Raw genomic sequence first — 57,671 nt, 5'->3', positions numbered from 1 at the left:
TATCATCAAAGTTTAATTTGATTGTTTTTTTGTCTGCCTTGATAAATATGAACTCTTCCTGCTTGTTTATATTTGGAGATGAAGAAATGATAGTTTGTTCTGTTTTTGATTTTAGTTTTTCTTCAATTTTAGAAACAGCTTTTAAAAACCTAGGAAAGGGAATGGGTTTGTGTAGATAGTCAATTACATCTAGATCGAAAGCTTCTACAGCATATTCTCTATAAGCAGTGGTAATTACAACTAAAGGCGGGTGTCTTAAATTTTCCAGGAAACTCAATCCGGTCACCTTAGGCATATTGATATCCAGAAACATTGCATCGATATTTTGTTCGTTTAATACCTGCATGGCTTCCAGTGCATTTTTACATGACTTTACAAGTTCCAGATGAGGAATATCAGAAATAAACTTTTCTAAAACTTTTCTTGCGTGTACCTCATCATCTACAACTATACATTTAATGTTCATATTCCTTGTTTAAAGTGATACAGACTAATGTTTGATATTGAGTCTCATTTTCAGTTATAATAAAGCTGTGATTTTTAGAATATAATAAGTTTAACCTCTTTTTCACGTTCTGAATTCCCAGTCCACCAGGTTTTTCATTTTTAGGCTGATCAGGATCTATAGGGTTTGCAATTTTTAGTTCTATTTTATCTGAATAAAAATGCAAATCGATATTAATTTCCGATTTCCCGGATTCACTATGAATTCCATGCTTGAAAGTATTTTCAATGAGCGGAATAAATAGGAGTGGAGGAACCTTATAGTTCTGATCCTTTCCCGAAATATTGAGGTTGATATTGGCGGTATCCTCCACACGCAGAGATTCTAGTTCGATATAATTGTTTATAAATTGTATCTCTTTTTCGAGTTTTACTTTTTCATCTTTGCACTCATATAGCATGTAGCTGATTAATTGACTCAGCTTTAGAATCATCTCAGGAGTTTTTACAGAATCGTATAAACTCATCGAATAGATATTGTTTAAGGTATTGAAAAGAAAATGGGGATTTACTTGTTCCTTTAGTAAGTTCAATTCTGCCTCAAGTTGCTCCTGTGCTTTAGCTGTAAACTTTAGGTTTTCATCTTTTAACGCGATCCACTCTTTTACAAAATGGAATAGAGTGGTGGATAAAGTAAAAATATTTAATTTAAAGAAGCTAAATAGAATCAATCGCTCAGGATGCTCATAAGCCATTTTTTTGAAATGGACTTCAGGGAACAGATAGAATGTTATACTTAGAAATGAAATCATAACAATCTCACTGATTACAATTAGTAAGATATATTTTAAGTAATTTCCTTTATTCCAGTATCTGGGAATTAGAAATCTAAGGTTGAAGTAAACAAAAATTACAATTGAAAGTAATTGGAAACTTTCAAATATAATTTCATTTGGTACACGTGTTGGTTCCATATCAACAAAGCGCCCTAACTCCAAGAGAACAAATACTGTCCAGAAGGATAGGTGTTGTACTAATCGAATGGAGAAAAAACGGTATAATCTGTCCTTAATATTCATTTTTTATCAAATTTTAATCTAAGGAATAAATAAATATCCTTGCCTGCATAAAATATCGACAAACTTTGTCTGTTCGTCTGCAAACCTACGCAAAATTAAAGTTAACCAATTGAATCTGCACTTTGGTATTGATTAAAGATGATTCTTTTTTGTTGATCGATAAAACTTAAAAGACAAATTGTTAGTGCTTAATATTGTTTTGAACTTTTAAATGAAATCCGTCATGTTAAAAAGAAAAAGTATCCTTTGGGGGATCGCAGTTATTATAGCCTGTGTTGCACTAAGTGTTTTATTTGCAGGGATGAAAAAAGCTCCTAAAGAAAAAGAAACTGTAGAAAAAGAAATTGTTCTTCCTGTTCTGGAAGTTAGAAATAGCGAATTGGACCTTCATCTTTCAGTTGTAGGTAAACTAGAAGCTTATTCAAAAATGGAGGTGTATGCCGAAGTAAGTGGAATATTGGAAAATTCCAATAAAGCATTTTTAGAAGGTATTCGATTTCATCAAGGTGAAGCATTGTTATCTATAAATAAGGATAAATTCGAAGCGGAAGTGTTCTCGAATCGAAGCAGTTTTATGAATAAGATTGCGAATATCCTTCCTGATCTAAAGTATGATTACCCTGATAGTTATTCGGTTTGGGAAAAATATCTAAAAGATTTCAATGTTGAAAAATACATTAGTCCAATTCCTGAACCGCTTAACGAAAAAGAGAAATATTATTTGGCAGGAAAGAGTGTTTATACTGACTATTACAATTTGAAAAGTCAGGAAGAACAGTTGAGAAAGTATACCATTAAAGCACCCTTTAATGGAGAGGTTATTGAATCGAATATCAAACCAGGAACTTTGGTCATGTCAGGCCAAAAGCTTGGAGAATATGTAAATACGAATGTATTTGATTTGGTTGTAGGTGTTGACTTGAATAATCTGCATGGTATTGAAGCAGGAAATGAAGTGAGGCTTTACTCGAATGCTACCGGGCAAAAATGGAATGGTAAGGTAAGACGCATTAGCAGCAAAATTGATGACAAGACCCAAATGGTAAACGTGTATATATCGGCATCAGGAAAAGGATTAAAAGAATCGATGTTTCTAAATGCAGATATTTCCTTGTCTCACAATGTGAATGGGATTGAAATTCCTAGAAAATTACTTGCCGATTCGGAACATGTATTCATTGTGAATGATAAAAAAATCCACCTTCAGCAAATTAATGTCATTCAAAGAAAAGAGAATACAGTAATCATAGATGGATTACCAAACGGAAGTTTATTGTCTTTAAAAACATCTGCCATCCATGAGGGATTAACAGTAGTTCCTGTTAAGAATATGCAATAATAATCACTAACGATTAAGTGAAATTTAGTATGAAATCATTGGTACAATACTTTATCAAATATCCTTTTGCTGGTAATTTGCTAGCAGGAGTATTTATCTTGCTAGGAATTTTTGGATTATTCTCCTTAAATTCTTCGGTAATGCCACAAATCGATCCTGGAATGTTAAGCGTAACGGCATCTTATCCTGGAGCATCGCCAGAAGAAGTTGAAAAAGGAGTTACACTGAAAATTGAGGATAACATCAAAGGAATTAGTGGAATTGAAAAAATTACCTCTTCATCAAAAGAAAATTTCTGTACGGTAACAATTGACCTGGAAACTGGTTATGATGCGAATATTGCTTTGCAGGATGTTAAAAATGCCGTAGATGGTATTAGCTCATTTCCAGTAGGAGTAGAGAATATAAGTACAGAGAAGAGAGAGTTTACGGTTTTAGCCGTTTCTATGGCATTAAATGGAGATTTGGATTTACGTGATCTGAAAAAATATGCCAGGTTGATTGAAAATGATCTTCGTGCCATCAACGGAATTTCAAAAGTTGCTTTGTCAGGTTTTCCTAACGAAGAGATAGAAATCAGTGTAAACGAAGATGCATTAAAGGCATACAATATTAGTATAAACGAGATTTATTCGGCGGTTGGAAATGCAAATATTGAGCTTACAGGCGGAACCATTCGAGGCGAAGACGAGGAGTTGAGAATTCGAGTGAGAGAGAAAGAATATTTTGCTGAAGGATTTAATGATATTGTATTGCGATCGCAATCGGAAGGCGGAACGGTTTACTTGAGTGATGTTGCTAAAATTATAGATCGTTGGGCAGAAGATCCCAACCGAACCTATGTGAATGGTCATTCGGCTATAAAAATATCTTTAACTCAAACTTCCAGGGAAGATATTCTATACATTTCCGAAACCATTGATAAGTACATCAAGGATTTTAACAAATCTCATGAAACGGTGAGTTTGGAGTTATTGTACGATAATTCAGTATCTATAAAAGTAATGCAGGATATTTTGGCTAACAATGGAATCATTGGTTTTTTACTTGTTCTGTTGTTCTTGTCATTGTTTTTAAATCATCGTTTATCGTTTTGGGTGGCCTTGGGAATTCCTATTTCATTTATGGGAATGTTTATGGTTGCCGGAATGTATGGATTAACATTAAATCGCTTATCCTTATTTGGGATGATTATTGTTATCGGTATTCTGGTTGATGATGGAATTGTAATTTGTGAAAACATATATCAGCATTACGAAAAAGGAAAATCTGCATTGCAAGCTGGTATCGATGGAACAATGGAGGTATTACCAGCTGTTTTTTCGGCTGTACTAACTACAATTGTGGCTTTTGTTTCCTTCTTTTTTATCGATAGTGTAATAGGTGAGTTCTTTAGAGATTTAGCTTTTGTAGTAATTTTTGCACTGATATTTTCTTTAGTTGAAGCGTTCTTTATCCTTCCTGCACATGCGGTTCATTCCAAGGCTCTGAAAAGGGATAAGAAGGAATCTAAAATTGAGAAAATATCAACTTCAGCTATTAGAAAGTTGCGCAAATATACTTTCGAACCATTACTAAATTTTAGTCTTGAAAATAAACTGGTAACCATAGGACTTACTATTGGTCTTTTCTTTGTTACCATTGGCGGATTGTTAGGTGGAATAATCAGAACCGGAGATAGTTCGGTAGATAATACTAACTACGCTACAGTGAAGCTGGATATGCCGGCAGGTACTCCTGAATCGGAAACCATGTATTACATATCGAAAATAGAAGATTTGGCCATTCAGTTAGGAGAGAAATGGAAAGAGAAAAGTGAAACGGGTGATCCTATAATAACTTATACGTCTATTGATATTAGTTCTTCCAACAATGCCGAATTAACCATTTACCTGTTAAGTACTGAACATAGGGATTTTCTATCTTCTGAATTTAATGAAGAACTGAAACAAATGGTTGGTGAGATACCCCAGGCGGAAAGATTGAATTTTGTACAGGAGAATCGTTTTGGAAAAGCAGTGAAAGTATCCTTACAGAGTAGTAATCTGGATGATTTGTATGCAGCAAAAAATGAATTTAAGGCAAGGTTAAATAAATTGGAAGGCTTAACCAATGTGATGGATAATGACCAGTTGGGAATGCGCGAAATAAAACTGACCTTAAAGGAAAGTGCTTATAAATTGGGATTAAATTTAAGCGAAATTACAAGTCAGGTTCGTTCTGGATTTTATGGTAAAGAGGTTCAAAGATTACAGAGAGGAATTGATGAAATTCGCGTTTGGGTTCGTTATGCAAAGGAGGAAAGGTCTTCAATTGGAAATCTGGAAAATATGCGAATCAGAACCAGTAATGGAGGAGAATACTATCTTAAAGATATTGCCTATATCGAATTCGAGAGAAACTTGGTGCAAGTAAATCACCTGGGTGGACAGCGAGAAATTACCATAGAGGCTGATGCAGCCAGTACAAAGGTAAACATGACCGAAATCAATGATGAAATTGACGAGGTGATTCTACCTGAATTGATGAAAAAATATCAGGGATTAAGAATTCGATATGGCGGTCATGCCGAAGAATTAGGTAAGGCAAAAGATTCCGGAATCATGATTGCGCCGGTAATCCTGATATTGTTGTTTTCAATCGTGATTTTCACTTTCAGATCATATACACAAACCATGTTGGTGTTTATTTTAATTCCATTTGGATTTATAGGTGTGGGATGGGGACATTGGTTGCATGGAGTAGCTTTAGATATGCCTTCTTATTTGGGAATGGTAGCACTTATGGGAGTTATGGTGAATGATTCTATTGTTCTGATCAGCACATTTAATGAAAAACTTAAATCAGGAGCAGAATTTATGTTGGCTCTAAAAGAAACTGCCTTGTCACGATTCAGACCAATTATACTTACTTCATTAACCACTATAGTTGGTATTGCTCCTTTGATAGCATCCAATCAGCCAGAAGCAAAAATGGTAATTCCGATGGCAATATCAATGGCATATGGATTGATGGCGGCGACTTTTTTAAATCTGATTGTATTGCCAGTTCTATTAATTGTGGTGAATTCAAGTAAGCGTTATTTTAAATTGTTAACTAAAGGAGAGTTACCATCTCGTGAAAGTGTTGAACCAGCCAATAAAGTGCTAGTTGTGTAGTAGAATATCAAAAAAACAAAAAAGATGTATAAACAATTCATATTTATCGCATTAATAGTATTAGGCAGAGTTTCACTACTTAATGCTCAGGAAGCATTGACGCTTGAGTCTGCTATACAAATTGCTTTAAGTAATAATTACGATATAAAGGTGGCTAAAAATGGTTCTGAAATTGCCAAGAATAATGCTACAAAAGGTAATGCCGGCTTACTGCCTTCATTAAATGCAAGTGGGGGAGTAAATTACTCGGAACACAATGAAGATGAGATCTACTCATCGGGAGCTTTGAATTTCTCATATACCTTATTTAATGGTTTGGGAGCAAGACACACTTATCAAATTTTGAATCTGCGAAAGCAACAAGGGGAATTGACAGCACGCTTTAACATTGAGAATACAATTGCAAATGTAATTTCTGGTTTCTATCAATTAAGTAAAGCCTATGATGAATTGGATGTGGCCTCTGAAAATTTACAGATATCTAAAGAACGATTGCTACGAAGCGAATCCAAATATGAATTCGGAAATATTAATAAACTGGAAGTTTTGAACGCAAAGGTGGATTTTAACCGTGATAGTAGTGTGTACTTGAAGTCTCAGCAAAGCTATGAGGAAGCAATTAGAGAGATGAATGTTTTATTGGGGCGAAGTGCAGAAAGCAAAATGCAGTTGATAAAAGAAAATTCTAATTTTCAAGAATTTAACATGATGAAATTGAAGCGTAAAACCTTGGAAGAAAATGCGGAATATCTGCTAAAAACTAGTGAATTGCGTGAAGATGAAATTGCTGTAAAAAAGGCAAAGTCCGGGCAATTGCCATCACTAAGCTTAAAATCCTCATACTCGTATTATGAAAATGAAATAATGGGAACAAATTCGCATACCCAATTAACCGGGGGATTGACTTTGAGTTTCAACATTTTCGATGGAAAGAGAAAAAAGACGGAGATTGCGAATGCTAAAATTCAAAAGCAAATTACTGAATTTGAGTTACAGGATAAAAAATTGAAGTTGGAAAAAGACTTGATAAATGCCTATGCTGATTACCAATATAATCTTAAAGTTTTGGCTTTGGAAGAAGATGCATTGAATGCAGCAAGTTTAAATTTTGAACAGACTAAGGAATATTATCACTTGGGGCAAGTAACATCAACAAGCTTTCGCGAGGCGCAGCTGAATTTAGTAGAAGCTAAAAATAATAAGGCAGCTGCGGGTTATAATGCAAAGCTGTCAGAATTAAATATTAAAATAGTTAGTGGTGTGTTGCTAGAGCAATAGAATAGGATTTAATCCAAGAGAAATATATGGATCGAAAGCAAAAGAAAATCGTTATACTTCTTTTTACTCTTCTTATTTCCTCATCAGTACATGCACAAATGGAAAAAGAATTGGCGGGTGTTGATTTTGTCAGACTTGGAAGTGACAATTCAGCCAATAGTGTAAGGTTTGATAAGTATAGTATCAGGTTTGCCATGCCTTTAAGCTTAAAGAAAGAGGGAAGTTTGTTGATAAGCAAATTTGAATATGCTCAAACAAATATCGATTACCCGTTTGTTGATGTAAATTTAGACGAGTTAGAGCGTTTTCACACAATATCCTATTCGGTAGGATATATGAGGAAATTAAAAAACAATTGGGGTCCTGATGGGGATGGTCTCCCCGAAGATTTCATCGAATTTAACTTCTTCAGTTCAATGGAAAGATGTTCGATTAATGGGGATGTTAATATTTATAAAAAAAGTAAATCCCAATATGAATCTTCAAATTGGAGCCATGTATTCAGAGACAACAGGAATACCAGCACCTTTACCCATGTTTAGTTTCATGTGGAAATACAAGGAAAAATGGTCATTTAATCTAGGTTTCCCAAGATTTCAGATCAAATACAAAGTGGGAAAGAATACAGAGATTGGAACCAATTTGACAATGGTAGGAGACAACTATACTCTAAGCAAAACATTATACAATGAAGAAAAGAAAATGGATAATGTTCGAATCATGAATATGGGTGGTGGTTTGCAGCTAAATCAAAAACTTTATAAGATGATAAATCTTAAACTAAGTTCTGGATTTACCTTTAATAGACGATTTGATTTTCTGGATGATAAAGATAGAATTATGAAGTTTGATTTAGATAATGACTGGTTCATGAAGCTTGGTGTTTCCATTGGGCTGTAATAATGAGTTTATAGAAATTACGAATCGGAAATGATGCTGCTATGATTTGTAAAATTGGAATTGGTGAGTCGAAGTTTTTGTAGTGGGGAACCTCGACAGGCCCGTCTTTCCTGGTTGGAAAGGCGGGTTTTTAATTTCTATCACTCTTGTACAAGAGGCAGTATGATTAAAATCATATCGTATTTTTCTCAACTTATCAATTGTAGGTGTATATTTGTCCGCTGAACTACAGAGGTTTATGTAGAGAGGAAATCATCCACGAATCGTGGAGCTTTTCTACAGGTCTGAAAATCAGTCTATTTTTATAGAGACTGATTAAGAACTCTTAAACTTTTGTAACATTCAGATTTAACGCACGTTAAAAACTGAAAAGGAAATGACACCTGTGTTTATATTTTTTTGGCACAGAATTCTCTATATGATTTGTGAAGTTGAAAATGAGTGAAAAATAGAGATGATAAAATTATTTGTGAAAAAAACATTGGATGAAACAATTTGCAGTAACTATACTGACAAATTGATCTCTGCATCTATGTCACATGAATTAAAAATCACTGATAATTCAGTTTGTAGAGTTCTCCAGGAGAACAACCCTTCCAACAGCAAGTTAAAGAGGACCATAACCAATCTACTTTTCGAGAGTAAATTCCTCAAAACCCAAATTCAAAAGAAAGGCTTTGATCAAAGAATGATCAAGTATTTGCTGGAGCCGGATGATAACTATTTAAATAATGTGGTGCATAAACCATATGAATAGAAATCATTATTCCATTTATTCACAGAAGCTTTAAAATAATTGAATGATTGTTATTCCCACTCTTTAAAACCAAATATGAATGGGGAGATGGAAACGATCATGTGGGGATTGCTTTGGGATAAATCAGGCTAAAGTTATGCCTTAAAATTTAAAAAATATTAATAAAAACGTATATTTAAAGTTAGTAAGATGAAGACTATCAATAGCATGAGTACATTATTGTTATTATTGACATTACTATTAGGATACACCAGCTGTGACGATGAGTTGGTGGACGAAACACACGAAGAGGAAGTTGTTGATCCGGGTGAAGGAGATAATGGAGATGAAGAAGATAATGAAGGCGAAGGAGATAATGGAAACGAAGGAGATAATGAAGGCGAAAATGGTGATGGAGACCGACCTATTATTGAAGGTCAAACTTTTACCGAGCAAATGATTATTGATGGTGAGGAAAATAATGGTTTGATCATTCGCAACTGTACTTTTGAAAATACCGGTGATCATGGAATCATTATTAAGAATGTAAATGATGTGTTAATTCAGAACTGTACATTTAGAAATTTAAAGTATACTGCAATTCGCTTTTTGGCCGACTGTGAATCAAACAATGTGATTATTGAAGACAATGAGATTTACAATATTGAGGCGAATGGTATTCACGGTGCAGAAACTCATTACAATACTATTATCCGAAATAACAGAATTCATGATGTGGCATTGGTACCTGAAAATGGTTCACACGGAATGTATTTTTATGGAATGGACTTCCTGATTGAAGGAAACACCGTATACAATGTTGGTGTTGAAGAAGGAAAAGGATCAGGTATTAATGTGAGAACTTGTGGTACAATTGCTAGAAATAAAGTGCACAACACTCACAAAGATGGTATCAGTTATAGTATTGATCATCCAGGTTACAATGGTACCTTGTTAATTGAGAACAATGTTGTTTACTCCAATCCAAGAAATAACATCCGTATCATGGGTGGAGCCAATGAGTCAAAAATTGGGAAAGCCATTGTTCGTTTTAATACTGTAATTAGTGACAATACCAATACTCCAATATCATTGGCAACAGGTGATTTGCCAGATACAGAGTTCGAAGTTTATGGAAATATTCTAATTAATGCCGGAGGTTCTAACAAGTACATTGGCTATTCAAGCTCACATGAGTTGGAATTCGAGAGCAAAAATTTAACTGCAACAGGCGATATAGGTTTTGTTGACTATGAAGGTCGAGACCTAAGAATTACTTCAGCTTCTGAAGCTAATAATTTTGCCGTGGGTCTTACCGCTTATCCAAAGGATGATTTCATTAATCTTGATGTAAGAGAAGAGAATAACCTGGATGCTGGAGCATTTATGGTGAATTAATAAATAATTGAAATTATTAGATAAAAGGCCACTCCCCGGAGTGACCTTTTTGTTTTGTATTATCCGTAATTATAGGTGTTTTTAAGAATTTTTCTATATGGAATAGCTTAAATATTATTAATAGGTTAAGAGCTTGTAAAATATTAGTTTAAGTTTGATTAAACTACAGATTATGAGAAGTTTAAGTTTTCTTATGGAACTACATTGTTACTTAATCCAGTAAATACATCCTTTTATAAAAGTCTTCTTATTTGGAATCAATTTACCTTGTTCAATTCTTGTTTTTTTTTGAATATGTTATGAACTTATATAGTCATTGTTTATAATTACTTATAGGATTTATTACATATTCATTGATTTTGGTAAATAAAAACAGATTACTTTATGATTGTTAAATCCTTTCTTTGCTTTCTTAAAGCAGAGGTCATTTTATTAAGTGAAATCGAATTGTATTTAATCAATGAAATGTAGGCAAAATAAGGTACGTGTTATGCATTAATTACTGGCTGTAAAGAATCAATTCTTGTGGCTCAGGAGACGAAGTCGTGTCTGAAGGAGCAATTCATGATTACTAAGGTTAAATCAGATTTTCAATGAATAATATTCAGATGGTTGATCTTTACACACAATATGTAAAGATTAAGGAAGAGATCGATCGGGCTGTTTTTTCCGTATTGGAATCATCAGCATTTATTAATGGCCCTGAAGTGAAACTTTTTACCAAAGAATTATCACAATATCTGAATGCCAGTTACGTAATTCCCTGTGCAAATGGAACCGATGCAATTCAAATTGCCTTAATGAGCCTTGATTTACAAGCAGGAGATGAAATTTTGGTTCCTGATTTTACTTATGTTGCAACAGCAGAGGTGATTGCCCTTCTAGGATTAACACCTGTGTTTGTTGATGTTGAGGCTGATACTTTCAATATTAGCCCTGAAAAGATTAAACTGAAAATAACAGATAAAACTAAAGCAATCATTCCAGTACACCTGTATGGGCAATGTGCTGAAATGGAAACAATATTGCAAATTGCCAATGAATATAACCTTTTTGTTGTCGAGGACACGGCACAATCATTAGGTGCGAAGTATAAATTTTCAAATGGTACAACCTGTAATGCCGGAACCATTGGCGATTTTGGAATCACATCTTTTTTCCCCTCAAAGAATCTGGGTTGTTATGGGGATGGTGGAGCTTTAATTACAAATAAGGAGGAGCTGGCTATCAAAGCTGGGATGATTGCAAACCATGGTCAAAATAAGAAGTATTACCATGATATTATAGGTTGCAATTCGAGGTTGGATAGTATTCAGGCTGCTATATTAAGAGTAAAATTAAAATATCTCGATTACTATACCGATGCCAGAAGAAAAGCGGCAGAAGTATACGATCATGCCCTGAAAGATATACCCGTGCTTAATATACCTTCCAGAATCACTTATAGTGATCATGTTTTTAATCAATACACCATTCAGATTCAAACAAAATCACAAGCAACATCTAACAAGCGCGATCTGGTGAAATCTAAACTGGCAGAATACGGTATTCCCAGTATGATTTACTACCCCCTACCATTACATCTACAAAAAGCTTTTAAAAAATTAGATGTGGAGATTGGAGAATTTCCTGTTTCCGAAGCTTTAACCCACTCTGTACTTTCCCTGCCAATTCATCCTGAAATTACTTTATCTCAACAAGAATTTATCATCGAGAAATTGAAGTTAATTATGGAATAATCAATGATTTAAAATCAAATGTCGAATAAGTATTTTGCTCACGAAACAGCCGTTATCGATCCTGGCTGTACCATAGGTGATGAAACCAAAATATGGCACTTTTCTCATATTATGTCTGGATGTAGTATTGGATTCAGATGTAATATCGGACAGAATGTTGTGGTTTCTGATAGTGTCACCCTCGGAAATAATGTAAAAATTCAGAATAATGTTTCAGTATATACTGGAGTAATTTGTGAGGATGATGTTTTCTTAGGTCCGTCTATGGTTTTTACCAATATCCTGAATCCAAGATCAGCTGTGGTAAGAAAATCGGAATACATAGAAACCCTTGTGAAGAAAGGAGCCAGCATAGGAGCAAATGCAACGATTTTGTGTGGTAATGAAATTGGCAGGTATGCATTGATAGGTGCCGGCACAGTGGTAACAAAGCCGGTAAAAGATTATGCCTTAGTGGTTGGAAATCCCTCGCGTCAGATTGGATGGGTAAGTGAATATGGCCATCGTCTGAATTTTAATGGTGAAGGAAATGCGGAATGTCCGGAAAGTAAGCAAATATACAAACTGAAGGATGATATGGTAATGCGCATTTCATAGTGTTAGGACATATTAAGCTGATATCATTTAAAGTATGACTTTCTGTGTTGACATATTTTAAGTTGTAATCAGGTTAAAAGGAAAGTTGGAATAATGAAAGTGAAAAGAAATATTCTGTTTGCTGTTGTTGGAATGGGGCACATTGGAAAACGACACATAGAAATGATTAAAAATAACAAAGATGCGAATCTTGTTGCTTGTTGTGATATATTGAGTCCTGAGGAGTTGGGAATTGATGATTTGCAAGTGCCACATTACTTTGAGTATTCTGAAATGCTGAAATATCATCCTGAGGTGGATGTTGTAAATATCTGTGTTCCCAATGGTTTCCATGCGCCTATGACATTGCAGGCCTTGGAGAAAGGCTTTCATGTTGTTTGTGAAAAACCTCTGGCATTAAGTCGTGCCGATGCGGAGAAAATGGTTTTCAAATCCCTCGAAGTTTCAAGAGATGTTTTTGTGGTAAAACAAAATCGATATTCACCTCCGGCAATTTGGTTAAAGGATATCTTACGGCAAAACTTACTGGGGAAGATATTTATTGTACAGATGAACTGTTATTGGAATCGTGACAATAGGTATTATACTCCGGGTAGCTGGAGAGGTACCTACGATAAGGATGGTGGAACACTATTCACACAATTCTCGCATTTTATAGATTTAATGTATTGGTTCTTTGGGGATATCATTAATATACAGGGGAATTTCAAAGACTTTAATCATTCTAATCTAACCGATTTTGAAGACTCTGGATTGGTTACTTTCGATTTTATTAATGGTGGGGTAGGTTGTTTGAATTATTCAACGGCTGTGTTTAATAAAAACCTGGAGAGTTCTATTACAGTTATAGGAGAAAAGGGGACCGTAAAGGTATCCGGTCAATATATGAATGAGGTTGTTTATTGTGATATCAAGGATTATGAGATGCCGCAACTGCTTCCATCAAATCCACCTTTCGACTATGGACCCTATAAAGGATCAGCTCAAAATCATCATCATGTTATTGCTAATGTAATAGATAAATTAAAGAAGAAAGCTACCATAGCAACAAATGTACTCGAAGGACTTAAAGTAGTTGATATTATTGAAAGAATTTACCAGGTACGAAATGGTAAATTAATCAAGAAACGCCTTTTGGAAAAGGAATTCCATCTCAATAGCAATGGGAACTCAAATTTGAGGAAAATTAATTAAGCATGGCTGTATAATTTCCTAATGTGTAAAAGGTTTATAGAAGAGAAAAGTGAAGAAAATGAGAATAGAAAATCTACAAATTGCTATTATAGGACTAGGTTATGTAGGACTTCCACTTGCCGTGGAATTTGGTAAAAAGTACCAAACAATAGGTTTCGATATAGATCAGAAAAGAGTTACAGAATTAAAGTCGGGATATGATCGTACTTTGGAAGTTGAGGCCGATGAGCTTTCCGATTCAGACTACCTTACTTTTACAGATCAGTCAAATTATGTAAAGGATTGTAATATTTATATTGTAACTGTTCCAACTCCATTAAACAATAATAACCATCCCGATTTAACCCCTTTGAGAAAAGCATCCGAAACTGTTGGAAATTTGCTTTCCAAAGGAAATATTGTGATTTACGAGTCTACTGTTTATCCAGGGGCTACTGAAGAAGATTGTGTGCCAATTCTGGAACAGTTCAGTTCGCTACGATATAATGAGGATTTCTTCTGTGGTTATTCTCCTGAGAGAATTAACCCAGGCGATAAGGTGCACACCTTAACAAGCATTAAAAAGGTCACTTCAGGATCGACTCCCGAAGTTGCCGATTTCATAGATCAGCTATATGCTTCAATAATTGAGGCAGGAACCTATAAAGCTTCATCAATTAAAGTAGCTGAAGCGGCAAAGGTTATAGAGAACTCCCAGCGTGATATTAATATTGCTTTTGTTAACGAATTGGCAGTCATATTTAATCGATTGGGAATTGATACGAATGAAGTACTCGAAGCGGCTTCTACCAAATGGAATTTTCTGCCATTTAAGCCGGGACTGGTTGGTGGGCATTGTATTGGTGTTGACCCGTATTACCTTACTCATAAAGCGCAGGAGGTAGGTTATAATCCTCAAATTATTCTGGCAGGAAGAAGATTAAACGACAATATGGGCTCCTATATAGCCTTTAATGTTATTAAAGAAATGATAAAAAAAGGCTTCAGAATTCCAGGTTCGCATGTATTGGTTATGGGAATCACTTTTAAAGAGAATTGCCCGGATATCAGAAACTCAAAGGTGATTGATGTGATACATGATTTAAAAGAATTTGGTTGCCATGTGGATGTGTACGATCCATGGGCGGACCCAATGGAGGTGATGGAGAAATATAATCTTCCCGTAATCTCCCATTTAAATGGTGATAAATATGATGCAATAGTAGCTGCTGTAGCACATCAGCAGCTGAAAGAGATTGATATTAAGAAGTTAAAGAATGGCCACAATACTGTGATTTTTGATGTGAAAAACATTTTGCCTAACGATGTTGTAGATAAGAGGTTGTAATGGAATTTAAAGAAAAGGTCTGTTAAGATTAAAAAATGAATGGAAAGCATAAAATAACAAACTCCGCAGTTCTGGTGACAGGTGGTGCTGGATTTATTGGGTCCAATTTATGTGAATTGCTTCTCAAACAGGACAATAAAGTAATCTGTCTTGATAACTTTAGTACTGGTTTCAGGGAAAATATCAATGACTTCCTGTCGCATTCCAATTTTAGTCTCATCGAAGGGGATATTAGGGATTATCAAACTTGCCAAAGGGCAATTGACCAGGTTGATTTTGTATTGCACCAGGCTGCATTGGGATCTGTGCCCAGGTCAATCAATGATCCGATGACAACCACAGAGGTCAATATTAGCGGATTTGTAAATATGTTGCATGCAGCCTGTGAAGCGGAAGTGAAACGATTTGTTTATGCTTCCAGTTCATCGGTATATGGAGACAGCAATGATTTGCCAAAATTGGAAAATAAAATAGGGAACCCTTTATCACCATATGCTGTGAGCAAGTTGACCAATGAAATTTTCGCTAAAAATTTTTCGGAATTGTATGGAATAGAGACCATTGGTCTCCGATATTTTAATGTGTACGGTCAACGTCAAAATCCCAATGGCCCATATGCAGCATTAATTCCCAATTTTATTCTAAAACTGTATAACCATCAGCAACCTGTAATTAATGGTGACGGGACTTACAGTAGAGATTTTACCTTTATAGAGAATGTGTTACAAGCGAATCAATTAGCTGCCCTAACTCCCCGAAATCAGATAGCAGGAGAAAAACAATTTCTTGCAGAGGTCTTTAATATTGCTTGTGGAGGGTCAACAACAGTGAACGAAATTCTAAAAAGCTTGTACAAAGAGTGTATTAAATATGACTCAAATATAGAATCGATTAAACCCATTTATGGCAAAGTAAGAAAAGGTGATGTGCCACATTCACAGGCTGATGTAATGAAGGCGGAGAAGTTGTTGGGATTTAACCCTGAGTATGATATAGATACAGGTGTAGAGAAGACTTGCCAGTGGTATTGGGGTAGGCTAACGAATAAATAAGGGATGAAAAACAGCCTTATAAAAGATTTTTTATCATATGGAGTGGTTGGTGTAATGGCCAAGTTTGTTGGTTTTATAACCATTCCAATTTATGCACGATTTCTTTCTCAGGCCGATTTTGGAATTTTGGAAATTATTTCCATTCTCATGGCCTTTCTCCCATTCTTTACTACACTTCAGCTGGAAAGTAGTTTTTTGAGATTGTATTTCGAAAAAGATACAATAAAAGAGCAAGGGAAACTTTTTTCATCGGGCTTTTGGTTGATGGTACCATGTAGTATACTGTTAACAGCAGTAATGCTTGGATTTAATAAAGCATTCTCAGGCATCTTTTTCAAATCCTCTGCATATTATCTGATTTTTATAATTGCCTCAAGTGAACTGCTTTTTAAAAACATTCTAGGTTACTGTACCATCATTTACAGGGTGGAGTTTAACAGGAAGGCTTATGCTGCATTTTATATTTCCTATGTTGTATTAAATGCTTTGGCGGGAATTTTTTTTATTGTTGTCTTAGATCAAGGATTACAAGGACTATTAATTAGCAGACTGATCATTACTTGCCTTTTTTCAGGTATTGCAGTGTATAATGCAAGGGCCTATACCCAATGGTATTTTTCAGGGACAATAGTGAAAGAAATGCTCACTTATGGAATTCCTTTAATACCATCAGTAATTGCAAAATGGGCGCAGAAGTATCTGCCAAGCATTGTTATTTTTTTCCTTTTCTCCATTCAGCAAATGGGAGTTTTTGCTATGGCTACAAAGGTGGTACTGCCACTGTTTTTATTAACTCAGAGTTTAAAACTTGCCTGGCATCCTTATTCCTTCGAGAATTACCAGAAATCCGATAGCAAGACCATTTTTAACGATTTCTATAATGTGTATTCTTTGATGGGATCCTTGATTGTAATCGTATTGCTGTTTTTTGGTAAAGAGTTGCTGATTCTCTTTGCTTCGGAGAAATTCATAGAAAGTCAGCACTTGGTTGGAGTAATTGCCATGACCTATATCTTAGGAGGAATGTCCGATTTGCTTTCAGCAGGAATATTAATAAAAAAGAAAAATATAATTCTTAGTTATTCTGCCATATTTTCAACATCCATTAGCTGTTTGTTCATGTATTTTTTGTCGATGAAATTCGGATTAATTGGAATTGTGATAGGAGGCTTAATAGGAGAAATTGTAAAGTATTTTATCATTGCCTTTTACGTGAATGAACACTTTAAGGATTACTTTAAATATTGGCGTACATCTATAAGCTTAAGTATATTACTGGCGATTGTAATTGCAAGCAATTTTGTTGGTAACCTGGCTGTTTTCGGTTTTAGGTTGATCTTATGCTGCTTGTTTTTGGCATTCATCTCTTTTGTCTATTTCTATAAAAACAATATGATTTCAAGACTAAAACTGTTTTGGTAGCATTCATCTCAATATTCGACACTACTTAAAATCATTAATGCATGAAAAAAGCGACAATTGCTACTGTGTATAGTGCTTCAAATGCCGATACAGTGGGGAATGCCAATAGAATAAAACGATATCAGATATTGGCCAGTCATTACAACCTGATCATTTTTACAAATCACCCGGAGTTCATAAAAAGTAAGGTGAATGCAAAGGTCGTAGCTGTAAAAAAATGGAAAATCCCATTTTTATCGGTTTACTTGTTTTGGTTGAAAATTGGTATTGCATTGCTATTTACAAAGTATGATTTACTTTTTCTTGTAATTTCAGATGCTCCCATATCATTTTTTAATTTTAAGAGTCCCTTCCTGTGTCATATTCAGTCGGCTCATTCTATACTGGGATTAAATGAAAAAAGAAGTAAAAGTTTTCTAAGCAAAAAGATCTCCTTACTCTACCTAAATGGGGTGAAAAAAGCTGATCACAGTCTTGCTATTTCAAAGCAGCTGGTTGATTATTTTGTATCACGAAAAGTTGATGAGGATAAAATTTCATACCTGCCGCATGGTGTCGATTTTAACAAGTTCAAATTGGCAGATCAGTGTGAAAATATAAATCGGGATGATAAGTTTAGGTTGATTTACACCGGTTGGGTATGCGAAATTCGTGGATTAAACTTGATGTTAGAGGGCTTAAAGGAACTTGTATCCGAAAAGAAGGATATCCAGCTACTGATTATTGGGGCAGAAGAGATCTACCAGAAGAAAATAAAGAATTGGAGCCTGGAAAATAAGATCCAGGATAATATAAAAGTGATTGGTCGAATAGATCACGATGAAATTCCTGGATATATCAACGAATCTAATGTATGCTTGAGTTTCCTTGAGGATATCCCATCCTATCATTTATCGCCACCCCAGAAGTTATTTGAATATTTTGCAATGGGTAAACCTGTGGTTGCGAACGACTTGCCAACCCATTCTCAGTACATTAAGGATGGTTTTAATGGTTACATTATAAAGGATCTAGATGTGAATTTGTTTAAGGATGCCATCTATAAATTATACAATCAAAAAGAAAGATTAGGTAAAATGAGTAAAAAAATTCGCGAGGATGCATCACAGTACGATGTACAGAAAGTGGAACTCGAACTTTTATCGAAAGTGGAGGAACTTATTTGCCGTCAGAATTAGTCTTAAAAATGTGGGACAACTATAAACATAAAAAACGTATTCTGATTGTAAACCCTGGACAGTTTGGCTATCAATCGGGCTACTTTTATTACTGTAAATACCTTAAAGAGGAGTACCATATTACTTTTATTTGTTACGATCAAGGATTTCCAAAAGTGGAACTCAATGGTATTGATATTCATTACCAGGAGATCATGCCCAATAAATTGAAACGTTTTATGGCCTGGCGAAAAAAAATTTTACAGGAATGGCAAACAGGAAAATATGAAAAGGTATTTATGGTTTATTTCAAATTATGTTTTTTGCTCGGGATCTCGATCAGCAAAGGATATAAAATACTCGATATCAGGTCGGGTTCTTTGAAAAGATCAGGATTGTCGAGGTTTCTCCAAAACCAGCAGATTCTGTTCGAATCATTATTTTTCGATCGCATTACGATTCTATCCGAAAAGTTGTGTGATAAATTAGGGTTTCCTAAAGCAAAATGTAGCCTGCTTCCGCTCGGTGCTGATATCGTACCATCTAATGGAACTGATTTTAATTCACTTAAATTATTGTATGTAGGAACATTAACCAAAAGGAACATACATGAAACCATAGAAGGATTTGCCTGCTTTTATAAAGAGTTTCACTCACAGGTGAAAATGACCTACGATATATTCGGATATGGAACGCAGGAAGATGAGGAACGATTACAAAAGAGCATTCAGCAAAACAATCTTCAAACTGTTGTTAATTTTCATGGTCGGGTAAATCATGATCAGCTTACATCATACTTTGCAAACTGTAATATTGGTGTTTCTTATATTCCTTTGGAGAAGTACTACGATTATCAGCCTCCAACCAAAACATTTGAGTATGTACTTTCAGGGATGATATGCATTGCGACTTCTACCTACGAAAACCGGAGACTGATCAGTTCAGAAAATGGTTACTTGTGTGAAGACAATGCAAACTCTTTTTATAATGCATTAAAAATGGCATTCAATTCAAGACACAGATTTAAAGCATCGGAAATTGTAAAATCACTTGAGTCGTATGAGTGGTCAAATATCGTAAAAACAAAGCTCAAGCCAGTTCTGGAACATTCATCACATGATTAAAACCTATTTGCACTATATCTATTGGTCGCTGATTTTTTTCACAGGGCTCATGCAACTCATGGGAATCTCATCGGCTATTTATAAAATTGGAGTTCCATTCATCTTGTTTGTGCTGTTGGGCCTGCAAATTGTGGAGTCGTGGGGCAGCTTTAAAACACCTTTTAAATTTTGGATCATTGGCTTTTTGGGAGTTGCTATTCTAAGTACAATTATCAATAAGTTAGATACATTTTCGTTAATCTATTTTTTAATTTATACACTTATATCCTATTTCTATTTCCTGGTATTGATTAATGAGAAAAGCATACTTCTCATATCAAGGGTGATCGATTTTATAAAAATACTTGTACTGATACAAGTACCTGCGGCAATTCTCAAATTCATTTCAAAAGGACAGAGTGAAGATGGGATCATTGGAACATTAACCTTACAAGGTGGAAGTGTATCTACAATTTTTCCGCTATTTATCATTGTGATTCTGTTTTGCATATTCTTATTCAAACCTCATATCAAATACCTGTTTTTAATAGGAGCATTTATTCTCTTTGCAATCATTGGAGATAAAAGAGCCATCTTACTCTTTCTTCCCTTGTTTTTTATTGTTGGATCGTACATGTATGTGAGGTTTAGTAAGTTGGAGTTGCTTTCCCGATTGTATAATAAATTGTTGATTATTGCTCTTTTGGGAGTCGTGGCATTTGCTTTTGTGGCCAAAACCAATAGAACCCTTAACCCGGAACATAGTCAGTGGGGAAGTGTAGATTTGGTTTATATTGGCAATTATATTCAGGAATATACGCAGGGAAATGCTGAAGATAAAGCACAATTAAGACGAAAGGATGGCCTTTTGTATTTTATCAATCATATGAAAAATGAAAATACCCAAACTGCCATATTGGGTGATGGAGCAGGAAAATTAATTCAATCTCAATACAATTCGCGTTCTGGTTTAATGATGGATGAATATGGCGTGAGATATGGTGGAAGGATGGGATTTGTTTGGCTGCTTACACAAGTGGGTTTCCTTGGTGTAAGTGTGTATCTGCTGTTTTTTTGCAGTTTATTTGCGCATGTTTGGAAATCCTATATACATCACCCCATATACCTGGCCTTTTTGTTACTCACTCTGGTGTTTTTTGTAGATACAACTATCTACTCCTATGTCTTTTTAAGATTTGAATTTGTGAAAGGCCTCTATTTCGTCATCCTTGCCCTTATTTTCCTGGACCAAAAATTTAAATCCAGTTATTTTACAGATTTAATGCTAAATAAAATTGTTTAATTGCAAATTTGAAAGCAAAATGCTGCGTGTTTTAATTGTGTGCAGTGGCAATAAAAAGTCCATATCGCCCTTTGTAAAGGAACAAGTTGATGAATTGGTCTCAGCAGGTGTAATGGTTGATGTTTTTTTGATCAAAGGGAAGGGGTTTACTGGTTACTTCAGGAATATATTTCGGCTTTGGAAACAGATTGGAAAAGCTTCCTATGATGTAATTAATGCCCATTATGGCTTAAGCGGCCTGTTGGCGGGATTGCAATTTAAAATCCCGGTAATTGTTACTTTTCATGGTACGGACCTTTACTCAGCTAAGCTGCGATTTTATTCCAGGATGGCCCAGATTTTAAGCAAAAAATGTATTGTTGTTTCACCCTATATGTTGCCATTCGTAAAAAATCGTAATGCAGCTGTTATTCCATGTGGTGTCGATTTTAAAATATTTTATCCCATGGATAAAACCACTTCTAAGAATAAAATGAAATTATCGCTGGATAAGAAGTACATTTTGTTTTCTTCCTCATTCGATAACCAGGTAAAGAACTATCCTTTGGCGAGGAAGGCTGTTGAGAATTTAAATGACAATTCTTATGAACTGATAGAGTTAAAAGGATATAAGCGGGAAGAGGTTGCCTTACTCTTGAATTCAGCAGAGCTTGCATTATTAACATCATTTACCGAAGGATCGCCGCAGTTTATAAAAGAGGCTATGGCATGCAATTGTCCTGTTGTATCAACAAATGTTGGCGATGTAAAAGATATCATTTCCAATACCAAAGGTTGTTACCTCACTTCATTTGAACCGGAAGACATTACAGATAAAATTGAGAAAGCCCTGGCATTTGGCGGAAAAACTGATGGTCGCAGTCAAGTTTCACATTTAACATCAGGCTTAATCGCAAAGAAAATTATTGAAGTCTATGAAACAGTTGCCGGCTAAAAAATTATTGCAATGAGAATTCTAATTGATATCGCCCATCCAGGCCATGTACATTTATTCAAAAACCTGTACTTCGAACTCAAGTCAATTCACAAGATATGGGTCACGGTAAAGGACATTCCCATTGCCATTCAACTGTTGAAACATTATAATATACCTTATCAAAAACTGGGAACCAAAAAGGATCATATTTTAGCAAAGGCTTATAGTCAGCTCCATTATAACTATTTGATATATCGACTTGTTAGGAAAAATAATATTGAAATAGGCATTGGTTCCTCCTTGGCCTTGGCTCATGTATCTGCAATCAGTTCAATGAATTCAATAATCCTGGATGATGATGATGATCATGTTCAACCCTTGTTTGTGAAGTTTGGTCATCCATTTGCAGATTACCTGGTATCACCAGCAAGCCTTATAGGAAACCGTAAAAAAAAGAATACTATTTTTTACAATGGCTTTCATGAACTGGCATATTTATTACCCAACAGGTTTGTTCCAGATGTTAGGGTTTTAAAGGAGTTGAACATCGATATTAGCGAAAAATTTTTCGTGCTTCGATTTAATAGATTCATGGCACATCACGATATAGGTCATAGGGGAATTTCTTTGGAACAGAAACTTCGAATTATTAGTCTCTTAAAAAAATATGGTCGAATTTTCATAACTAGTGAAGGGGATCTTGAACCCGAATTGATGGACTATCAATTGAAAATTAATCCTGAAAAAATCCATTCTTTATTGGCTTTTTCTCAAATGTTCATTGGTGATAGTCAGACCATGACATCTGAAGCTGCTGTACTTGGAGTTCCGTCAGTCAAATGCAACAGTTTTGCCGGCAAGCTGTCGGTTCCCAATGAGTTGGAGGATACATATGGCTTGTGCTATGCATTTCAGCCGGGCCGCTTTGATGAATTTTTAGATAAAATAAAGGATTTATTGGAATTGAACGGCAGAAATGAAGAATGGAAAAAAAGAAGGTTAAAAATGTTGAAAGATAAAATTGATTTAAGTGATTTTCTGATTTGGATGATATCCAACTATCCTGAAAGTGTAACATCTACTTCTATCAATACAGATTTATTAGCTCAATTCAGATTAAATGAAACTAATTAGCATTGTTGGAGCAAGACCTCAAATCATAAAAGCGGCTGCATTAAGCAGGATAATTCGGCAAAAATATTCAAATGTTATTACTGAAATTATCGTACATACGGGGCAGCACTATGATGAGAACATGTCGAAGGTATTTTTCAAAGAACTTGAAATACCTTTACCAAAATACAATCTTAATATTGGTTCTGCTATTCATGGAAAGCAGACTGCAAGAATGATATTGGGACTCGAGGAGGTATTGATGAAAGAGAAGCCTGACTATGTGGTGCTGTTTGGCGATACAAATTCTACTTTGGCAGGGGCAATTTCAGCAAGTAAATTACAGGTTTCCATTGTGCATGTTGAAGCAGGACTTCGTTCGTACAATAAAAAAATGCCTGAAGAAATTAACAGGATTCTCTGTGATCATGTTTCCACATTCTTGTTTGCACCCAATAAAAAGGCTGTCACAAATCTGGAGAAGGAAGGTTTTGACACTTCTCATCGTTCAAATTTTAGTATCGATCAACCAGGTATTTTTAATGTTGGGGATATCATGTTTGATAATTTTCTATACTATTCTCAGATGCCTTTCAATAGTATTCAGTGCAAGAAAAAGCTACAGAATGAGTATATACTAGCTACAATTCATAGAGACCATAATACAGACAATGCTGAAAATCTAAGAAATATCTTTAAAGCACTTTTATATATTGCCAACCAATTTTCAATCGATATCAAAATTCCCTTGCATCCGCGAACCATGAAATGTATGTCTGAAAATTTGCCACAAGCTTTACTCAGGAAAATAGACAATTCAATATATATACAAAAATTACCTCCGGTCTCATTTATGGAGATGATTGAACTGGAAAAGAATGCCAAATTGATCATTACAGACTCGGGAGGAGTTCAAAAAGAAGCATACTTTTTCAATAAACCATGTATAATTCTTCGTAAAGAGACTGAATGGACAGAAATACTAGAAACGGGTATGGCTTTACTTTGTGGGGCAGATTATAGAAAAATAGTTGATGCATATGGTGTTTATGATGAGATTAATACTAGGAATTTCCCAAAGATTTTTGGAGATGGGAATACTGCGGAATTAATCTGCGATATATTAATCAAGAATAAAAAGAAAGAAAAGCTTGTGAACCATAATAAAAGGGTGAATACTTTATAAGTTATTTAAAATAACTGTTGGTTTATTATTAAAATGAAGATACTAGAAGGCAAAAATGAGGTTGATGAACAGTTATGGGAGCGGTTTATTTATGAACATCCAAATGGAAATGTTTTTCATACCCCTCAAATGTTCCAGGTCTACGAAAATACAAAACGGTATAAACCACTAATTTTAGCCTTGGAAAAAGAGGGCGAAATTAAAGGAATGCTTATTGCGGTTATCGAAAAAGTATTGAATGGCTTACTGGGGGAGTATTCTGCACGGTCTATTATACGTGGTGGTCCATTAGTGGAAAATAACGATAAAGAACTCTGCAAGTTATTGCTTGATAACTATAATGAAATAGCGAAAAAACATGCCATCCTATCCCAGGTTCGAAATTTTCATGATACCTTAAATTATGAATTCATTTTTAAAGAGAATGGATTTTACTTTCTTGATCATTTGAACATTTTTATCAACTTGGATGTGTCGAAAGAGAAACTTTGGAAATCTTTGCAATCCAAGAGTAGAAATAAAATCAGAAAAGCCAGGAAACTGGGTGTTGAAGTTGAAATTGATACCTCAAATGAAGGCCTTATTGAGTCTTATGGCATCCTTAAGGAAGTATATCATAAGGCTCGCTTACCCTTGCCTGATATTACATTTTTTCAGAATATAATTACTCATTTCACGAAGGATCCTGCCATTAAAATATTTGTTGCCAAATTTAACAATGAGATTATAGCCTGTAGAATAGCCTTGCTTTATAAATCGGTGGTTTATGATTTTTTTGCAGGTGCAAAATCAAAACATCACCATAAATGTCCAAACGACATATTACCATGGGAAATTTTTATTTGGGCCAAGGGAAATGGTTACACTTTGTTTGATTTTGGAGGTGCGGGATCACCAAATGTACCTTATGGAGTACGCGACTATAAAATGAAATTTGGAGGAGAATTGATGCGATTTGGAAGATATGAGAAAATACACAAACCAACCCTGTTTTCCATTGCCAAAAGGGCTTTTCTTGTGTGGCAAAAGCTGAAATTTACTTTCTAAACCTCCTGAAACTACGACCGATAATTTACAAATGAATTACTTTAAACCTTAATTGAGAATGGAATTGATCCACCATCCAGAAAAAATTAATCGCGAAAAATGGGAGGAGTTTATTCATTATCATCCCAATGGTAATGTGTTTCAAACGCCTCAAATGTACGATGTGTATAAAGAAACACCGAAATACAAACCTATTTTTTTGGCAGTTAAAAATGAGTCGGAAATTTTAGGAACCCTACTTGCCGTTATTCTAACGGTACACGAAGGGATACTTGGTAAATTTTCGTCAAGGGCAATCATAATGGGAGGACCAATTGTGAAGGGTGATAACCTGCAGGTAACAGAATTGTTATTGGAGCAATATAGCAATAGGGTTAAAAACAAGGCGATTTATACACAAATTAGGAATTTATGGGATACCTCAAAAATCAAATCAAGCTTTAATGCTTCTCAATTCAAATATGTAGAACACCTGAATATACTTGTTGATTTGGAGAAGAAGGAAGAGGATTTATGGAAAGAAGTCGAAAAGAGAAAGAGAAACCGTATTAGAAAGGCACAGAAAGAGGGAATAGAGATCTCTGTAGATAATTCAGATGAGGCTATTGTAAATGTATATAGGGTTCTTAATGATGTATTTAGAAGGGTAAAACTGCCATTACCCGACTTGGTTTATTTTAAGAATCTTAGAAAGAAATTAATTGGTAATCCGGGCTTACTCATTTTTGTGGCGAAACATCAGGGCAAAATAATTGGATGTAGTATTTCGTTAAAATATAAAAAGGTAATCTACGACTATTACGCTGGCTCGTATTGCAGTGAGTATGCTAAATGCCCCAATGACTTAATTCCCTGGGAAATTTTCCTTTGGGGAAAAACAAATGACTGTAAAGTTTTTGATTTTGGAGGAGCCGGGAAACCCAATGTTTCTTATGGAGTAAGAGATTATAAAAAGAAGTATGGCGGTAAAATAGTGAACCTTGGAAGATATGAAAAAGTTCATCAGCCTTGGATGTATGCCTTTGCCAAAAAAGCTTTTATGGTTTGGCAAAAATTGTAAAATAAAGTAATCCAACTCGTATGAAACGTGATTTTACCTTACAATCTTACGAATCCATTTGTCGAACCATTGTTGACTTAAAGATTAATGCAATGCCCTTTCACAATTATTTTGAGAAGGAATCAGCTGAACCCTTGGTTATTTTGCGTCATGATGTTGATCGATTTCCAAAAATGGCTCTTCAAATGGCATTGTTGGAAAATAAATATGGCCTGCGCTCAACTTATTATTTTAGAAATATAAAATCGATTTTTAAGCCGGATATCATTAAAAGGATTAGTGAATTGGGACATGAGATTGGATATCATTATGAAAGCTTGGCTCAAAGTAATGGAAATATGACTAAGGCTTTGGAAATCTTTAAAGATAGTTTGAATGAAATGAGAAAAGTCTGCTTGGTAAGCACCATTTGCATGCATGGAAGTTCTTTTTCGAAATGGGACAACCGGGATTTGTGGAAAGAGTATGACTTTGAAGATTTTGGTGTAATAGGCGAACCGTATTTGTCAATTGACTATAACAAAGTGACTTATATTTCCGATTCAGGAGGAAGCTGGAGAGATAGGGGGCAGAGAGTAAGAGATAAACTACCACAGATGTTGGAGGTAGATTCTACCGAAGAATTACTTCGAAAAATGAAACATGATAATATCAAGCAATTAATTATTTTAACACACCCTGACAGGTGGCATTCAAATATAATATACTGGGGGATTGAAAGGTTTATGTGTAGGGTGAGAAATACAATTAAAAGAATTTTATTGCAATAGTATTGAGGAGTGAAGAAAGTTTGCTTGTTAACGAATGATGTTGAAACCACATCAATCTGGTTCAATAGATTAAGAGATGAAACAGGATTAAAGGTGTTGCAGGAAGGAATGCCATTCTTACTGGATATTTATGGTAAATACAATATCAAATCGACCTTTTATTTTACCGGATATATCGCGAAACTATACCCTGGAGTTGTAAAAATGATTTTGAATCACGGACATGAGGTAGCAAGTCATGGATTATCACATAAAAAGGAACATGGCTTCGATCAAATGCCATATCAAAAGCAGTTACAACATCTTAAGGAGTCGAAAATGATTCTTGAGGACATCTCTGGTAAGGAAGTAATAAGCTTTAGAGCTCCTGCATTAAGAGTAAATGAAAATACGGGAAAGGCATTGATAGAGGCAGGATATTCAATTGATAGCTCTATTGCTTCGCAACGATTCGATCTGTTTATGTCCTTTGGTGGTATAAAGAAATTGAAGTGGTTGTTATCACCCAGGCTGCCATATCGTACGTCAGTTGAAAGCTTGTTTGAAAAAGGTGATTCTCCCATTGTAGAAGTTCCACTAAGTGCAACCTTTTTACCTTATTTGGGAACAACGATGAGGCTTTTTCCTCTCTTAACAAAGTGGCAGCATCACCTCTTACATTTTGAAAATTCAATCAATCAAAAACCAATTGTATTTGATATTCATCCGAATGAACTTATTGATGAATCCTATGAAAAAAGGAGGATATCAAGAAGATCGAACAAGGCATTTGCTTACTTGTTTCAAGACCTGATTAGGGCAAAATTGAAGGCTAAAAATCTGGGTAAAAAAGCTCTCGATTTATATGAGAGAGAAATAAGATACTTTAAAAGCAGGAACTATAAATTTATCACCGTAAGGGAATATGTAGAAAATACATTTTATGGATCGCAGGGAAACCATAGTGTTTGATTTTGACCGGACACTTACAACATTTGATACAACTCTTGACTTTTTTCAATTCTGTGGACGCAAAAAAAGTTTCTTTCTGCTAAGGTATTACTTGTATTTGTTTTTGTGGCTTATGCAAAAGCTTGAGTTAATATCCAACTTGCAACTTAAAAATTGGGGCGTCAAACTTTTTATACAGCCGTATCATACAGAAGAAATGCATCAATTGGCCAAAGAATTTTCCTCTAGAATTAAATTGAATCAGATCTACGATTATAATTTTAAAAATGAGTGTTCCAATGCAAGGGTCATTATCGTATCTGCGGCATTTAAAATTTTTCTGGAACAGCTCTTCCCAAATATTGAAATTATAGCTACAAGCCTGGCGATAAAAGAGGGTAGATATTTTAAAATAGAAGAACATATTTATGGGGAGAAAAAAGCTTTTAAGCTACTTGAAAAGGGAGTCGATAAAATTGACAGAATTTATACTGATAGTAAAAGTGATTTGTCAATGGCTTTAATGTCAGCTGAATGCTACCTGGTGGTTAACAGCAAAATAAAAAGTATTACCTCAAACTCTTGCTTTGATCATGCCTGTGAGAATACCCTGAAAAGTAAAAAGATAGATTACTGGTCTATACTTTTTTGTAGATATCAAAATTTAGGACTCAAATGAAACAGGTGTTTGTTTTGGACGGTAGGTCGCGTGCGGCATTATCCATTATCAGATCTTTAGGAAGTAAAGGTTGTGATGTGATAGTGGGAGAATCGTATCCTTGTGCCTCATTTTACTCAAAATATGTAAGTAGGAAGGTAATTTATCCCGATCCACGAAAAAAACCTGAGAATTTTAAAAAGTTCATTTTGGAATGGACAAAAAAAAATCCGAACAGTTTTATTATGCCTGTTCGCGATAATACCACGGAGATTTGTGGGGGAAATCAGGAGAATTTGTTGCAGCATGCTGCTTTGTTGGTTCCGGATAATAAACAGTTTAATATTGCAAGAGACAAGTATAAAACCATCGAAATTGCCAGGGAATTAAGTATACCACACCCCAAAACATATCTTCCTGAATCGTATGAGGAAATACTGGAATTGAAAAAAGAAATTAGACTGCCTTTTTTAATTAAACCAAAAATTAGTTCAGGTTCCCGTGGAATTGTTTATATCAAAAGTTGGAATGAGTTTGAAGGCAGTTACAAAAGGATAACAAAGCAGTTTGGAAATCCGATGTTACAAGAGTTTATTCCACAAGGTGGTGGTTATGGGGTTTCATTACTGCTTAAAAAGGGTGAGGTGTATGGCAAGTTTACACATAAAAGGATCAGAGAATATCCAATTAGCGGAGGTCCAAGTACATTGCGTGAAGGAGTAATTCACCCTGAAATGGAAGAATATGCCATTAAACTTTTACAGAATTTGCAATGGTCTGGTGTGGCCATGGTTGAATTTAGAATCGACAGCAGGGATGGAGTTCCAAAGTTAATGGAAATCAATCCCAGGTTTTGGGGATCGCTGCAAACAGCAGTCTATTCTGGTGTAGATTTTCCATACTTGCTTTACCTGCTTGGACAAGGAGATCAGTGTCTAAAAAAATTAGATTATCCGGTTGGAAAAAGGGTGAGGTGGCTATTGATGGGTGATATTCTATGGTTTTTATCAGCCCCTAAGACAGTAAGCAATATCAAGGATTTTTTACGATTCAGGGCGAAAAACACATCCTACGATATTTTAAACTGGAATGATCCTGGGCCCGTTTATGGAATTTTTAGAGAGGTAGCATCAGCTATTTTCAATAAAGAACGCAGAAAACATGTATTAGAAAGAGGTTGGTAATTTCATGTGAAGTAATTCATTCCTGATCAGCCAACAGTCAATTTGTAGTGCTGTGCCTGAAAAAAAATCAAACTCTATTGCCACTATGCTCATGATAAGTCAAGAGATCTTATCACATCAAAATATGTAAAGATTTCACTCTGGTTATCCGCTGTAAGTTGAATCGGTAGTTATGCTTATGTGAGAGTAACAAATATTAGAATTCTTATTGATATCGAAAACTTATTGTCATGAAGGACGAAAATGAATTATTGAGGGATTTTGAAAATTTGGAGGAGCTTGAGAAATCAAGGAAAGAGATATCAAAATTTTTAATTTATCGCAATGACTTTCGCGATCACTCTCTATTACTAGGTCAGAAGGGATTTCAGTTTGTGAATGGTTACTTTAACCGAAACAACTCAAGACACATCCTTGTAAGTACAAAGGAAGTAAGGGATATTGACAGGTTAACAGGAACAAATTACCAATTGTTGGTTAGTATGGAACCTATCAACAACCTAATTAGTATTAATGAATTTTTTGAAGCGGTTCATAATAAATTAGAAAAAGATGCTCTTTTTATTTTTCGTTATAAATCACAGGAAACCATTGAGCGAAAAATTTTAACCTCTCATGCATTTCCTATCAATAAAATCATTTACCTGCATTATTTTATATTTAGAAGGGTATTTCCAAAACTTAGCATAACAAGACGCCTGTACTTTTATCTGACAAAGGGAATGAATCGTTCAATTCGTCAATTGGAAATGATTGGCAGGTTATATGCCGGGGGATACGAATTGGTAAATGAATACTTTGCAAATGGGTATATTTATTTGGTTGCCAAAAAGACTAAAACGCCAGCTTATCACAAATTTGCCTCATATGGTTTACTCTTTAAAATGAAAAGAATTGGAAAAGGAGGAAAGGAGATTTTTGTGTATAAAATCAGAACCATGGTACCTTTTTCTGAATACTTGCAGGAGGAGTTTCTTAAAAGGAACAGCTTGGCCAAAGGGGGGAAAATTAGTAACGATGTAAGAATTACTCCAATCGGTAAAATTTTAAGAAAATTTTGGATTGATGAATTGCCAAATTTTGTAAACCTATTAAAAGGAGAAATGAAACTTGTTGGGGTGAGGCCAATAAGCAAGCAATACTTGTTACTATATGATAAGGAACTGCAAGACCTTCGAAAAATGGTTACTCCAGGTATTGTTCCTCCATTTTATGCCGATTTGCCTGAAACACTTGAAGAGATTCAGGATTCAGAAAAAAGATACATTAAAAGTTATCTAAAATCCCCGCTTACAACCGATTTGAAGTACTTGTATTTGGCAATAAAGAACATATTAGCCAACAGGCTAACAAGTAATTAAATGGCTAATAAAATATCAAATACTCTCTGATGCAGATCAACTCAATATTTATTGAGTTGATTTTATGATGTATTTACAGTTTTATCCGTTACAACCGCTAACATTCAATTTATGTCCAGTCAGAATAATTACATAGAGAATATGTTGAAAAACGAAAAGAAACGTGTAATGGCTTTTCAATATAAACTATTGTCTAATTGGTATTGGTTTGTCCTGTTTGGTGCACTCGGACTAATTTTTGCATTTGTATATAGCTACTACTCTCCAAGTACTTACCAGGCCAATAGTACTATTTTGGTTAAGAATGAATCCAATGCCTTGCAAGGCAAAGATTTTTTTGATGATGAGCGAGGCATGTCTGGTATCAATATACAGGATCATATTGGAGTCTTGAAATCATTAACACTAACGAAACAGGTTATTACCAATCTGGTATGGAAATCATCCTGGTACTTGAAAAAAACATTGTACAATGAGGATCTGTACGAGCGAGAACCATTCCTGGTATTCGAGACGGGTATTGTTGCCAATCCAAAGAATGTTCCAATATATGTGAAAATGGTTTCGGAACAGGAATATATGCTAAGGGTAGAAGGTTTAACAATTGCAGGGGGCGAGCTAATAAATATAGAAAGCAAGGGAACATTTGGAGAGCCTTTTGAGAATGAATATTTCAGTTTCACAATAGAAAAAAATGAAGCCTTGCTGGTTCCGATGAATGTAGAATATTTCTTTGTATTACATGATTTGGAGAGTATCAGCTTAAGCTATATTGGAAATCTGGAAGTAAACCTGGCTGAACAGAAAGGAAACCTGATTCAACTGAAAATAAGGGGAACTCAAGCCAAGAGACTGGTTGATTTTTTAAATGAATTAAGCAATGAGTATATTGAGTACTGTTTGTCTGAAAAGAATAAAATTTCAGAAAATACCGTTCGATTTATCGATATGCAACTAGATGGAGTAATAGATTCGTTAAAAGAAACAGGTCATTTGTTTAGTGATTTTCAGTCTAAAAATCAAAGTGTGAATTTGGAACGGGAAAGCAATCTAGTTCTATCGGATTTAAAGAGATTGGAAGAAGAATATACACTGGCAGAGAGGAAATTAAATTACTGTAGAAATTTGAACAGGTATTTAAGCAATAATAAAGAATTTAATAAAGTGGAGAATAGTCTTCAAAGAAATTTTGGAGAGGAGTTGGTATCCAATTCAATATTATCCCCTTCGGTTGTTGATATCACAGATCCTGTTTTGAATCAATTGGTTCTTAAATTGGGCGATTTGTATACTAAAAAGGAAGTCTATTCATTAAGTGCTACCGAGAATGAGCCAAATATGAAGGTACTTGACAAAGAAATAAAGCATACAAAAAAGAGTTTGGAAGAGAATCTGAAAAATCTGCTTGTTCATGCAGAAAATGAAACAATAGAAATCTCAAAACAGATTAACAGGGTTAGGGCCAAATTGGTTAAAATGCCAAAAATTGAACAAAAATTTTCCAATATCAAGCGAAGATATGATTTGAATAATGACCTGTATACTTTCCTTTTAAAGAAGAGGGCCGAGGCAGAAATAACCATTGCTTCAAATGCCCCTAATTCACAAGTCCTCGATCAGGCAAGCTTAACCTCTACTGTAAAGGTTGGTCCTAAATTGCTAATGAACCTGGTAATTGGATTCTGTCTGGCCGCTCTCATCCCATTTGTTTTTATCAAAACAACTGATTATTTCAATAATACCATCGATAATGTATCGGAAATAGAACAGGATACCGTATTAAATGTTTTGGGTGTGATAAGTCATAACAAATATAAACGAGAGGTGCTTGTGTCAAGACGCCCTCAGGCAGCAGTCACAGAATCATTCAGGAACCTGAGAACCGATTTGGAAAATATTTTATCAGATCAGAACCAGAAGGTGATTTCGGTCCAATCTATCATTTCAGGTGAGGGAAAATCATTTGTGAGTGCTAATTTGGCAGCAATACTGGCCATGAGTCACAGGAAGGTTTTGCTCATCGAAACAGATATGAGAAAACCAAAACTATATAAACTATTTGGTTTAAATGGCCTTGTTGGAATGAGTAGCTATTTGGAGGATAAGGAAAGTTTTAAGGAAATAGTTCATCCTACACAAATTGAAAATCTGAGTTTTATTCCTGCCGGTCCGGTCGCCAGTAATCCCGCCGAACTCCTTTCCAATGGAAAATTCAGTCGCTTTATGGAAACCGTTAAAAGCAAGTTCAGCTACATCGTTATGGATAATGCCCCAGTATCATTGGTAACAGATGGTGTTTTGGTCGGTAAACATGCTGATGTTAACCTGTTTGTACTTCGACACAAATACAGCCGTAACGACCAGGTGAACTATATCAATAAACTTGTTGATAAAGGCTCATTTGAGAATGTATCACTATTGCTGAATGATTTTAAATATGAAGGTTTTAATTTTAACAGGTTCGGATATAAAAATGGGTACTACAAGGATGATGTAATTGTGCATCAGAACTCGTTGAAATCATGATGTTATCTACATAGTATTAAGTATTTTATTGTAAGTAAACCCAATATGCTAATCCCTAAAAGTACAATCAGTATGCGAATAAAATAAAACAGCAATGGAAAATATAAAACTTGTCATCTGGGATCTTGATGAAACTTTTTGGAAAGGAACTCTTTCCGAAGAAGGAGTGAGTTGTGTCCAGGAGAATGTTGATTTGGTCAAGTGGCTGACAGGTAGAGGGATTATTAATAGTATTGTTTCCAAGAATAATTTTTTACAGGCCAAAGAGAAGCTTCAGGAAATAGGAGTGTGGGAATACTTTATTTTTCCGGAGATTGAATGGGAAGGAAAAGGAAAGTTGGTGCAACGGGTAATCGAAAAGTGTCAGTTAAGGGCTGAAAATACGCTCTTTTTGGATGATAACCATATGAATTTAGAGGAAGCAAGATTTTACAATATTGGAATTTATGCAATGGAACCATCCTTTATCCCAAAAATTAAAAAGCATCCTGCATTTAAGGGCAAAGATGATTCTAATCACAGCAGGTTGGGACATTATAAAATTTTGGAGAAAAAGTATGTTGATCAAAGTGAACACATCAGCAATGAAGAGTTTTTGTTGACTTCAGATATCAGAATTCAATACCTGGATGTAAGCATTGAGCACAAAGCTCGACTTTTGGAGTTATTGAACAGAACCAATCAGTTGAATTATACCAAGAAAAGATTGAATGAAAGTGAAGTTGATGAGTTGATTAAATCTTCAAATCTTGAGAAAAAGTTAATCAGAGTTGTCGATAAATATGGGGATTATGGCATTACCGGGTTCTACGCATTTGATTTGAATTTGAATCAGTTGGAGCACTTTGTGTTCTCTTGTCGAATTATCAATTTGGGGGTAGAACAATATTTGTTTGAAAAATTAAATTTCCCTAATCTTGAGATTATGCCAGATGTAGCGGTTCAATTGGATCAATCGAAACCACACTGGATTTCGGTTTTTGAAGAAGACTCTTCAAATGCCGGTCAAAAAAGTAAGAATGATTCCAAAGAGCGGTGTACAATCCTTTTTAAGGGCGAATGTGACCTGTTTCAAATGCTATTTTATCTGAGAGATTATAAATGCCAACTACTAAAAGAGTCGAATTATAATGGAAAAAATAATATTATAATAAACAGAGAACATACCCAAATGATTCTCGATAGTATTGATATGTCGAAGGTACAGAAGGAATTTCTGGAAAATAAACTTCCTTTTATCGATGAGGAATCCTATCAAACAAAGATTTTTTCAAAATCGTTTGATGTTTTAATTTATAGCCTCAATATGGATTACATTCAGGAGGTTTATGAACACAAAGCAAATGGGTTAAAAGTAACCTTCGGAACCAATAATGTAAACCTCACAAACAAGCAGGAGTGGTGCAATACTATTAAAATGTACCGTAAAAAGAGATGGAAAGGAATTAATGCCAAATTTTTAAGGTTCTTCTCTGATCACTTTATCCACCGGGGCAAAATTTCAATTGATGATTTTAAAGAGAACCTGGAAAGAATTCGGTCAGAAATTCCTTCTCATGTGCCAATCATATTTCTTAATGGAGCCGAGGTCAAATTTACCGCCAACTGGGAGAACTATCCTTTAGACCGGATCAAAAGTATGAATCAGGCACTGGATGAATTCATTTCCAAAGCCAATAACTGCTACTTGGTTGATCTTCGAAAAATTGTTTTGTCTTCGAAAGATCTCACCTATAGTTATAAACGCTATAAAAGGCATTGTTATAAGGGTATAGCGCTGGAGATGATAAAAATTTTAATGACATTAAATCATCGTTCCATTAAGAAAAATAAAATTGCGATAACACCACTGATGGATATTTTTAAACCATTTTACCGCTTTGTCAGAAGGAATTATTATGAACTTTTACGTTCTGTGAATAGTTAGAATAAGAATTTAAAAATGATGGAGATTTTTGTGCAGACTTTGGAATTGAGGTCTGCATTTTTATTGGGTGCTAATTTGAAAATTTAAGATTGAAATTATTTCTATGTGACAGAGCAGTGAATTTCTTTTCAAAACATTAATTTTATCAGCACAATAACTACTAACCAGTTTTTAATGTCAGAAGATAAAATACAAACTCCCAAATATTTTATTTGGGAAACTCATGGTATTCATGCAGGAACAGGAAATGACCATGTAAAACATGGTGTGGATGAGTTGGAGAAAATTACCGAAATGGCAATAGAAAAGGCTCACCCTAATATTTCATTTATTATTCATACCCCAAGGTTAACACGATTTAGATATGTCGCAGAAGAACGTTTGGGTGTAAAATTTATACGAGGAGATAATGCTTATTTTCATTATCCTGAGAAAATAGAAGCGTTAAAGGCAAAATATGGTAATCAAATTTCAATTCGGTATGGAATCGAACTAGAATGGTTGGGGCCAAATTTAGGGATGCAGTGGAATCGCTCAAAGATCTTTCAGGCTCAAAATGCTGATTTTGTAATTGGTTCATTGCACTTTTCAAGAGAAGGGATACCTTATGACGGATCACAGGAAGAGACTGATAAGCTCATAGAGATAAGAGGAGGAGTTGAGAATTATTGGTTGGAATACATTGAGGAATTGATAGAAATGATTGATACAAGTTGGGAGATGATTCAAATTGTTGGTCATCTTGATTTGCCTAAGTTGTATGCGCCTATTCCAAAACCATTGTTGGAGCTTGAAACTTCCAATCATATTCTTGCAAGAAGAATGCGCTTCCTTTTGGAAATGATTAGTGAATACAATTTGGCACTTGATGTGAATTTAGCTGGTATTAATAAAGGCTGTGGAATTTATCCTGATATGTCCATTTTAAAAAGGGCAAAACAACTGGATATTCCTATTGCATTAGGTACTGATACTCATACTACACAAAATTTGGGTAATCATTATCAAACAGGAATCGAATATGCATATGAAGCAGGATACAAACATTACGTGAGTTTTTCCAAATCGATACCTGAGAAAAGACCTTTGCGAAATTCAGGTTTTAAAGAGGAAAAATACAAGGTGATGAATCTGGGAATTGAGATGCTAAATCTAAGATTCGAAGATCGTAAACAAAGACGAATTCCTAAGTTCTCGTTTGGAGGAGAATACCGTACTTTTTTGGAGCATCATAAGAATGCTACCTCATTAGGAGATTTTGAAGCTATTCGCATAAGAAAAGGGGATAAATCCATTACAATAAGCAATTCAATACCTGAGAATGGAAAGCAGAAAATAAAAGGATTGTTTTCTCATCACAAAGACAATCCAGGTGTTCTTTCGATGATTTTTAATGCTTTAGCTTCTGAAGAAATTAATGTTGAAACGGCTTATCTAAATTCCAATAACGATGGAACTGCAACAGCGTTTCTAACCTTATCAGGAAAGGAAAAATCCATTAATGAAGCAGTGGAGTTTGTAAAAGGAACTGGAGGAGATAACTTTTTTGAAATTCACTTATGTGATAAGTTTGATATTCCCGAATTCCAAAAAGGAAAGAACTATTTGATCGAAGTGGATGGAGTTAATTTACCAATTGCTATTAGCAAACAGATGATATTATCAATTCATAACAATTCTTCTGGTATATTATTGATTCTATTATCTGCATTAGCATCACGAAATATAAATGTGAAAGATTTAAAATTAGGAAAAAGAGGCAATAAAGGTTATGCCATTCTGGGAATTGAAGGAAATTCACAATTGATATCTGATGTGCTGAAAAAATTAGGGCCTCAGTTTTTTGAAACTACACATTTACAATTAACAAGTGAAGGAATTTAATTATTATATTTTGGAAACGATTAGTGAGAAAAGAAATCAAATTTTACAGGAAATTATAGAATTCTATAAAATTCAACCAGGAGTAACTGCTGAAGTTCTTGAGAAACTTGAAGAGTATATGCTTTTAATGAACTCCATAACAATTGAGGCATTAAATGATTTGAAAGAGTTGTCTTGTTATCAGGCGAACCTAATAGACGCAATAGATGTTTTAAATACCTTTATTAATTCAGTTGTAGAGGAGAATGGTAAAATATTTCCTGCCGAAGATTTAGAAATATTGCCATTAAACTATACCGATGAGATTGTATTAAATGAATTACAGATTTTGGAATACCTTTATAATTTGAATCAAGCAGAATTGAATCGATTCAATTTAAAGAATGCCTTACAAGAGTTGGATGAAAAATTATACGAAGATGAATTTCCAGATTTGATTATGGATATTGTTGAAAAACTGATACTGGCAATTACTTCAGAAAGAATAGTAAAAGTGGAGGATTTAATGTAATTGTTTGATATAATTAGATATACCTTGTTTGTTTAGTAGCTTAATGGTAAGAGGCTCATTTACTTCAAGCTCCTTGATCATTTCAAAAGATTGAGATTCAAGGAATTCTGTAACTTCATCCATGCTTCTCCATTCCGATAGAACAATTAATTCATTTTTCTTTCTTGGAGTTTGATAGATCTTGCAAGACAATTCTCCGCCAATTTTTCGATATTCTAAAAATCGGTCGAAGGATTCTCTCCAGGAGTTAATATCTTTTGTTGGCTGTTTTAGTAGCAGATAAACCATTACTTCATGACTATTTGCCCTAAAATTAGTTAAAATAATAAAGTGCCTTATAATAAATTGATTATAGTCCTAAAAAATAGGATGATCTTATCTTTTTTTAGTTCGAAAGTAAAATTTAATTAAACTTTTAAGCTATCGATAGGATCTTGGTATTTAAATGAATATCCTAACTGTTTAAGTTTATCGCAATTAATGATTTTATAGTTTTCTTTGCCATCAATAAATTCTGGAAGATCAAAGCCATTCTTTTCTGCAGCAATTTTATAGAATTCTTTTCGTGTTGGATGTATTGGACAACAAGCATTAATCACCTCTCCCCAAATCTCATTTTCTATTACATGTTGAATAATGCCAATGCAGTCATCTCTATGGATGAGATTGACAGGAGCATCTCCGTTTTTTAATTGTTTTTTACCTGCAAAAAATCTACCTGGTTTGCGATCGTAACCAATTAATCCTCCAAATCGAATAACTGTGGTTTGAAAATCACTCTCATTAAAAAACAATTCTTCTACAATGCGTAATGCTTTGCCACTATTTTTACTAGGGGCTTCCATGTTTTCCTCAGTAACTTCATTATTTATGTCGGCATAAACCGAGGTGGAGCTTATAAATATTACATTTTTAATATCTGATTTTTGAATTTCATCGATTAGAGATACAATTTGTCTGGTGTGCCAATCAACAATGTTTTCTTTTCTTTTAGGAGGAAAATTCACTATTAATATATCGGCATTAAAAAATTCATTATTAAAATTAGAATTGATCTTTGGATTAAATTCAATCAGGAACGCTTGAATGCCTTTTTGGCTTAGTAAGTTTTATTTTTCGATGGAAGCAGTGGAGCCTTTAATATGTCTTCCATCTTTTAGGAACTCTTCAGAAAGAGGTAAGCCCAGCCATCCACATCCTAATATGCTGATTGCTTTACTTGTGTTTTGAAACGCTTTATTCATTTAAATTGATCTAAAAATATCGTTGCTTTTAATTAAATTTATTTTGAATGATTAAATATATTAGGAATAGTAAGATTATGAAAGAAACTTGAATTATTTTGGTATTAAAGATATTAAAATCCTTTTAGGGTTTTTGAGTTTTTCATAATAATTAAAGTGGTCAATATCTATTTACGTACTTACTGAAATTAGGAGGTTTTTTGAATAATTACCTTTATATTTGAATCGGTTTGTTGCATCTACAAGTAAGAAGATGTAACGAATTAGCAAACAAATTCCGTTTTTATGTCATTACAAATTCGAGAAAATCTACAAAAATTATTTGTTCTAGGAATTAGCTATAGAAAAACGGCTCTGGATGTTAGGGAGATGTTTTCTTTGTCTTCAGAAGATCAGGAAAACTTATTGAAGGAGGCAAAAGAGCATCAAATTGAAGGTATGGTAATCATATCCACTTGTAATCGTACCGAGATTTATGCACACTCTTCAGAGGTCGAAATCATCACAGATCTGTTTTTGAAATACTGCAAAGGAAATAGAAATGATTTAAATTATAACGGATACACTCTACATGGAAATGAATGTATTCGTCATTTATATAAGGTAACCGCGGGTTTAGACTCGCAAATTATTGGCGACTTTCAGATTGTTGGACAGGTTAAAAATGCCTATCAGCAGTCAGAACAAATTGGAATGGTTAATTCATTTATGAATCGATTGTTTTCGTTTGTATTTCAGGCAAGCAAAAAGATAAAGAACGATACGGATATTAGTAAAGGGGCTGCTTCTGTATCTCATGCCGCAGTTCAATATATCAAGGATAAAGTTTCAACGCTTGAAACTTGTAATTTCCTTCTTTATGGAACTGGTGACATTGGAAAAGATACTTGTGGCAACTTATTAAAACATATGAATAATCGTTCGCTTACGCTTGTAAATAGAACGATAGAAAAAGCCGAATCTTTGGCAAATAAGTACAATATTCAATTTCAGCCAATCGAAAAATTAAATCAAGAAGTTGAAAAGGCAGAAGTAATTATTGTTGCAACTGGAGCAGCAAAACCAACTTTAACGCTTGATCATTTTAAAGGTGTAGAATCATGCAAATTGGTTTTGGATCTTTCGGTACCACGTAATGTTGAGACTGCTATTGATGATTTGGAAAATGTACTGGTGATTACTGTTGATGAATTATCAAAGCATATTTCAGCAGCCATGGATCATCGTAAAGCTTGTATTCCTGAAGCAGAGAAAATCATTCAGGCTTCAATAGGCGAGTTTTATGGTTGGCTAGAGGTGAAATACCTTTCTCCAGTAATTGTGGCTTTGAAAGAGAACCTGCAAAGTGTTCAAAGGAAGGAACTTGACTACCACAAAAATAAATTGTCGGAAGAAGAGTTGAAAAAGGTAGAGCATATTACCAATAACATTGTGAACAAGATTGCCAGAGCATGTATCAATCACCTGAAAGATCATCATAAGAAGCAATCGAGTCCAATGGAAACACTAAATATGATTTTTAAAGATATGGATTCGTAAAGCCATTTGAGCTTTCGATAAAAAGCTGTATAAACAAGTTTTATATGGCTTTTTTATTTCCTAAAATAACTACGAAATACTATCCTAAATGTCAGCTAAGAAGAAAATAAGAGTTGCAACTCGCCCAAGTTTGCTTGCTTATACGCAAACTATGCAAACTGTTGAATTGTTGCAGAAAGCCAATCCTGATGTTGAATTTGAGGTAATCAAGTTTAGCACGCAAGGTGATAGAGTTTTGAACCGATCATTAACAGAATTTGGAAGCACAGGCTTGTTTGTAAAAGAATTGGAACATGCGCTTCTCGAAGGTGAGGCTGATATTGCCATTCATAGTTTAAAGGATGTGCCAAGCTTTCACCCTGAGGGATTAAAATTGGTCGCCTTTCCTGAGCGTGAAGATGTGCGCGATGTATTCTTAAGTCGCGATGGAAGTACAATAGACCAGATGCCAGAAGGTTATGTTTTGGGAACGGGAAGTCCTCGAAGAAGAGTTCAACTGGCCGATTTAAGACCTGATACCAACTTTAAAGAGATCAGAGGGAATATCGATACCAGAATGCAAAAGTTAATGGATGGTGAGTATGATGCCATTATTCTTGCTGCTGCAGGGATGAATCGACTGGGTAAAAATTTTCAGGAGAAATTACTTTTAGATGTCGATCAGTGTATTCCAGCCATCGGTCAAGGTGCAATCGCCATTGAATGTAGAGACAATGATGAGGAAACCATCGCTATTGTAGAGAAAGTAAATCATGAACCTACCATGCATGCAATTTTGGCGGAACGTGCTTTTATGGCTGAAATTGAAGGAGGTTGCAAATTTCCATTGGCAGCACATGCTGTGGTGTGCGATGATCATTTGACAATGATTGCAATTGTAGGCGATTTAAAGACCAATCAGTTCATTGTTGAGCAAATAGAGGTTGCAGTTAAAGATTCTGTTGAGAAGTCGACAGAATTGGCGCAACAAATGAAAGATACTTGTAAGGCAAAAGGAATAAATTTTTATCTTTAGGAGTCTTACAGTTAAACAGAAAATAATTTCAATAAATAAAAATTACAAAATACACACACTATGAGTTTACGTCCACTTTTTCCTGATACACGAATGAGAAGATTGCGTTACAGCAAAGTTGTTCGTGATATGGTTGCAGAAACATCACTTTCTGCTGATGATTTAATCATGCCACTTTTTGTTTGTCCGGGAGAGAAGGTTAAGAATCCGATAAAAAGTATGCCAGGTAACGACCAGTTATCAGTTGATTTATTGGTTGAAAAATGTGGAGAATTATTGGAATCAGGTGTTAAATCTGTATTGTTGTTCGGTATTCCAGAAACGAAAGATGCGGATGGAACTGTAGCAACTCACGATCATGGTATTGTACAGCAAGCTACTCGAGCAATCAAGGCAAAGTATCCTGAAATGTACATCATTGCTGATATCTGTAATTGTGAATACACAACACACGGTCACTGTGGAACCATTGTAGATGGTGATGTAGACAACGATCAAACTCTAGTTACTCTTGCTGCCCAAGCTGTTTCGTTGGCTGAAGCAGGTGTTGATATGGTAGCTCCAAGTGATATGATGGATGGTCGTATTGGATATATGCGTAAAGCTTTGGATGAGAATTGTTTTGAGAAAATTCCTATAATGGCTTACTCTGCAAAATACGCTTCAGGATTTTACGGTCCGTTTAGAGATGCTGCAGAAAGTGCCCCACAATTTGGCGATCGTTCAACTTACCAAATGGATCCTAGAAATAGCGATGAGGCTATGCGTGAAGTAGAAATGGACATTGCTGAGGGGGCTGATATTGTAATGGTAAAACCAGCCTTAAGTTATTTGGATGTAATTTATCGTGCAAAGCATGAATTTAATGTTCCGGTTGCTGCTTACAATGTAAGTGGAGAGTTTTCGATGGTAAAAGCTGCTGAGGCTAACGATTGGATTGATGGAAAACGTGTAATGATGGAAATCATGATGTCAATCAAAAGAGCTGGAGCTGATATTATTATTACTTACCATGCTCAGGATGTAGCGGACATTTTAAACGGAAAAGTATAAGTTACTACTGACTAGTTATAAATCACTAATGACTAATTTCACATGAGCCAATCATTATTTTTAGATACAATCAACGGAGTTAAAAGAGAAAGACCACCTATGTGGTTTATGCGTCAAGCAGGTAGAGTTTTGCCATCGTACATGAAGCTAAGGGAAACTTATGGCTTTAAAGAAATGATGGAAACTCCAAATTTGGCTGCAGATGTTACTCTGTTACCAATTCATGATTTAGGAGTTGATGCTGCAATTCTATTTTCAGATATTCTTGTAATTCCAGAGGCTTTAGGAATGGAATTGAGTTTTGAAGGGAAAGGCCCAAGTTTCGCAACGGCTTTAAAAGATGTTGCCGATCCTTTGAATTTCTTAACTGAAAAGCCAGAGAAGCTGGATCATATTTATGCAGCTATTGACCGAATTCTTGAAATCAAACCTAAGGATATTCCATTGATTGGTTTTTGCGGTGGTCCTTTAACTACGCTTTGCTACATGTACCAGGGATTTAGTAGAAATCAAAATTTCCCTGATTTTGTTCCAGCGATTTATCGCGATAAGGAATTGATGAAGAAAGTAGTGGCCAAGATCACAGAAATGAGTATTCATTATGCATTAAAGCAGGTTGAACATGGTGTTCAGGCATTTCAATTGTTCGAAACTCACGCAGGATTGATTCCTGTTGAATTGTATAAAGAGGTATTCTTGCCATCGGTTAAAGCTATTCTTGGTGCAGTTCGCGAAAAAGGAGTAAAAACCATTTACCTGCCTAAAGGATTAGGAACAGGCATCAATATGGTAAACTACGATCTTTGTGACTGTGTTAGCGTTGATTGGCAAATGCCATTGCATGAAGTAAGAAGTATTGTAGGTGAGGAGATGATCCTACAAGGAAATTTCGATCCTAGAATTCTGGAATCAACACCAGAAGCTATCGATCGTGAATTTGAGTATTACTTGAACTACGGTAGAAAAGATCACAAATGGATTTTCAATCTAGGTCATGGTTTATTGCCATCAATTCCTGTTGAGAATGTGGAATATCTTGTGAAGAAAGTAAAAGAATCAGACTGGGGCAGATAACCAGATGAAATAATATTGAATAGAGGTGGGATTTATCCCACCTTTCTTTTTTATATCCTATTGGTTTGGTAGTGTAAAATAGAAATTAGAACCTTTACCAACTTCCGATTTTAGCCATATTTTACCACCAAGTAATTCAACAAATGCTTTTGATATGGAAAGCCCCAAACCAATACCACCATATAATTCGCTAATGGTTTCATTGGTTTGTGTAAAACGATTAAAGATTTCATTTTGCATGTCTTCAGGTATTCCAATTCCTGTATCCTTTACGTAAAATTCGCAAACATCATTTTTAAGCTCAACTCCAAACTCTATTGATCCTTTTTCTGTGAATTTGAATGCATTGTTTAGCAGGTTTGTAATGATTTGATTTAGCTTGGTTTTATCGGTATTTATTTTGTGTCCACGAAGATTCTCCGGGATACTCTTGATTAAATCGATTCCATTGTCTTGATATTTTTGTTTGTAAATATCTTCAAGATCTTGAAGGATTGAATCAAGGCAAATATCTTCATTGTTAACTTGATGTTGTTCCGTTTCTATTTCAGATATAGTTAATATATCTGATACAATGGATAGCAGTTGATCTGAGTTTTTGAGGATTATAGAAGTAAAATAATCTCTTTTCTCATGAGTTAAATCCGGCCTTGCCAATAGCTCAGAAAAGCCGACTACAGCATTTAAAGGTGTTCTAATTTCATGAGAAATATTCTGTAGGAAAGCCGATTTTAAACGATTGCCTTCCTCAGCCTTTTCTTTTGCCTTTTGTAAGGCTATATTTTGTTCTTTTAGCTGATCCTGTTGTTCTTTAATGGTCTGAATCATTTCTGAGGACTTTACCTCAAATGAAGTAATCATAGCCAGGTCCAGTTCAATTACCTCTTTAAATTGCCAAAGAATTTTCTCATGTACAGGCGAAAAGTGATTTTCCTTATTATCCAGAATACAAATTGTGCCAAAAGGTGATTTATCAGGATAGAAAATCGGGTAACCAAGGTAGGCAATCATTCCCAATTCGATATCTGGATTTTGATCCCAGTCTTTATCATTTAATGCATTTGCAACCAATAATTTTTCTTTCGATTTGATTACCGTTTCACAATACAAACCATGCCAATCTTCTGTATCACCTACATTATATGGATTGTTCTCGGAGTTACTGGTAATAAATACTTCCATTTGTTGGTTTGCTGCTCTCATGATTAATGCAGCAGGTATCGAGAGAGTTTCTGCCAGCAAATCGGCAATTCCTTGCCATTTGTCCAGCATCCATTGTGGCATTTGTTCTGGTACTTTCATCTTACTTTTATTACATGCTCAATAAATTTAAGGAAATAATTTGTTTCGATATAACTCGAATGAATTAAATGTTTAGGCGGTTCTATTTTGTAATAAGTATTGTTTTTTAGTTACATCTTTGAAAATCTCCATAAACAGTATGTGCTAATGTATGAATTGCCCCTTTCTTGTTAATTTCTCCAATAATGGCATGTAGATTCTGTTGATCGGAACCAGCATTAATACTGATGGTATCACCTATTTTTTCATACCACTTTCTGCTTATGCTTGGGGACTCGTGAACATGCCCGTGCAGACTTAAGGTAGGTTTTAGTTCCAGTATTTTATTTCGGATGGCCTTGCTGCCAATATGTTTGTTTGCAAAGCATAAATCCAAATGCTTGCACAGTGGTGGTGTATGTGTAATCAAAATTTTACATTGTGGATGAATGTATTGCAAGTCTTCCTCAATGCTCTCTTTTTTATTGAAATACTGAGCCTCTATGTAAGTTTTGTTACCATTCTTATCAGTGATATAGGAATTGGGAATGGGAGTGTGCTGATCCGTTTTCAAATCTCGTAATTCAAAATCCTTTCTGTGCAATGGACTCGGTATAACAAAGGGATATCCAGCAATGGTAATATTTTCATCAACGGTAATTCCATGGGGAGTTATTTCCCTGATATTGTACTTATCTGGTAGTTTGTTGATCCTATGAATGGCTCCCGGCCAATCGATATTGCCAGGAATAAAAAGAACCTTAAGGGACACCTCTTTTAGGAAATCTTTAAGATAGGTATCAATAAAGTGAATTTGATCCTGCAGGTCTTTGGTATGTGCAAACAAGTCTCCTCCAAGAAACAGGTAGTTCGCATCACCATTTTTTTCAATTAAACTTTTCAGCTGCTCATATAGGTTCGCATTGCCATGCAGATCCGATGTAAAAATAAACTTCATAACTCTTGTTTTACCAATCTAAAGGTATTGCATTTACTGGTTGAAGTCAATAATTCCATCAATGAGCTTCTCCAAGATACTTGTTTGAGTGAACATACTATCTGACATGTATTCCATACCACTAGGGAGTGCTTCCCAACTACTTGGCATTGTTTCCCAACCAACCGTTGGTATCATATCACCATGGAAATGACCTTGCGAATCAGTAAAAAGCATATGCAGATCAGTGGAGAGGGTGTGCGAATCACTAAAAAGACCATGCGAATCAATAAAAAAGGTATAAAGATCACTAGAGAGATAATGAAGATCATAAATAAAGACATGAAGATCGGATCTTAATACATATTTTAGTGATCTTTATATGCTCTAAAGTGATTCGCATAGTCATATTACTGATCTTTATGGTCTCATTACTGATCTGCAAGGCTATATTTGTGATCTGCACATGCTTTTTACTGATTCGCATGCTAAAGTTCATGTCCGGGAAGCAGTTCCCAATGGTTGGGAGGTTGTGACTCTTGTCTTGGAAACACTCCCATGCAGTTGGGAGAGAGTTACCTTTTTCTTGGAGAAGCTACTTTTGGGTTTGGGTAGCCTTTCTTCTGGCATGGAGATTCTTTTTGCTCACATACTCACTTTTATAGCCCTTTAAACGATCAGGATGATTGCGGAAAACATATTTACCACCTTCTTTTATCTGATCAATTAAAAGCTTTAAATAGGTATAGGCTTGATCGCGAAAACGCTTGGTTTCTTTTCCATCAATCTTAAAGTTATTCAATTGAGCTAATATGTCCGAAGACTCCTCGCTAAGCTCTTGTGCTTGTTTCAGCTGACTCATGTCAAAACCAATTGTTTCCAGCAAGCTTGAATTGGATTCTCCCAACATGGCCAATTTTCCCATATCCATAACCAAATCGACTTGCTTTTTCTTCCTGGCTATTTTATTTATTTTATCCAGTAGTTCAGGATGCTCGCGAAAAGCAAATCGATAGGATGCGATAAGATCTTGTTCGAGACTTTCCGCTGTTTTTGCAATTTTATTCCACTTCTCCTGAATGGCAGGCATCGATTTTTTGTCTTCCACCCAAGAGGTTTGAGCCTCACGCAAAGCAGATATCCTTGCCTGTAGGTCATCCAAATGAGCTTGTGCAATTCCTATTTTAGCCAACTCCTCTAAATCTTTCACCATCCAGCGTGCCAAATCTTCCGCTTCCTGCAAATACACATCTACCGGAATAGAAATGTGCAAAATCTCTTCTTTCTTGATATTGGAGATTATTTCAGAAATATTCATCTGGGTGGAAATAGCATTCATGACATCTGGCGGTTTTAAATTAATAGGCTAGTATATAATTTTCTTTCAAATTGATCTTCCCTGAAAACTGTTTGCTCTTTGAATATCCGTAAAAGGGACCTATTCTGTATTTGTGATATTCATCTTGTTGTTGATATCTCAACCAAATAAAATGATCTTTGAATTCTTTCAGAAAATCGTAATTATAAGCTCCTAACTGAACAGTGTATTTGTAAGGGTAGCTTTGTGTTTGAAGATTGTCTTTTGATCTTTTTATGGATTCATTAACAATTATAGTTGCTGGCAAATCCATTTTACCCATGATTTCACAAAACTTCGAAGCTTTTTCATTCGATTCAAATTGTGCCAAAGCATGCTTGCTTTCGTTCAGAAAGAATACCGTGAAATATATAGGTGGCTTAGCAACTTTTACATCCTTTGTTTCTAGTGGAACTATTGTGTCAGTTTGGGTGATTTGCATATTATTCAATGACAACTGCTGTGGTTTTTCATGCTGAAGTCGATTGTTATAATACCATATCGAACCGCCAATAATTATGGTAGCAAGAGCAATTCGATAAAAGGTAATGATTCTACTCTTGCTTCTAAGATGTTTTGCTAATCTTGTAAATTCCTTATCTATTGCTTCTTTTCTGAGGATTTCCTTCTCTTCTTCAGTAATGAAATCTTTATCATTTAACTTCATTTGCTTATAGCGTATTGGTTCTAAAGATGAAATTGCAAGTTAAATGTTTTTATTGATAAGTGAAATATAAAAGGGGAATATTTTTTAAGTTAATCTGAGATAATGGAGGTGTGAATTAGGTGAAACCTTATCTTAGCGTCTTTAATAATTTCCTTGCTCTGGAACAAAATCCTGCAGTTCCATGTTCCATTTGTTCTTCCAAAATAAGAGCAAGTTCGTTTTTAATATCGGGTTCAATAAAAGAGAAGTTGTATAGAATTTGCATGGCATGAACCTTAACGGCAACAGGAGTTGTGGCCGTTATCAGTAAATCGAAACAACGGTTGATAAATTCTCCTGAGATATCCTTAGGAAGCTGTTCGCAACTAATCAATTTTAGATATTGTCTCTGTTTGCTTTCATTTTTAAGTGTTGGTATCAAAGCAATCATTTTTGGAATATAGGGACGAACCAAATCCGGATCAATATCATAAACCTTATCCATTAACCAGCTGGCACGCCAGGAATGCTTCTCATTGCTGATACACCATTCCCACAGTTGCTGAACATGTTTTGGATCCTCAGCAATGCTTTGTGCCACCAATTCGGCTTCCTTTTTCATGGGAAATGGATCGAGTAATTTTTTTAGATTCATGATGTTGTTTTACTAAAAAGGCAATTTATCAAGCTGAACATTACCTCCTGAAATGATGATGCCGATCTTCTGATTTTGGAACTTTTCTTTCTCTTTTATTAGCGCAGCAAGAGCGACGGCGCTAGATGGTTCTGCAACAATCTTCATTCGCTCCCAAATCAATCGCATAGCCGAAATAATTTCTTCTTCCTCAACTCTGATAATGTCTTCAACATGTTCTTTGATAATAGGGAAGTTCTTGTCGCCAAGTGATGTTAACAAACCATCCGCAATTGTGTTCGGATTGGTTTGAGGAACAATTTCACCTTTTTGGAAGGATTGCCAGGCATCATCGGCACCCATTGGTTCGCCGGCAATTACTTTTGTATTTGGCGAAAAATGATGAGCGGCCAAAGCTGTTCCAGCCAATAAACCACCTCCGCCAACAGGAGTAAAAATGCAGTTTAAATCGGCATGTTCTTCAATTAACTCCATAGCTGCGGTTCCTTGTCCTTGAATTACGTTGTAATCGTTATATGGATGAAGAAATACAGCTCCGGTTTTGTTGACTACATCATTAAGTGTGCTTTCGCGAGCCTTTAAGTTTGGCTCACATTCAATAACTTCACCACCATAACCTTTTACTGCAGCTTTTTTAATTTCCGGTGCGCTCGATGGCATTACAATATAGGCCTTAATGCCTTGCATCTTAGCAGCAAGTGCCAAAGCTTGTGCAAAATTCCCCGATGAATGGGTTGCTACACCAAACTCTTTCTCGGTTTTCGATAGTTGTAGAATGGCATTGCTCGCACCACGCATTTTAAATGCGCCCATCTTCTGAAAATTCTCACACTTAAAGTAAATTTCTGCACCTACCATCTCGTTTATTAGTTGAGAGCTTAGGATAGGGGTTCGGTGTATGTAATCTTTTATTCTCTTGTGAGTATCCAGTAGGTTCTGTTTGGTAATAATCATTTTGCCGGGGTATTTGGTTAGTGGAGTTCTTTTTAGGGGCCAATTTAAAAACTGGAATACCCATAAAGAATATAATTTATTGAGAGCCTCACTTGAAGTGAGACCCTCAAAATATTTTATTTCATTGCTTCTAAAGATTCTTTAGCTGCCTGAATTGTTTTATCTAACATTTCGTAAGTAAGAGAATTTGATAAGAAATAACTCTCGAATGATGATGGAGGAAGATAAATGCCTCTTTTCAACATTTCGTGGAAGAACTGAGGGAATTTCTCATTGTTAGCTGTTGCTGCCGTATCGAAATCAACCACATCAACATCTGTAAAGAACACGCTAATCATCGATCCACAACGGTTAATCTTGTAATCAAATTCTGATTCTGCAAATACTTTATCCAAACCTTTGTGAAGGTATTCAGTTTTCTCTTCCAGTTCAGTGAAGTATTGAGGATTCTCGTTCAATTCTTTTAGAAGAGTGTAACCAGCAATCATGGCAATTGGATTACCTGATAGGGTTCCGGCTTGGTATACAGGTCCAAGAGGAGAAACAACTTTCATGATTTCATCAGGACCAGCATAAGCACCAACAGGCATACCACCACCAATTACTTTACCGAAAGTAACCAAATCAGCTTTAATACCTAGATATTCCTGAGCACCACCTTTTGCCAAGCGGAAACCATTCATTACTTCGTCGAAGATCAATAGAATTCCTTCCTTGTCGCATAGCTCTCTCAAATCTTCCAAAAATCCTTTTTTAGGAAGAACGCAACCCATATTACCCGCAATCGGCTCGATAATAATGGCTGCAATTTCATCTTTATTTTCAGCCACCAACTGTCTTACATTTTCGATATCGTTGTACTTTGCTGTAAGGGTATCGTTAGCGGTTCCCGGAGTAACACCAGGAGAGTTTGGTACACCAAAAGTACTGGCACCACTACCTGCTTTAATTAGGAAAGAATCGGCATGACCGTGATAACATCCTTCGAACTTGATGAATTTGTTGCGGCCAGTATAACCTCTGGCAACACGAATGGCACTCATACATGCCTCAGTTCCCGAGTTTACCATTCTTACCTTATCGATATTTGGAACCATTTCAACAATCAGTTTGGCGATATCAATTTCCAATTCAGTTGGAGCACCAAATGAGGTTGAATCTTCAACTTTTGCTTTAATTGCATCAATCACCTTTGGGTAAGCATGACCTAGAATCATTGGTCCCCATGATGAAATATAATCGATATACTCATTGCCGTCAGCATCTGTTAAAATGCTACCTTTTGCTTTTTCGATAAAAACAGGAGTTCCTCCAACCGATTTAAACGCTCTTACCGGAGAATTTACACCTCCTGGAATGTATTTGTTCGCTTCATCGAATAATTCGGAACTTCTTTTGTATTGATACATAGTGTATGGTTTTAAGAATTTAAATATTCATTACAAATTTCAAGCATAGAATAGATGTTGGTTTTTTCCGACATGGCCACGTTTTCGGTGTAATCTAACAGTTTAACAGCAGTGGTGTTTCCAATGGCAATACACGGTATGTCTTCTCTGATTTGATATTTTGAGAAGAAACTAAGCACTGCACTCGGGCTACAGAAGCAAACAGCATCAAACTGATCAATATTCAAGTCAGGCTGAATTAAATGTGTAATATAACATTCAATTTCCTGATACTTGATTTCATTTTCATTAAAAAAGTTGGTGATGGTTTTCCTGCGCATATTTCCGGAGAAATAGTAGTATGGAATTCCTGAAGGTTCCTGCTCTAGTCTGTCGACCAATGATAGCGCATTGTGATGTTTAGGAACAACTACTTCAAAATTGAGCTTTCGCAGTTCTTCAGCAGTTTTTTCACCAACAGCGAAACATTTTCGGTTCGAGTAATTCGAAATATCAGGGAATGATTTTAGCAAACTCTTAACGGAATTCTTACTGGTAAATATCCAGGAAGCATTCTCATTTGTTTTAAGATTCTCGATCGTTTCCTTAGGTAAATCACTTAACTCGATGTCAATGAAAGGATAATCGACCAGTGATAATCCGATTTTTTTTCCGAACTCATAATGATTATCGGTAAGTTTTCGGGTAAAGAGGATGTGCTTTAATTTACCTGTGTCCATTCGCTGTTTATTCATATGCTGAGCTAACAAATTTAAGAAATCCGAGCAGTTTTTTATACTCAATTGGCAAGAAATTAGCAATGAATTGATAATGAGTTGAGACCTGCCATATCATTATTTTTTCGTAAATTCTTTATGCATTTAAATACGTTAAAAAGTATTAATCTTCTTGTCTGTTTTTAATAGCTTTTATACTTTTATTGAGCTTAAAAAAAGCAATGGAAATAAATATTTCATAAAATTATAGAAGCAGGACTTAAAAACATTTTTCGTTACGTGCCGATATGTGAAAATCTCTTGATTAAGTGAGACAATTATGACAGAATTAAATAGGGAAGAAGAAGAAAGAAGGCAAATATTATTAAGATACAAACGCTTACTTAAGACCTGTAAAAACATAGTTACCAGGGCGGATATCAAACTGGTAAGAAAAGCATTTGATTTAAGTTTACAAGATCACGAAGGTGAGAGAAGAAGTAATGGCGATCCTGCCATATACCGATCATTGTCTGTGGCTCAAATTGTAGTGGAGGAACTTGGACTTGGTCGTACTTCTGTTATCTGTGCTTTGCTGTATGATTTGGTTCAAAAAGAGCAGGTTGATATCGACGAAATAAAAGAGCTTTTTGGAGAAAAGGTTACTCATATTATCACCGGACTGGTTAAGGTGACAAATGTCTACAATCAAAACTTGACCCAGCATACCGAGAATTTTAGAAAACTGTTACTTAGTTTCGCCGACGATGTTCGAGTGGTTCTAATCATTTTAGCGGATCGTTTGTTCCATTTGCGAAACATGGAACACAAATCGAATGAAGAGCAAATATCTCTGGCAAAAGAAATAGAGTTCTTATACATTCCTTTGGCTCACCGTTTAGGTATGTACAATGTGAAGTCGGATATGGAAGATTTGGCTTTGCGTTACCTTCAGCCTGATATTTATTTCGAAATTGTTCAGAAACTAAAGGATTCGGAAGAAGAACGAGAAAAGTTCATTCAGGATTTTGTGAATCCGATAAAAAATGAGCTTGATCAGTTAGGTGTAAAGTATAAAATGAAGGCCAGAACCAAGACCATCGCTTCCATCTTAAATAAGATGAAGAAGAAGCAGGTTGAGTTCGAAGAAGTGTATGATATTTTTGCCATTCGTATCATTCTAAAAGCTTCTCCTAAGAAAGAAAAATCGGAGTGCTGGAAAGTGTATTCTGCGGTAAGTGATTTGTACAGACCAAACCCTGAGCGTTTGCGTGATTGGATTACCATTCCAAAATCGAATGGCTATGAATCTTTGCATACCACTGTTTTAGGACAAAATAATCGTTGGGTGGAAGTACAAATCCGAAGCAAACGCATGAATAAAATTGCTGAGCAAGGTTTTGCTGCTCACTGGAAATACAAAGGTGGTAAAGGTGAAGGCGGATTGGACAATTGGTTACAGGATATTCGTGAGGTATTGGAGAGTCAGGAAAGTGATTCAATTGACTTGATTGACAAGTTTAAAGCTGATTTATACAACAAAGAGATATATGTATTTACGCCGAAAGGAGATCTAAAACAATTGCCTTTAGGTGCAACTTTATTGGATTTTGCTTATTCAATTCATTCTGATTTGGGAGGTAAATGTATTGGGGGAACAGTAAACCAAAAAAATGTTTCCATTCGTCATAAGCTGAAAAATGGTGATCAGGTTGCCATTACAACTTCTAATACACAGAAGCCAAAGTCCGATTGGTTAAATTTTGTTATTACCACAAAGGCTAAGAACAAGATTCGCCAGTCGATGAAAGAGGAAATGCTCAAGGAGGCCGATATGGGTAAGGAAACCTTGAAGCGTAGGATGAAAAACTGGAAAATTGACTTCTGTGATGAGAACATCCGTAAGTTAATGACCGAATACAAGTACAAACTTGCCGTTGATTTGTATTATGGTATTGCTACAGAACTTCATGATTTATCGGAAATTAAAGATATCTTAACCAGAGAAGAGGTAGTTGAGGAGAAGACACCGGAAGATATGCCTGACTATAAGTCAAGAACGACTCAAACAGCTGGTGAAGATGTATTGATTGTAGATCAGAATATTGCGAATGTGGATTATACCCTTTCAAAGTGTTGTAATCCAATTTTTGGAGATGATATTTTTGGTTTTATTACCATTGGTAAAGGAATCCGTATTCACAGGGTAGGTTGTTCCAATGCCAAAGAGATGATGAGTAGATATCCTTATCGTGTGGTTAAAGCCAATTGGACCGAAAAAGGAGCTGCTTCATACCAGGCCGTGCTTCATATTACAGGAGATGATGAATTGGGTATGGTTACCAATATATCTGAGGTAATTACAAAGGATTTGCGAGTACAAATGCGATCAATTTCTGTGGAAACCAATGCAGGTAGTTTTGAAGGAAACCTTACTGTAGTTGTTTCGAATATTGAGCACTTGAATACGCTGATGGTAAAACTTCGTAGAATTAAAGGTGTTCATCGCGTTTCACGTTACGATACGGTAGCGTAAGTAGAGAATTACATTATAATTAAAGAAAAAAATCTATAAAGACTTCTAATTTTAGAAGTCTTTTTTATTGCAGGGAGAGTCTAATTTATTGTGTTATCGATGATAACAAAAATGCCTCAAAAAAGCTTTAAAAAATCTTCATCAATAAGTGATGTTTTATTGCTATTGATTCTGTATATTTGAAATTCGAAAAAAGAAAATCGACCGTTTTTGGTCTTATTATATATATGGAGAATTTTATTGTTTCAGCTCGAAAATACCGTCCTTCAACGTTCTCAACAGTTGTAGGTCAGGAGTCTATTACCATTACCTTAAAGAATGCGATTAAAAACAGTCATTTGGCACATGCCTACCTGTTTTGTGGTCCTCGAGGTGTTGGTAAAACTTCATGCGCGCGTATTTTTGCTAAAACCATAAACTGCTCAAATATTTCTTCTGATTTTGAAGCTTGTAACGAGTGTGAATCATGTAAGGCGTTTAATGAAAGTCGTTCTTATAACATTCATGAATTGGATGCTGCTTCGAACAATTCGGTTGATGATATTCGTACCTTAATTGACCAGGTAAGAATACCACCACAAATCGGAAGTTATAGCATATATATTATTGATGAGGTTCACATGTTATCTGCATCGGCATTTAATGCCTTTCTGAAAACATTGGAAGAACCTCCGGCTCATGCAATCTTTGTATTGGCAACTACCGAAAAGCATAAGATTTTACCAACAATCTTGTCTCGTTGCCAGATTTTCGATTTTAATCGTATTAAAGTGGAAGATGCAGTGAAGCATCTTAAGAATATTGCTGAAAAAGAATCGGTAAATATTGATGAAGAAGCTTTAAATGTAATTGGTCAGAAAGCTGATGGTGCCATGCGTGATGCTCTTTCTATTTTTGATCAGATTGTAAGTTTTTCTGGTAAGGAAATCACCTTCGAAAATGTAATTCAGAATTTAAATGTACTGGATTACGATTATTACTTCCGTATTGTTGATGCTGCATTGGAAGGAAAGGTTACTGATGTATTGGTAATGCTTAATGAGATTTTTGAGAAAGGTTTCGATGGTCATCACTTTATTGGAGGCTTAAGTGCTCACATTCGTGATGTATTAGTAGGAAAAGATACGGCTACCATACAATTATTAGAGGTGAGTGAGAGTGTGAAACAGAAATATGTCGATCAGGCCAAGAAATGCCCGGTGGATTTCTTGTATGAGGCTCTCGCGATACTTAACCAATGCGATGTCGGTTACAAATCCAGTCAGAATCCACGTTTATTAATCGAGCTAAGTTTAATTCAATTGTCCCAGATAATTGAATCAAAAAAAAAAGGAGCTAGTTTAAAAAAGAATTCCAAGAAATTATTGAGGATTGCGATTGATGGGAGAACTCTTGCTCCTGCTCAAAATGTACAGAAAAGTGTAGGCAAGGTATCAACCACTATACAGAACAATGGCAATCCTGCCAAAGCAGAATATAAGACAAGTATTGATACAGGAGTAGCCAGAAATACATATACTTCTACGGTATCGATTAAACAGGCGTTAAGAACGGGTATCCAAAGACCGCAAACTGCAGGTAAACCCAAGGAAAATAAAACAGATGTATCTGATACAACTGTAACATCTGTGAACACAGAGTATAGCAAGACTGGAGTATTTTTACAACTAAAGGAGTTTGCTCGTATCAAGAACAAGAGTGAACGTGTTAGGTTGGCATTAACGGTTAACCAACCAGAGCTTACCGATAATAAGATTGTTTTAAAGGTGAGTAACCCACTTCAGGAAGACGATATCAATAGTGTATTGATGGAATTGCAAAATTATTTCAGACGAATATATAATAACAATTCAATATCCGTGGAGACAGTAAAGTCTGCAACAACAAAAACCAAAAGGGTGTTTACAGATACCGATAGATTCAATTATTTGTGCAAGAAAAATCCCGCTTTGGCAGTGTTGAAACAGAAATTCTCCCTCGATTTTGAGTAGAAAAGCATAAATAGGTTATAAAGCATATGACATTTAGTCTAAATAAGGCCCTTGAATTCATTCATGGGCCTTATTTATAGTTACTTATAATTAAAGAAAAAAATCGTTAAAAAATAAGCGCTTTTAAATTGGGAATTAAAAAAAATATCTATGTTTACCAAGAGTTTGAATTGTGCTTAATTCTTACGAAAAAGAGTTAAACAGACTATTTTAATTAAAACACACAAAACAACAACCAACATGGCACAGACAGCAAAGATAATCTATACCAAGATTGATGAAGCTCCAGCCTTGGCAACATATTCATTGTTGCCTATTATCAAAGCCTTTACTAAAACTTCAGGCATTGAAATTGAAACTAAAGACATTTCTTTAGCAGGTAGAATTATTGCTAATTTTCCTGAGAATTTGACCGAAGATCAGAGAATTCCTGATTATTTGGCTGAGTTAGGAAAACTATCATTAACTCCAGAGGCTAACATTATTAAGTTGCCTAACATTAGTGCTTCAATTCCACAGTTGCAAGCTGCAATTGCAGAGTTACAGGAAAAAGGATATAACATTCCTAATTATCCTGAGGAAGCAAACACTGCTGAAGAGAAAGAACTTCAAGCACGATTCGCAAAAGTATTGGGTAGTGCAGTAAACCCTGTGTTACGTGAAGGTAACTCAGATCGTCGTTCTGCTGCTTCTGTTAAGAAGTTCGCTCAAAAGAATCCACACAGAATGGGAGCATGGTCGGCAGATTCTAAATCTCACGTTGCTCACATGACTGAAAAGGATTTCTATGGTTCTGAAAAATCAGTAACTATAGAGAAAGACACCAATGTTCGTATCGAGTTTGTTGACAATGCAGGTACTGTAACAGTATTAAAAGAAAAGCAAGAATTGCTAGCTGGTGAGGTTATTGATACTGCTGCAATGAATGTTAAAGCATTACGTGCATTCTACAAAAAGGAAATTGAGGCTGCTAAAGAAGAAGGACT

49 protein-coding genes (2 of these 49 cut by a window edge) are annotated in these 57,671 nt (G+C 35.2%); 35 read left to right on the top strand and 14 right to left on the bottom strand.

Translation table 11 applies throughout. The features are described 5' to 3' along the window. Both DF185_RS05750 and DF185_RS05745 read right to left on the bottom strand, forming a co-directional pair. Positions 1-466 carry the 5' portion of a LytR/AlgR family response regulator transcription factor gene (locus tag DF185_RS05750; protein ID WP_110359782.1) on the bottom strand. The gene continues 263 nt to the left of window position 1, outside the view, so 466 of the gene's 729 nt are visible here — the first part of the coding sequence; its start codon is at positions 464-466; its stop codon lies beyond the left edge, outside the window. Beyond that, positions 456-1,523, bottom strand: a complete 1,068-nt coding sequence (locus DF185_RS05745; RefSeq protein WP_110359781.1) for a sensor histidine kinase — start codon at positions 1,521-1,523, stop codon at positions 456-458. Before DF185_RS05745 ends, DF185_RS05750 begins: the two co-directional genes overlap by 11 nt. 223 nt (positions 1,524-1,746) lie before the next feature. On the opposite strand from DF185_RS05745, the gene DF185_RS05740 reads away from it, so the two are divergent. From DF185_RS05740 to DF185_RS05595, 28 genes are all read left to right on the top strand, one after another. After that, positions 1,747-2,862 (top strand): efflux RND transporter periplasmic adaptor subunit, encoded by a 1,116-nt coding sequence (locus DF185_RS05740; RefSeq protein ID WP_165835952.1) that lies wholly within the window; start codon positions 1,747-1,749, stop codon positions 2,860-2,862. A 29-nt stretch (positions 2,863-2,891) separates the two neighbouring features. After that, positions 2,892-6,020 (top strand): efflux RND transporter permease subunit, encoded by a 3,129-nt coding sequence (locus tag DF185_RS05735; RefSeq protein ID WP_110359779.1) that lies wholly within the window; start codon positions 2,892-2,894, stop codon positions 6,018-6,020. 24 nt (positions 6,021-6,044) lie between these two features. After that, positions 6,045-7,298, top strand: a complete 1,254-nt coding sequence (locus tag DF185_RS05730) for a TolC family protein (RefSeq protein WP_110359778.1) — start codon at positions 6,045-6,047, stop codon at positions 7,296-7,298. 366 nt (positions 7,299-7,664) lie between these two features. Continuing rightward, positions 7,665-8,198, top strand: coding sequence for a DUF6268 family outer membrane beta-barrel protein (locus tag DF185_RS05720; RefSeq protein ID WP_317046840.1), 534 nt, complete (start codon positions 7,665-7,667; stop codon positions 8,196-8,198). 946 nt (positions 8,199-9,144) lie between these two features. Continuing rightward, entirely contained in the window at positions 9,145-10,332 is a 1,188-nt protein-coding gene (locus DF185_RS05710; RefSeq protein ID WP_133249969.1) for a right-handed parallel beta-helix repeat-containing protein, read from the top strand. A gap of 593 nt (positions 10,333-10,925) precedes the next feature. Then, positions 10,926-12,071 (top strand): DegT/DnrJ/EryC1/StrS family aminotransferase, encoded by a 1,146-nt coding sequence (locus tag DF185_RS05705; RefSeq protein ID WP_110359773.1) that lies wholly within the window; start codon positions 10,926-10,928, stop codon positions 12,069-12,071. A gap of 18 nt (positions 12,072-12,089) precedes the next feature. Beyond that, positions 12,090-12,668, top strand: a complete 579-nt coding sequence (locus DF185_RS05700) for an N-acetyltransferase (protein WP_110359772.1) — start codon at positions 12,090-12,092, stop codon at positions 12,666-12,668. Between the two features lie 93 nt (positions 12,669-12,761). Further along, positions 12,762-13,862, top strand: a complete 1,101-nt coding sequence (locus DF185_RS05695; protein WP_110359771.1) for a Gfo/Idh/MocA family protein — start codon at positions 12,762-12,764, stop codon at positions 13,860-13,862. 58 nt (positions 13,863-13,920) lie between these two features. After that, the gene (tviB, locus tag DF185_RS05690) at positions 13,921-15,189 is read left to right on the top strand and encodes a Vi polysaccharide biosynthesis UDP-N-acetylglucosamine C-6 dehydrogenase TviB (RefSeq protein WP_110359770.1); all 1,269 of its coding nucleotides are present in this window, start codon (positions 13,921-13,923) and stop codon (positions 15,187-15,189) included. A 35-nt stretch (positions 15,190-15,224) separates the two neighbouring features. Continuing rightward, positions 15,225-16,241 (top strand): SDR family oxidoreductase, encoded by a 1,017-nt coding sequence (locus DF185_RS05685; protein WP_110359769.1) that lies wholly within the window; start codon positions 15,225-15,227, stop codon positions 16,239-16,241. A gap of 3 nt (positions 16,242-16,244) precedes the next feature. Next, on the top strand, positions 16,245-17,663 hold the full coding sequence (locus tag DF185_RS05680) for a lipopolysaccharide biosynthesis protein (RefSeq protein WP_110359768.1): 1,419 nt from the start codon (positions 16,245-16,247) through the stop codon (positions 17,661-17,663). Positions 17,664-17,704: 41 nt separating this feature from the next. Next, entirely contained in the window at positions 17,705-18,841 is a 1,137-nt protein-coding gene (locus DF185_RS05675; RefSeq protein WP_110359767.1) for a glycosyltransferase family 4 protein, read from the top strand. Between the two features lie 8 nt (positions 18,842-18,849). Next, entirely contained in the window at positions 18,850-19,944 is a 1,095-nt protein-coding gene (locus tag DF185_RS05670; protein ID WP_110359766.1) for a glycosyltransferase, read from the top strand. Next, complete coding sequence (locus DF185_RS05665; protein ID WP_133249968.1) at positions 19,937-21,226, top strand: hypothetical protein; 1,290 nt, start codon at positions 19,937-19,939, stop codon at positions 21,224-21,226. The genes DF185_RS05670 and DF185_RS05665 overlap by 8 nt, the downstream gene beginning before the upstream one ends. Before the next feature lie 19 nt (positions 21,227-21,245). Next, entirely contained in the window at positions 21,246-22,160 is a 915-nt protein-coding gene (locus tag DF185_RS05660) for a glycosyltransferase (protein ID WP_133249967.1), read from the top strand. Positions 22,161-22,172: 12 nt separating this feature from the next. Further along, positions 22,173-23,276, top strand: coding sequence for a DUF354 domain-containing protein (locus tag DF185_RS05655; protein ID WP_110359763.1), 1,104 nt, complete (start codon positions 22,173-22,175; stop codon positions 23,274-23,276). Next, on the top strand, positions 23,263-24,441 hold the full coding sequence (wecB, locus tag DF185_RS05650; RefSeq protein ID WP_110359762.1) for a non-hydrolyzing UDP-N-acetylglucosamine 2-epimerase: 1,179 nt from the start codon (positions 23,263-23,265) through the stop codon (positions 24,439-24,441). Before DF185_RS05655 ends, wecB begins: the two co-directional genes overlap by 14 nt. A gap of 33 nt (positions 24,442-24,474) precedes the next feature. After that, entirely contained in the window at positions 24,475-25,488 is a 1,014-nt protein-coding gene (locus tag DF185_RS05645) for a lipid II:glycine glycyltransferase FemX (RefSeq protein WP_110359761.1), read from the top strand. Between the two features lie 58 nt (positions 25,489-25,546). Next, complete coding sequence (locus DF185_RS05640; protein ID WP_110359760.1) at positions 25,547-26,548, top strand: lipid II:glycine glycyltransferase FemX; 1,002 nt, start codon at positions 25,547-25,549, stop codon at positions 26,546-26,548. A gap of 20 nt (positions 26,549-26,568) precedes the next feature. Beyond that, the gene (locus tag DF185_RS05635; RefSeq protein WP_110359759.1) at positions 26,569-27,318 is read left to right on the top strand and encodes a polysaccharide deacetylase family protein; all 750 of its coding nucleotides are present in this window, start codon (positions 26,569-26,571) and stop codon (positions 27,316-27,318) included. A gap of 9 nt (positions 27,319-27,327) precedes the next feature. After that, the gene (locus tag DF185_RS05630; protein WP_207784590.1) at positions 27,328-28,269 is read left to right on the top strand and encodes a polysaccharide deacetylase family protein; all 942 of its coding nucleotides are present in this window, start codon (positions 27,328-27,330) and stop codon (positions 28,267-28,269) included. Beyond that, positions 28,241-28,927, top strand: coding sequence for an HAD family hydrolase (locus tag DF185_RS05625; protein ID WP_110359758.1), 687 nt, complete (start codon positions 28,241-28,243; stop codon positions 28,925-28,927). The genes DF185_RS05630 and DF185_RS05625 overlap by 29 nt, the downstream gene beginning before the upstream one ends. Next, on the top strand, positions 28,924-30,090 hold the full coding sequence (locus DF185_RS05620) for a carboxylate--amine ligase (protein WP_110359757.1): 1,167 nt from the start codon (positions 28,924-28,926) through the stop codon (positions 30,088-30,090). The genes DF185_RS05625 and DF185_RS05620 overlap by 4 nt, the downstream gene beginning before the upstream one ends. Before the next feature lie 230 nt (positions 30,091-30,320). Then, complete coding sequence (locus DF185_RS05615) at positions 30,321-31,451, top strand: sugar transferase (protein ID WP_110359756.1); 1,131 nt, start codon at positions 30,321-30,323, stop codon at positions 31,449-31,451. Between the two features lie 111 nt (positions 31,452-31,562). Beyond that, on the top strand, positions 31,563-33,977 hold the full coding sequence (locus DF185_RS05610) for a GumC family protein (protein WP_110359755.1): 2,415 nt from the start codon (positions 31,563-31,565) through the stop codon (positions 33,975-33,977). A gap of 94 nt (positions 33,978-34,071) precedes the next feature. Beyond that, complete coding sequence (locus DF185_RS05605) at positions 34,072-35,904, top strand: hypothetical protein (RefSeq protein ID WP_110359754.1); 1,833 nt, start codon at positions 34,072-34,074, stop codon at positions 35,902-35,904. A 174-nt stretch (positions 35,905-36,078) separates the two neighbouring features. Further along, positions 36,079-37,788, top strand: a complete 1,710-nt coding sequence (locus DF185_RS05600) for a histidinol-phosphatase HisJ family protein (protein ID WP_110359753.1) — start codon at positions 36,079-36,081, stop codon at positions 37,786-37,788. A 10-nt stretch (positions 37,789-37,798) separates the two neighbouring features. Continuing rightward, the gene (locus DF185_RS05595) at positions 37,799-38,299 is read left to right on the top strand and encodes a hypothetical protein (protein WP_133249966.1); all 501 of its coding nucleotides are present in this window, start codon (positions 37,799-37,801) and stop codon (positions 38,297-38,299) included. Here the strand turns inward: DF185_RS05595 and DF185_RS05590 are convergent. The 3 genes from DF185_RS05590 to DF185_RS24045 all read right to left on the bottom strand — a co-directional run bounded on the left by DF185_RS05590 (position 38,291) and on the right by DF185_RS24045 (position 39,543). After that, the gene (locus DF185_RS05590) at positions 38,291-38,587 is read right to left on the bottom strand and encodes a hypothetical protein (protein WP_110359751.1); all 297 of its coding nucleotides are present in this window, start codon (positions 38,585-38,587) and stop codon (positions 38,291-38,293) included. The genes DF185_RS05595 and DF185_RS05590 overlap by 9 nt on opposite strands. A gap of 119 nt (positions 38,588-38,706) precedes the next feature. After that, positions 38,707-39,306 carry a Rossmann-fold NAD(P)-binding domain-containing protein gene (locus tag DF185_RS05585; RefSeq protein ID WP_207784589.1) on the bottom strand — a complete coding sequence of 200 codons (600 nt, stop codon included), beginning with the start codon at positions 39,304-39,306 and terminating at the stop codon, positions 38,707-38,709. A gap of 102 nt (positions 39,307-39,408) precedes the next feature. Then, a complete protein-coding gene (locus DF185_RS24045; protein ID WP_262509976.1) occupies positions 39,409-39,543 on the bottom strand; it encodes a hypothetical protein in 135 nt (44 codons plus the stop codon). A 285-nt stretch (positions 39,544-39,828) separates the two neighbouring features. On the opposite strand from DF185_RS24045, the gene hemA reads away from it, so the two are divergent. The 4 genes from hemA to hemE all read left to right on the top strand — a co-directional run bounded on the left by hemA (position 39,829) and on the right by hemE (position 44,224). After that, positions 39,829-41,082 carry a glutamyl-tRNA reductase gene (gene hemA / locus DF185_RS05580; RefSeq protein ID WP_110359750.1) on the top strand — a complete coding sequence of 418 codons (1,254 nt, stop codon included), beginning with the start codon at positions 39,829-39,831 and terminating at the stop codon, positions 41,080-41,082. 88 nt (positions 41,083-41,170) lie between these two features. Further along, positions 41,171-42,097, top strand: coding sequence for a hydroxymethylbilane synthase (hemC, locus tag DF185_RS05575; RefSeq protein ID WP_110359749.1), 927 nt, complete (start codon positions 41,171-41,173; stop codon positions 42,095-42,097). Between the two features lie 60 nt (positions 42,098-42,157). Then, positions 42,158-43,150 carry a porphobilinogen synthase gene (hemB, locus tag DF185_RS05570; RefSeq protein WP_110359748.1) on the top strand — a complete coding sequence of 331 codons (993 nt, stop codon included), beginning with the start codon at positions 42,158-42,160 and terminating at the stop codon, positions 43,148-43,150. A 42-nt stretch (positions 43,151-43,192) separates the two neighbouring features. Then, positions 43,193-44,224, top strand: coding sequence for a uroporphyrinogen decarboxylase (gene hemE, locus DF185_RS05565; protein ID WP_110359747.1), 1,032 nt, complete (start codon positions 43,193-43,195; stop codon positions 44,222-44,224). A 57-nt stretch (positions 44,225-44,281) separates the two neighbouring features. On the opposite strand, the gene DF185_RS05560 is transcribed toward hemE, so the two are convergent. From DF185_RS05560 to DF185_RS05520, 9 genes are all read right to left on the bottom strand, one after another. Then, on the bottom strand, positions 44,282-45,526 hold the full coding sequence (locus DF185_RS05560; protein ID WP_110359746.1) for a GAF domain-containing sensor histidine kinase: 1,245 nt from the start codon (positions 45,524-45,526) through the stop codon (positions 44,282-44,284). A gap of 106 nt (positions 45,527-45,632) precedes the next feature. Next, entirely contained in the window at positions 45,633-46,463 is an 831-nt protein-coding gene (locus DF185_RS05555) for a metallophosphoesterase family protein (protein WP_110359745.1), read from the bottom strand. A gap of 33 nt (positions 46,464-46,496) precedes the next feature. Then, complete coding sequence (locus tag DF185_RS05550; RefSeq protein WP_110359744.1) at positions 46,497-46,679, bottom strand: hypothetical protein; 183 nt, start codon at positions 46,677-46,679, stop codon at positions 46,497-46,499. Positions 46,680-47,037: 358 nt separating this feature from the next. Then, positions 47,038-47,781, bottom strand: coding sequence for a hypothetical protein (locus tag DF185_RS05545; RefSeq protein ID WP_110359743.1), 744 nt, complete (start codon positions 47,779-47,781; stop codon positions 47,038-47,040). A gap of 19 nt (positions 47,782-47,800) precedes the next feature. Beyond that, positions 47,801-48,466 (bottom strand): hypothetical protein, encoded by a 666-nt coding sequence (locus DF185_RS05540; RefSeq protein WP_110359742.1) that lies wholly within the window; start codon positions 48,464-48,466, stop codon positions 47,801-47,803. A 127-nt stretch (positions 48,467-48,593) separates the two neighbouring features. After that, a complete protein-coding gene (locus DF185_RS05535) occupies positions 48,594-49,100 on the bottom strand; it encodes a HEAT-like fold family protein (protein WP_110359741.1) in 507 nt (168 codons plus the stop codon). A gap of 12 nt (positions 49,101-49,112) precedes the next feature. Next, entirely contained in the window at positions 49,113-50,054 is a 942-nt protein-coding gene (locus tag DF185_RS05530; protein WP_110359740.1) for a pyridoxal-phosphate dependent enzyme, read from the bottom strand. A 116-nt stretch (positions 50,055-50,170) separates the two neighbouring features. Continuing rightward, a complete protein-coding gene (hemL, locus tag DF185_RS05525; RefSeq protein WP_110359739.1) occupies positions 50,171-51,463 on the bottom strand; it encodes a glutamate-1-semialdehyde 2,1-aminomutase in 1,293 nt (430 codons plus the stop codon). 11 nt (positions 51,464-51,474) lie between these two features. After that, a complete protein-coding gene (locus DF185_RS05520) occupies positions 51,475-52,197 on the bottom strand; it encodes a uroporphyrinogen-III synthase (RefSeq protein WP_110359738.1) in 723 nt (240 codons plus the stop codon). Positions 52,198-52,498: 301 nt separating this feature from the next. Between DF185_RS05520 and DF185_RS05515 the strand changes: the two genes are divergently transcribed. The 3 genes from DF185_RS05515 to DF185_RS05505 form a co-directional block, all read left to right on the top strand. Continuing rightward, positions 52,499-54,694, top strand: a complete 2,196-nt coding sequence (locus DF185_RS05515; RefSeq protein WP_110359737.1) for a RelA/SpoT family protein — start codon at positions 52,499-52,501, stop codon at positions 54,692-54,694. 227 nt (positions 54,695-54,921) lie between these two features. Continuing rightward, positions 54,922-56,685 (top strand): DNA polymerase III subunit gamma/tau, encoded by a 1,764-nt coding sequence (locus tag DF185_RS05510; protein WP_110359736.1) that lies wholly within the window; start codon positions 54,922-54,924, stop codon positions 56,683-56,685. Between the two features lie 240 nt (positions 56,686-56,925). Further along, positions 56,926-57,671 carry the 5' portion of an NADP-dependent isocitrate dehydrogenase gene (locus DF185_RS05505; RefSeq protein WP_110359735.1) on the top strand. Its footprint extends 1,480 nt past the window's final position, so the window shows 746 of its 2,226 coding nt (coding positions 1-746); it begins with the start codon at positions 56,926-56,928; its stop codon lies beyond the right edge, outside the window.

Origin of the sequence: Marinifilum breve (genome assembly GCF_003202155.1) — a bacterium.
Taxonomy (GTDB): domain Bacteria; phylum Bacteroidota; class Bacteroidia; order Bacteroidales; family Marinifilaceae; genus Marinifilum; species Marinifilum breve.
This window is presented reverse-complemented; position numbering and strand designations above follow the sequence as displayed.

Excerpts from the sequence above, each read along its gene's own strand:
- DF185_RS05745 (WP_110359781.1), bottom strand. The coding sequence starts at position 1,523 with ATGAATATTAAGGACAGATTATACCGTTTTTTCTCCATTCGATTAGTA.
- DF185_RS05740 (WP_165835952.1), top strand. The coding sequence starts at position 1,747 with ATGTTAAAAAGAAAAAGTATCCTTTGGGGGATCGCAGTTATTATAGCC.
- DF185_RS05735 (WP_110359779.1), top strand. The coding sequence starts at position 2,892 with ATGAAATCATTGGTACAATACTTTATCAAATATCCTTTTGCTGGTAAT.
- DF185_RS05730 (WP_110359778.1), top strand. The coding sequence starts at position 6,045 with ATGTATAAACAATTCATATTTATCGCATTAATAGTATTAGGCAGAGTT.
- DF185_RS05720 (WP_317046840.1), top strand. The coding sequence starts at position 7,665 with ATGGGGATGGTCTCCCCGAAGATTTCATCGAATTTAACTTCTTCAGTT.
- DF185_RS05710 (WP_133249969.1), top strand. The coding sequence starts at position 9,145 with ATGAAGACTATCAATAGCATGAGTACATTATTGTTATTATTGACATTA.
- DF185_RS05705 (WP_110359773.1), top strand. The coding sequence starts at position 10,926 with ATGAATAATATTCAGATGGTTGATCTTTACACACAATATGTAAAGATT.
- DF185_RS05700 (WP_110359772.1), top strand. The coding sequence starts at position 12,090 with ATGTCGAATAAGTATTTTGCTCACGAAACAGCCGTTATCGATCCTGGC.
- DF185_RS05695 (WP_110359771.1), top strand. The coding sequence starts at position 12,762 with ATGAAAGTGAAAAGAAATATTCTGTTTGCTGTTGTTGGAATGGGGCAC.
- tviB (WP_110359770.1), top strand. The coding sequence starts at position 13,921 with ATGAGAATAGAAAATCTACAAATTGCTATTATAGGACTAGGTTATGTA.
- DF185_RS05685 (WP_110359769.1), top strand. The coding sequence starts at position 15,225 with ATGAATGGAAAGCATAAAATAACAAACTCCGCAGTTCTGGTGACAGGT.
- DF185_RS05680 (WP_110359768.1), top strand. The coding sequence starts at position 16,245 with ATGAAAAACAGCCTTATAAAAGATTTTTTATCATATGGAGTGGTTGGT.
- DF185_RS05675 (WP_110359767.1), top strand. The coding sequence starts at position 17,705 with ATGAAAAAAGCGACAATTGCTACTGTGTATAGTGCTTCAAATGCCGAT.
- DF185_RS05670 (WP_110359766.1), top strand. The coding sequence starts at position 18,850 with ATGTGGGACAACTATAAACATAAAAAACGTATTCTGATTGTAAACCCT.
- DF185_RS05665 (WP_133249968.1), top strand. The coding sequence starts at position 19,937 with ATGATTAAAACCTATTTGCACTATATCTATTGGTCGCTGATTTTTTTC.
- DF185_RS05660 (WP_133249967.1), top strand. The coding sequence starts at position 21,246 with ATGCTGCGTGTTTTAATTGTGTGCAGTGGCAATAAAAAGTCCATATCG.
- DF185_RS05655 (WP_110359763.1), top strand. The coding sequence starts at position 22,173 with ATGAGAATTCTAATTGATATCGCCCATCCAGGCCATGTACATTTATTC.
- wecB (WP_110359762.1), top strand. The coding sequence starts at position 23,263 with ATGAAACTAATTAGCATTGTTGGAGCAAGACCTCAAATCATAAAAGCG.
- DF185_RS05645 (WP_110359761.1), top strand. The coding sequence starts at position 24,475 with ATGAAGATACTAGAAGGCAAAAATGAGGTTGATGAACAGTTATGGGAG.
- DF185_RS05640 (WP_110359760.1), top strand. The coding sequence starts at position 25,547 with ATGGAATTGATCCACCATCCAGAAAAAATTAATCGCGAAAAATGGGAG.
- DF185_RS05635 (WP_110359759.1), top strand. The coding sequence starts at position 26,569 with ATGAAACGTGATTTTACCTTACAATCTTACGAATCCATTTGTCGAACC.
- DF185_RS05625 (WP_110359758.1), top strand. The coding sequence starts at position 28,241 with ATGGATCGCAGGGAAACCATAGTGTTTGATTTTGACCGGACACTTACA.
- DF185_RS05620 (WP_110359757.1), top strand. The coding sequence starts at position 28,924 with ATGAAACAGGTGTTTGTTTTGGACGGTAGGTCGCGTGCGGCATTATCC.
- DF185_RS05615 (WP_110359756.1), top strand. The coding sequence starts at position 30,321 with ATGAAGGACGAAAATGAATTATTGAGGGATTTTGAAAATTTGGAGGAG.
- DF185_RS05610 (WP_110359755.1), top strand. The coding sequence starts at position 31,563 with ATGTCCAGTCAGAATAATTACATAGAGAATATGTTGAAAAACGAAAAG.
- DF185_RS05605 (WP_110359754.1), top strand. The coding sequence starts at position 34,072 with ATGGAAAATATAAAACTTGTCATCTGGGATCTTGATGAAACTTTTTGG.
- DF185_RS05600 (WP_110359753.1), top strand. The coding sequence starts at position 36,079 with ATGTCAGAAGATAAAATACAAACTCCCAAATATTTTATTTGGGAAACT.
- DF185_RS05590 (WP_110359751.1), bottom strand. The coding sequence starts at position 38,587 with ATGGTTTATCTGCTACTAAAACAGCCAACAAAAGATATTAACTCCTGG.
- DF185_RS24045 (WP_262509976.1), bottom strand. The coding sequence starts at position 39,543 with ATGAATAAAGCGTTTCAAAACACAAGTAAAGCAATCAGCATATTAGGA.
- hemA (WP_110359750.1), top strand. The coding sequence starts at position 39,829 with ATGTCATTACAAATTCGAGAAAATCTACAAAAATTATTTGTTCTAGGA.
- hemC (WP_110359749.1), top strand. The coding sequence starts at position 41,171 with ATGTCAGCTAAGAAGAAAATAAGAGTTGCAACTCGCCCAAGTTTGCTT.
- hemB (WP_110359748.1), top strand. The coding sequence starts at position 42,158 with ATGAGTTTACGTCCACTTTTTCCTGATACACGAATGAGAAGATTGCGT.
- hemE (WP_110359747.1), top strand. The coding sequence starts at position 43,193 with ATGAGCCAATCATTATTTTTAGATACAATCAACGGAGTTAAAAGAGAA.
- DF185_RS05560 (WP_110359746.1), bottom strand. The coding sequence starts at position 45,526 with ATGAAAGTACCAGAACAAATGCCACAATGGATGCTGGACAAATGGCAA.
- DF185_RS05555 (WP_110359745.1), bottom strand. The coding sequence starts at position 46,463 with ATGAAGTTTATTTTTACATCGGATCTGCATGGCAATGCGAACCTATAT.
- DF185_RS05550 (WP_110359744.1), bottom strand. The coding sequence starts at position 46,679 with ATGCTTTTTACTGATTCGCAAGGTCATTTCCATGGTGATATGATACCA.
- DF185_RS05545 (WP_110359743.1), bottom strand. The coding sequence starts at position 47,781 with ATGAATGCTATTTCCACCCAGATGAATATTTCTGAAATAATCTCCAAT.
- DF185_RS05540 (WP_110359742.1), bottom strand. The coding sequence starts at position 48,466 with ATGAAGTTAAATGATAAAGATTTCATTACTGAAGAAGAGAAGGAAATC.
- DF185_RS05535 (WP_110359741.1), bottom strand. The coding sequence starts at position 49,100 with ATGAATCTAAAAAAATTACTCGATCCATTTCCCATGAAAAAGGAAGCC.
- DF185_RS05530 (WP_110359740.1), bottom strand. The coding sequence starts at position 50,054 with ATGATTATTACCAAACAGAACCTACTGGATACTCACAAGAGAATAAAA.
- hemL (WP_110359739.1), bottom strand. The coding sequence starts at position 51,463 with ATGTATCAATACAAAAGAAGTTCCGAATTATTCGATGAAGCGAACAAA.
- DF185_RS05520 (WP_110359738.1), bottom strand. The coding sequence starts at position 52,197 with ATGAATAAACAGCGAATGGACACAGGTAAATTAAAGCACATCCTCTTT.
- DF185_RS05515 (WP_110359737.1), top strand. The coding sequence starts at position 52,499 with ATGACAGAATTAAATAGGGAAGAAGAAGAAAGAAGGCAAATATTATTA.
- DF185_RS05510 (WP_110359736.1), top strand. The coding sequence starts at position 54,922 with ATGGAGAATTTTATTGTTTCAGCTCGAAAATACCGTCCTTCAACGTTC.